The sequence below is a fragment of the Spiroplasma endosymbiont of Tricholauxania praeusta genome (assembly GCF_964019535.1).
In the GTDB taxonomy this organism is placed as follows: domain Bacteria; phylum Bacillota_I; class Bacilli_A; order Mycoplasmatales; family VBWQ01; genus Spiroplasma_E; species Spiroplasma_E ixodetis_A.
On sequence record NZ_OZ026450.1, the window covers coordinates 1 to 57,671 of the forward strand.

At 22.6% G+C, this 57,671-nt stretch carries 58 protein-coding genes and 1 other RNA gene (1 of these 59 running past the window's edge); 39 read left to right on the forward strand and 20 right to left on the reverse strand.

Annotated elements, in window-relative coordinates; all coding sequences use genetic code 4:
* Positions 1–1,556 precede the first annotated feature (1,556 nt).
* From dnaN to AACK96_RS00120, 23 genes are all read left to right on the forward strand, one after another.
* The gene (gene dnaN / locus AACK96_RS00010; RefSeq protein WP_338974345.1) at positions 1,557–2,744 is read left to right on the forward strand and encodes a DNA polymerase III subunit beta; all 1,188 of its coding nucleotides are present in this window, start codon (positions 1,557–1,559) and stop codon (positions 2,742–2,744) included.
* Between the two features lie 89 nt (positions 2,745–2,833).
* Positions 2,834–3,838 (forward strand): SGNH/GDSL hydrolase family protein, encoded by a 1,005-nt coding sequence (locus AACK96_RS00015; protein ID WP_338974346.1) that lies wholly within the window; start codon positions 2,834–2,836, stop codon positions 3,836–3,838.
* A 241-nt stretch (positions 3,839–4,079) separates the two neighbouring features.
* Positions 4,080–6,002 (forward strand): DNA topoisomerase (ATP-hydrolyzing) subunit B, encoded by a 1,923-nt coding sequence (gyrB, locus tag AACK96_RS00020; protein WP_422397336.1) that lies wholly within the window; start codon positions 4,080–4,082, stop codon positions 6,000–6,002.
* 31 nt (positions 6,003–6,033) lie between these two features.
* Complete coding sequence (gene gyrA / locus AACK96_RS00025; RefSeq protein WP_338974348.1) at positions 6,034–8,523, forward strand: DNA gyrase subunit A; 2,490 nt, start codon at positions 6,034–6,036, stop codon at positions 8,521–8,523.
* Between the two features lie 16 nt (positions 8,524–8,539).
* The gene (gene serS / locus AACK96_RS00030) at positions 8,540–9,805 is read left to right on the forward strand and encodes a serine--tRNA ligase (protein ID WP_338974349.1); all 1,266 of its coding nucleotides are present in this window, start codon (positions 8,540–8,542) and stop codon (positions 9,803–9,805) included.
* 71 nt (positions 9,806–9,876) lie between these two features.
* Positions 9,877–9,971, forward strand: an RNA gene (gene ffs / locus AACK96_RS00035) — signal recognition particle sRNA small type.
* A gap of 24 nt (positions 9,972–9,995) precedes the next feature.
* Entirely contained in the window at positions 9,996–10,448 is a 453-nt protein-coding gene (locus AACK96_RS00040) for a nucleoside deaminase (RefSeq protein WP_338974350.1), read from the forward strand.
* 58 nt (positions 10,449–10,506) lie between these two features.
* Positions 10,507–12,273, forward strand: a complete 1,767-nt coding sequence (gene dnaX, locus AACK96_RS00045; protein WP_338974351.1) for a DNA polymerase III subunit gamma/tau — start codon at positions 10,507–10,509, stop codon at positions 12,271–12,273.
* 20 nt (positions 12,274–12,293) lie between these two features.
* Complete coding sequence (locus AACK96_RS00050; RefSeq protein ID WP_210368440.1) at positions 12,294–12,563, forward strand: YbaB/EbfC family nucleoid-associated protein; 270 nt, start codon at positions 12,294–12,296, stop codon at positions 12,561–12,563.
* A 38-nt stretch (positions 12,564–12,601) separates the two neighbouring features.
* The gene (gene tmk / locus AACK96_RS00055; RefSeq protein ID WP_338974352.1) at positions 12,602–13,276 is read left to right on the forward strand and encodes a dTMP kinase; all 675 of its coding nucleotides are present in this window, start codon (positions 12,602–12,604) and stop codon (positions 13,274–13,276) included.
* A complete protein-coding gene (locus AACK96_RS00060; RefSeq protein ID WP_338974353.1) occupies positions 13,263–14,228 on the forward strand; it encodes a hypothetical protein in 966 nt (321 codons plus the stop codon). The genes tmk and AACK96_RS00060 overlap by 14 nt, the downstream gene beginning before the upstream one ends.
* Positions 14,229–14,231: 3 nt before the next feature.
* Positions 14,232–14,960 (forward strand): tRNA1(Val) (adenine(37)-N6)-methyltransferase, encoded by a 729-nt coding sequence (locus AACK96_RS00065; RefSeq protein ID WP_338974354.1) that lies wholly within the window; start codon positions 14,232–14,234, stop codon positions 14,958–14,960.
* 32 nt (positions 14,961–14,992) lie between these two features.
* A complete protein-coding gene (gene tilS / locus AACK96_RS00070) occupies positions 14,993–16,282 on the forward strand; it encodes a tRNA lysidine(34) synthetase TilS (RefSeq protein ID WP_338974355.1) in 1,290 nt (429 codons plus the stop codon).
* 37 nt (positions 16,283–16,319) lie between these two features.
* Positions 16,320–18,341 carry an ATP-dependent zinc metalloprotease FtsH gene (gene ftsH, locus AACK96_RS00075; RefSeq protein ID WP_338974356.1) on the forward strand — a complete coding sequence of 674 codons (2,022 nt, stop codon included), beginning with the start codon at positions 16,320–16,322 and terminating at the stop codon, positions 18,339–18,341.
* 124 nt (positions 18,342–18,465) lie between these two features.
* A complete protein-coding gene (hpt, locus tag AACK96_RS00080; RefSeq protein ID WP_338974357.1) occupies positions 18,466–19,047 on the forward strand; it encodes a hypoxanthine phosphoribosyltransferase in 582 nt (193 codons plus the stop codon).
* 133 nt (positions 19,048–19,180) lie between these two features.
* Positions 19,181–22,414 carry an ABC transporter permease gene (locus AACK96_RS00085; RefSeq protein WP_338974358.1) on the forward strand — a complete coding sequence of 1,078 codons (3,234 nt, stop codon included), beginning with the start codon at positions 19,181–19,183 and terminating at the stop codon, positions 22,412–22,414.
* Positions 22,415–22,510: 96 nt separating this feature from the next.
* Positions 22,511–23,524 carry an ABC transporter ATP-binding protein gene (locus tag AACK96_RS00090; protein WP_338974359.1) on the forward strand — a complete coding sequence of 338 codons (1,014 nt, stop codon included), beginning with the start codon at positions 22,511–22,513 and terminating at the stop codon, positions 23,522–23,524.
* Between the two features lie 65 nt (positions 23,525–23,589).
* A complete protein-coding gene (locus AACK96_RS00095) occupies positions 23,590–23,832 on the forward strand; it encodes a GNAT family N-acetyltransferase (protein WP_338974360.1) in 243 nt (80 codons plus the stop codon).
* Positions 23,810–23,962: a GNAT family N-acetyltransferase gene (locus tag AACK96_RS00100; RefSeq protein ID WP_338974361.1), complete on the forward strand. Its 153-nt coding sequence runs from the start codon at positions 23,810–23,812 to the stop codon at positions 23,960–23,962. The genes AACK96_RS00095 and AACK96_RS00100 overlap by 23 nt, the downstream gene beginning before the upstream one ends.
* Entirely contained in the window at positions 23,935–24,120 is a 186-nt protein-coding gene (locus AACK96_RS00105; RefSeq protein WP_338974362.1) for a hypothetical protein, read from the forward strand. The genes AACK96_RS00100 and AACK96_RS00105 overlap by 28 nt, the downstream gene beginning before the upstream one ends.
* 239 nt (positions 24,121–24,359) lie before the next feature.
* Positions 24,360–25,979, forward strand: a complete 1,620-nt coding sequence (locus AACK96_RS00110; protein ID WP_338974363.1) for a lysine--tRNA ligase — start codon at positions 24,360–24,362, stop codon at positions 25,977–25,979.
* Between the two features lie 221 nt (positions 25,980–26,200).
* Positions 26,201–28,438 (forward strand): hypothetical protein, encoded by a 2,238-nt coding sequence (locus tag AACK96_RS00115; RefSeq protein ID WP_338974364.1) that lies wholly within the window; start codon positions 26,201–26,203, stop codon positions 28,436–28,438.
* Between the two features lie 104 nt (positions 28,439–28,542).
* Positions 28,543–28,719, forward strand: coding sequence for an ankyrin repeat domain-containing protein (locus AACK96_RS00120; RefSeq protein ID WP_338974365.1), 177 nt, complete (start codon positions 28,543–28,545; stop codon positions 28,717–28,719).
* Positions 28,720–29,210: 491 nt separating this feature from the next.
* Here AACK96_RS00120 and AACK96_RS00125 read toward each other — a convergent pair whose 3' ends face one another.
* Positions 29,211–30,371: an Mbov_0401 family ICE element transposase-like protein gene (locus AACK96_RS00125; protein ID WP_338973382.1), complete on the reverse strand. Its 1,161-nt coding sequence runs from the start codon at positions 30,369–30,371 to the stop codon at positions 29,211–29,213.
* Positions 30,372–30,435: 64 nt separating this feature from the next.
* Here AACK96_RS00125 and AACK96_RS00130 point away from each other — a divergent pair, with 64 nt between their 5' ends.
* Positions 30,436–32,142: a hypothetical protein gene (locus tag AACK96_RS00130; protein WP_338973384.1), complete on the forward strand. Its 1,707-nt coding sequence runs from the start codon at positions 30,436–30,438 to the stop codon at positions 32,140–32,142.
* A 150-nt stretch (positions 32,143–32,292) separates the two neighbouring features.
* Positions 32,293–32,574, forward strand: coding sequence for a hypothetical protein (locus tag AACK96_RS00135; RefSeq protein WP_338973386.1), 282 nt, complete (start codon positions 32,293–32,295; stop codon positions 32,572–32,574).
* Here AACK96_RS00135 and AACK96_RS00140 read toward each other — a convergent pair whose 3' ends face one another.
* The 18 genes from AACK96_RS00140 to AACK96_RS00225 all read right to left on the reverse strand — a co-directional run bounded on the left by AACK96_RS00140 (position 32,575) and on the right by AACK96_RS00225 (position 44,561).
* Positions 32,575–34,617: a hypothetical protein gene (locus AACK96_RS00140; RefSeq protein ID WP_338973388.1), complete on the reverse strand. Its 2,043-nt coding sequence runs from the start codon at positions 34,615–34,617 to the stop codon at positions 32,575–32,577.
* Positions 34,568–35,809: a hypothetical protein gene (locus AACK96_RS00145; RefSeq protein WP_338973389.1), complete on the reverse strand. Its 1,242-nt coding sequence runs from the start codon at positions 35,807–35,809 to the stop codon at positions 34,568–34,570. Before AACK96_RS00145 ends, AACK96_RS00140 begins: the two co-directional genes overlap by 50 nt.
* Positions 35,810–35,825: 16 nt before the next feature.
* Positions 35,826–35,948, reverse strand: coding sequence for a hypothetical protein (locus AACK96_RS00150; RefSeq protein WP_338973392.1), 123 nt, complete (start codon positions 35,946–35,948; stop codon positions 35,826–35,828).
* Between the two features lie 4 nt (positions 35,949–35,952).
* Positions 35,953–37,839, reverse strand: a complete 1,887-nt coding sequence (locus AACK96_RS00155; RefSeq protein WP_338973395.1) for a hypothetical protein — start codon at positions 37,837–37,839, stop codon at positions 35,953–35,955.
* Between the two features lie 3 nt (positions 37,840–37,842).
* Positions 37,843–39,561 carry a hypothetical protein gene (locus AACK96_RS00160; protein WP_338973398.1) on the reverse strand — a complete coding sequence of 573 codons (1,719 nt, stop codon included), beginning with the start codon at positions 39,559–39,561 and terminating at the stop codon, positions 37,843–37,845.
* A gap of 14 nt (positions 39,562–39,575) precedes the next feature.
* A complete protein-coding gene (locus tag AACK96_RS00165; RefSeq protein ID WP_338973401.1) occupies positions 39,576–40,757 on the reverse strand; it encodes a hypothetical protein in 1,182 nt (393 codons plus the stop codon).
* Between the two features lie 18 nt (positions 40,758–40,775).
* On the reverse strand, positions 40,776–41,153 hold the full coding sequence (locus AACK96_RS00170; protein WP_338973404.1) for a hypothetical protein: 378 nt from the start codon (positions 41,151–41,153) through the stop codon (positions 40,776–40,778).
* A gap of 16 nt (positions 41,154–41,169) precedes the next feature.
* Positions 41,170–41,358, reverse strand: a complete 189-nt coding sequence (locus tag AACK96_RS00175; protein WP_338973407.1) for a hypothetical protein — start codon at positions 41,356–41,358, stop codon at positions 41,170–41,172.
* 41 nt (positions 41,359–41,399) lie between these two features.
* Entirely contained in the window at positions 41,400–41,558 is a 159-nt protein-coding gene (locus AACK96_RS00180) for a hypothetical protein (protein ID WP_281748859.1), read from the reverse strand.
* A gap of 14 nt (positions 41,559–41,572) precedes the next feature.
* Positions 41,573–42,385, reverse strand: a complete 813-nt coding sequence (locus AACK96_RS00185) for a hypothetical protein (RefSeq protein WP_338973410.1) — start codon at positions 42,383–42,385, stop codon at positions 41,573–41,575.
* Positions 42,372–42,566, reverse strand: coding sequence for a hypothetical protein (locus AACK96_RS00190; protein ID WP_338973412.1), 195 nt, complete (start codon positions 42,564–42,566; stop codon positions 42,372–42,374). Before AACK96_RS00190 ends, AACK96_RS00185 begins: the two co-directional genes overlap by 14 nt.
* Positions 42,567–42,687: 121 nt before the next feature.
* Complete coding sequence (locus AACK96_RS00195) at positions 42,688–42,933, reverse strand: hypothetical protein (RefSeq protein WP_338973415.1); 246 nt, start codon at positions 42,931–42,933, stop codon at positions 42,688–42,690.
* A 50-nt stretch (positions 42,934–42,983) separates the two neighbouring features.
* A complete protein-coding gene (locus tag AACK96_RS00200; protein ID WP_338973417.1) occupies positions 42,984–43,208 on the reverse strand; it encodes a hypothetical protein in 225 nt (74 codons plus the stop codon).
* Positions 43,208–43,420, reverse strand: coding sequence for a hypothetical protein (locus AACK96_RS00205; protein ID WP_338973420.1), 213 nt, complete (start codon positions 43,418–43,420; stop codon positions 43,208–43,210). The genes AACK96_RS00200 and AACK96_RS00205 overlap by 1 nt, the downstream gene beginning before the upstream one ends.
* The gene (locus AACK96_RS00210; protein ID WP_338973423.1) at positions 43,389–43,682 is read right to left on the reverse strand and encodes a hypothetical protein; all 294 of its coding nucleotides are present in this window, start codon (positions 43,680–43,682) and stop codon (positions 43,389–43,391) included. The genes AACK96_RS00205 and AACK96_RS00210 overlap by 32 nt, the downstream gene beginning before the upstream one ends.
* The gene (locus AACK96_RS00215) at positions 43,672–44,112 is read right to left on the reverse strand and encodes a hypothetical protein (RefSeq protein WP_338973425.1); all 441 of its coding nucleotides are present in this window, start codon (positions 44,110–44,112) and stop codon (positions 43,672–43,674) included. Before AACK96_RS00215 ends, AACK96_RS00210 begins: the two co-directional genes overlap by 11 nt.
* Positions 44,112–44,399 (reverse strand): hypothetical protein, encoded by a 288-nt coding sequence (locus AACK96_RS00220; RefSeq protein ID WP_338973427.1) that lies wholly within the window; start codon positions 44,397–44,399, stop codon positions 44,112–44,114. The genes AACK96_RS00215 and AACK96_RS00220 overlap by 1 nt, the downstream gene beginning before the upstream one ends.
* Positions 44,400–44,414: 15 nt before the next feature.
* Entirely contained in the window at positions 44,415–44,561 is a 147-nt protein-coding gene (locus tag AACK96_RS00225) for a hypothetical protein (protein ID WP_338973430.1), read from the reverse strand.
* A gap of 849 nt (positions 44,562–45,410) precedes the next feature.
* Here AACK96_RS00225 and AACK96_RS00230 point away from each other — a divergent pair.
* The 10 genes from AACK96_RS00230 to rlmB all read left to right on the forward strand — a co-directional run bounded on the left by AACK96_RS00230 (position 45,411) and on the right by rlmB (position 54,220).
* Positions 45,411–46,223, forward strand: a complete 813-nt coding sequence (locus tag AACK96_RS00230; RefSeq protein WP_338974366.1) for a hypothetical protein — start codon at positions 45,411–45,413, stop codon at positions 46,221–46,223.
* Positions 46,223–46,696 carry a 23S rRNA (pseudouridine(1915)-N(3))-methyltransferase RlmH gene (locus AACK96_RS00235; protein WP_338974367.1) on the forward strand — a complete coding sequence of 158 codons (474 nt, stop codon included), beginning with the start codon at positions 46,223–46,225 and terminating at the stop codon, positions 46,694–46,696. Before AACK96_RS00230 ends, AACK96_RS00235 begins: the two co-directional genes overlap by 1 nt.
* Positions 46,697–46,708: 12 nt before the next feature.
* Entirely contained in the window at positions 46,709–47,380 is a 672-nt protein-coding gene (locus AACK96_RS00240) for a uracil-DNA glycosylase (RefSeq protein ID WP_338974369.1), read from the forward strand.
* A gap of 110 nt (positions 47,381–47,490) precedes the next feature.
* A complete protein-coding gene (locus AACK96_RS00245) occupies positions 47,491–48,438 on the forward strand; it encodes a hypothetical protein (protein ID WP_338974370.1) in 948 nt (315 codons plus the stop codon).
* An 18-nt stretch (positions 48,439–48,456) separates the two neighbouring features.
* Complete coding sequence (locus tag AACK96_RS00250) at positions 48,457–49,581, forward strand: bifunctional folylpolyglutamate synthase/dihydrofolate synthase (protein ID WP_338974371.1); 1,125 nt, start codon at positions 48,457–48,459, stop codon at positions 49,579–49,581.
* Entirely contained in the window at positions 49,582–50,292 is a 711-nt protein-coding gene (locus tag AACK96_RS00255; protein WP_338974373.1) for a hypothetical protein, read from the forward strand.
* A 200-nt stretch (positions 50,293–50,492) separates the two neighbouring features.
* Positions 50,493–51,203, forward strand: coding sequence for a hypothetical protein (locus AACK96_RS00260; RefSeq protein ID WP_338974375.1), 711 nt, complete (start codon positions 50,493–50,495; stop codon positions 51,201–51,203).
* Complete coding sequence (locus AACK96_RS00265; protein WP_338974377.1) at positions 51,169–51,933, forward strand: hypothetical protein; 765 nt, start codon at positions 51,169–51,171, stop codon at positions 51,931–51,933. The genes AACK96_RS00260 and AACK96_RS00265 overlap by 35 nt, the downstream gene beginning before the upstream one ends.
* Positions 51,934–52,135: 202 nt before the next feature.
* Entirely contained in the window at positions 52,136–53,467 is a 1,332-nt protein-coding gene (gene cysS / locus AACK96_RS00270) for a cysteine--tRNA ligase (RefSeq protein ID WP_338974379.1), read from the forward strand.
* Between the two features lie 12 nt (positions 53,468–53,479).
* Positions 53,480–54,220 (forward strand): 23S rRNA (guanosine(2251)-2'-O)-methyltransferase RlmB, encoded by a 741-nt coding sequence (rlmB, locus tag AACK96_RS00275; protein ID WP_338961607.1) that lies wholly within the window; start codon positions 53,480–53,482, stop codon positions 54,218–54,220.
* Positions 54,221–54,291: 71 nt separating this feature from the next.
* On the opposite strand, the gene AACK96_RS00280 is transcribed toward rlmB, so the two are convergent.
* Positions 54,292–54,696: a hypothetical protein gene (locus tag AACK96_RS00280; RefSeq protein ID WP_338974380.1), complete on the reverse strand. Its 405-nt coding sequence runs from the start codon at positions 54,694–54,696 to the stop codon at positions 54,292–54,294.
* Positions 54,697–55,087: 391 nt separating this feature from the next.
* Between AACK96_RS00280 and AACK96_RS00285 the strand changes: the two genes are divergently transcribed.
* The 4 genes from AACK96_RS00285 to AACK96_RS00300 all read left to right on the forward strand — a co-directional run.
* Complete coding sequence (locus tag AACK96_RS00285) at positions 55,088–55,513, forward strand: ankyrin repeat domain-containing protein (protein ID WP_338974382.1); 426 nt, start codon at positions 55,088–55,090, stop codon at positions 55,511–55,513.
* Positions 55,514–55,735: 222 nt separating this feature from the next.
* Positions 55,736–55,993: a hypothetical protein gene (locus tag AACK96_RS00290; RefSeq protein WP_338974384.1), complete on the forward strand. Its 258-nt coding sequence runs from the start codon at positions 55,736–55,738 to the stop codon at positions 55,991–55,993.
* A 107-nt stretch (positions 55,994–56,100) separates the two neighbouring features.
* Complete coding sequence (locus tag AACK96_RS00295) at positions 56,101–56,649, forward strand: hypothetical protein (protein WP_338974386.1); 549 nt, start codon at positions 56,101–56,103, stop codon at positions 56,647–56,649.
* Between the two features lie 194 nt (positions 56,650–56,843).
* Positions 56,844–57,671, forward strand: partial view of a hypothetical protein gene (locus tag AACK96_RS00300; RefSeq protein ID WP_338974387.1) — the 5' portion only. Its footprint extends 1,236 nt past the window's final position; only the first 828 of its 2,064 coding nucleotides appear in the window; it begins with the start codon at positions 56,844–56,846; the stop codon falls past the right edge of the window.

Below are 57,671 nucleotides of genomic sequence, written 5' to 3' on the forward strand. Positions count from 1 at the left end.
TGAATGATACTGATAATAAACGAGAAAACTTTCAAAATATTTGAAATAAAGTTAGAAATTTTCTTCAATATGATGAAATGATTGATCCAAGTGTTTTTAATAACTATATTAAAAACACTTATATTTATGATATTTTTGAAAATAAATGTTTAATTATTGTTGATTCACTATTCGCAAAAGAAATTTTAACTAAAAATATAACATTTAAAGTTAAAGAAATTTTAGAAAGAATTATTCAACAAAATCTTCAAATTGAATTTTTAGAACTCAATGAAGCAAAAAAACAAAAAATATATGTAGAAAAAGATTTTGTTGAATTTAATAAATTACAACAAATTAAAAAACAATTTCAATTTAATAACTTTGTTAAAGGAGAATCAAATAACGATGCTTATCAAGCAGCATTTTCAATTACCATAGAACTTGGTAGGTATTGAAATCCCCTATTTATCTATGGTAATTCTGGATTAGGAAAAACACATTTACTTCATGCTATTGAAAATGAAATATTAACAAAATATAATAATCAAAAAAAAGTACTTTACTTATCTTCTGAAGAATTTGGCCGTATGGTACCAGAAATTATTAAACAAAATATTAATGATATTGAAAATTTTAAAGATTCATTTAATCAATACGATGTTCTTCTCGTTGATGATATTCAATTTTTAGCTAATCGTAGCAAAACAAATGAAATATTTTTTCATATATTTAATAGTTTTGTTAACAAACAAAAACAAATTGTTATTACATCAGATAAACATCCTGATGATTTATATGGTTTTGAAGAAAGAAATGTTTCAAGATTTCAAAGTGGTTTAAGTGTTGGTATTGATTCCCCAGATTTTGAAACTTCATTAATTATTTTAAAAGAAAAAATTAAGTCTTTAAATTATGATCCAAGCATTTTTACTGAAGAATCTTTAAGTTTTATTGCTTTAAATTTTAATAGTGATGTTAGAAAATTAGAAGGAGCATTAAATAGATTAATTTTTTACAGCATTTTATATATAAAGCCTAATCATTTAATAGTGCTTGAAGACGTTATGAAAGCTTTTAAAACATCAAATACTTCATTAAAAGAAAAACTAACTATTAAAAAAATTAAAACAATTGTATCTGAATATTATAATATTCCAATCAAATTATTGATTAGTACTTCTAGAGTTAAAACAATAACAATAGCACGCCATGTAGCAATGTATTTAATAAAAACACTTTTAAATGAATCATATACAAAAATTGGTTCTGAATTTGGAGGTAAAGATCATACAACAGTAATGAATGCTTATAACAAAATTAAAAAAAATATTGAAACTAATTATGAATTTAAAAAAAATATTGAAAGATTATCACGTGAATGTTTAAAGCACAATTAATCCACTATTTTAATCATAAATTATTAACATATAAAATTCTTATTTTTTCTTTATTTTATAAGTTAAAATTAGTTATCCACATTAATCCACATCATAATATTATTAATAATTAAATAAATAATAATTAATATATATAATATATAATTAATTATTAATGTTTAAAAATGGGAGATATTTATGAAAATTGAAATCAAAAGTTCTATATTATTCAAAATAATAAAAAAAATAATAAAAATAACAATTTCTAATAATACTTATGAAGAATTATCTTGTTTTTTATTAGAAGTTGAAAAAGAAAAAATAATTTTAACTGCATCTAATGGTAATTTATCATTAAAATATGAACTAAATAATAATGAAAAATATTTAAAAATATTAAACATCGGTTCAGTATTAATTAATACTAAAATTATCTATGATATTTTTAGTAAACTAGAAGATGAATGAATTTTATTTGAACTTAAAATTAATAATTTAATCATTAGTAATTTTAAAAATGATAATAATGATTTTATCTTTAAATTAAGTACAATGACAATTGAAAAATTTCCAAAAATCAACTTTAACAAAAATATTAAAAATAAAGTATCTTTTAATAAAAATTTGTTACAAAATATAAATGAACAAATTGCTTTTGCAACAAATACAAACAATAATAAACCAGCATTAAGTGGAATTAATTTTAAATTTAATGATCAAAAGTTATTTGTTACAGCAACTGATGGATATTGTTTAGCAAAAAAGTGATTTTCTTTTGAAGAAAAATTAGAATTTAATAATAAAGAGTTTAATATTCCAGTTCATTTATTAAATGAAATTGATAAAATTACTAGTGATTTAAATTCAAATATAAATTTTTATTTTGAAAATGATTATAATTTAATTATTGAAATTGAAAATTTTTTATTTCAAACACGAATGATTGAGGGTACTTATCCAAATACGGATGATATTATTAAAAACATTATAGAAAAAGAAAAAAATATTATTGAAATTAATAACATTAGAGAATTTTTAAAAATTATTGAATTATCAATAATTTTAGCAAAAAAAGATACTTCACCTATGATTCAATTTTGAATCAATGTAGAAAAAAATGATTTTAAAATTAATTGTTTATCTAATAATGATAGTATAGGTGAAGTAATTGAACAATTTAAAAAATTTCATATTGTAAAATCTAAAAGTTTAAAAGAAGAAATAAAAGTAGTTTTTAATTCAAAATTAATTATTAATGCTTTAAAATCTTTTAATAAATGTAAAAAAGTAAATTTGAAAATTTCTTGACCAAAAAATTATACAATTATTGATAGTGAAGAAGAAACTGGGTTATTACAACTAGTTTTACCAATTGGAGAAAAATAATATGATATAACTAAATAAAATAGTTATTTTTAATTAATAAGCTAAGAAAGGGTAAAAAAATAATGAAGAAGAAATTACGATTGTTAAGTATGTTTACTATTTTAATTTTTACTAATTTAAATATAATTGCTTGTAAAAATAAGCAAGATACTATTAGTGAATTTTATGTTTTAGGGGATAGTTTGTCAGATACTGGTGCAGGAACATTTGCACAAAATCAATATTTAGAAAATAGTAATAGTAAATGTAAACATTTTCAATTAGATAAACCTTATTATAATAATTGTTGAAGTAGTAATAAAGTAGCTTCACAATTAATTGCTGAAAAATTAAATATTAATTTTAAACCTGGGTGATTATTTAACATCAATGGTAAAACATTTCAAAGTTTGGGTAATAATTATGCTTATGGAGGAGAAGTTGCTGATAGCAGTGATAATAATTTAGATATTATTAAAACTTTTGATTTGTCTCATCAAACACAAATGTTGTTATTACAACATTCTTTACAAAAAAAAGATGTTATTTGAATAGAAATGGGAGCTAATGATATTGCTAATTTAATGAATAAAACAGATCCTATTATTATTAACAGTAAAATTAATAATGTAATAAATGAAGAAAAAAAAGCAATAAAATTATTAATTAAAAATGGTGCAAATAAAATTATTATTAGTGATGTTCCTGACTTAACATTAACACCAAAAATTAAAAAGATATTGCATAATAATCAACAAAAAATACAAATAGCACGTAAAACATGTATTGAATATCAAAAACAATGAAAGAAAATGATATTAGAAATGAAAATAATTTATAAAAATATTATTACACCTTTTTTTCTTTCAAAAGAATTAGCAACTGATATGAATAATTTTAAAAATAAAATTCCAGATGGAATTGTTGAAACTAGTGCTACAATTTGTAAAATGATGTCTAAAGAAACAAAATATTCTTATAAACCGGTTTTTAATTCTGGAGTTAATGAAAGTAATTTAAATAAATATTTTTATTTTGATGAATTTCATCCAGGTATGTGATTTCATCAACAAATGGCAAATAGTATTATTAGTTTAATAGAAAATTTTAAATAGATTTTTTGTTAAATATTTTTAAAAAAAGTAATTTATTATTTTTGAATAAAGATTTTTTAATTTTTCTTTTAAAAAAATTATGTTGTTTTAAATCAAAAAAAATGTATAATTTATACATAAAATGTAAAATAATATGCTTATTTTAAAGAATAAAAAGTCTTTTTTTTGAATTTATTTTTGAAATTTTAAATATTTTCATTATTAAATTAATGAAAATATTTAATGATGAAAGAGAGTGAAAATAGTGAGCACAAGGACTCCAAATGATTATAATGCTAACTCAATTCAAGTTTTAGAAGGACTAGAAGCAGTTAGAAAACGACCTGGAATGTATATTGGTTCCACTGCAGAAAGAGGATTACATCACTTAGTTTGAGAAATAGTTGATAATGCTGTTGATGAAGTTATTGCTGGTTTTTGTACAAAAATTTCTGTAACTATTACTAAAAATAATGAAATATTAGTAAAAGATAATGGTCGAGGTATTCCTACTGATATACATCCAAAGACTAATATTTCAACAGTAGAAACGGTTTTTACTACATTACATGCTGGTGGAAAATTTGATAATGGTTCTTATAAAGTATCAGGTGGTTTACATGGTGTTGGTGCTTCAGTAGTAAATGCTTTAAGTAAGTATTTGGAAGTTACTATTTACCGTGATGGTAATATTTTTTTTCAAAAATATATTGAAGGTGGTAAACCAGAATTACCATTGGCAATTATTGGACAAAGTGATAAAAAAGGAACAACTGTTTTATTTAAACCTGATGAAAGTATTTTTACTGAAACTGTAAATTTTAGTTTTATAATAATTAAAACAAGGTTAAGACAACTTGCTTTTTTAAATAAAGGTTTAACTATTCAAGTTATTGATGAACGTGAAAATAAAGAAGAAACTTTTTGTTATGAAGGGGGCATTAAAGAATATGTTGCCTTTTTAAATAATAAATTTGAACCTTTAAAACATGAAATTATTTATGGAGAGTTTGAAATAAATGGTATAAACACAGAAATAGCTTTTCAATATAATGAAAGTGAAGAATCTCAAATATTTTCATTTTGTAATAATATTAATACACCTGAAGGTGGAACACATGAAGATGGTTTTCGTTTAGCATTAACAAGAGAATTGAATTCTTATGCGAAAAAAAATAATCTTTTAAAAAATAATGATGAAACATTTACTGGTGATGATGTTAAAGAAGGAATTTTAGCAATTATTTCAGTTCAACATCCTAATCCACAATATGAAGGGCAAACTAAAACAAAGCTTGGTAATTCTGAAGTTAGAAAAATTGTTTCTAATGTAACTGGAAAAATAATTAATAAATTTTTATTGGAAAATCCTGCTGAAGCAAAAATTATTATTAACAAAGTTATTTTATCAGTAAGTGCACGTTTAGCATCTAAAAAGGCACGTGAGAATATTATGACTTCGAGAAAAAATCCTTTACAATTTTCTAATTTACCTGGTAAATTAGCAGATTGTTCTTCTAAAGATCCAACTAAAACAGAAGTTTTTCTTGTCGAAGGTGAGTCAGCTGGTGGAACTGCAAAGTTGGGAAGAAGTAGAGAAATTCAAGCAATTTTACCATTAAGGGGAAAAATAATTAATGTTGAAAAAGCACGACTTTTAAAAGTTTTTTCTGACGAAGAAATAAATAATCTTATTATTTCCTTTGGCTGCGGTGTTGGTAAAGAATTTAATATTACTAAATTACGTTATCATAAAATTATTATTATGACTGATGCTGATGTTGATGGTTCACATATTAAAACATTATTATTAACATTTTTTTATCGTTACATGCGTCCCTTAATTGATGCTGGTTATATATATATAGCTCAGCCTCCTTTATACAAATTTTATAGTGGTAAATTTGTTAAATATGCATATAATGATCAAGAATTGCAAGAAATTAAAGATAATTTTAATGGAACTAATTTTAACATTCAACGTTATAAAGGTTTAGGAGAAATGAATGCCACACAACTATGAGAAACAACTATGGATCCACAACATAGAATTTTATTACAAGTAAGTATTGATGATGCTTCAGAAGCAGATGAAACTTTTTCAATATTGATGGGGAAAGATGTATTTCCACGAAAAGAATTTATTCAAGAAAATGCTAAATATGTAAAAAACATTGATGCTTAAAAGTTAATAAAATAAAATTAGGAGTTTATATATGAGCGAAATAACTAAAAAAAATGAAACATTTATTTCTAATAAATATGTTCGTAATATATCTGATGAAATGAGAACTAGTTTTTTAGAATATTCAATGTCAGTTATTGTTTCAAGAGCTTTACCAGATGCAAGAGATGGATTGAAACCAGTACATCGTCGAATTTTATATTCTTTAGCAATTTTAGGTATGACATATGATAAACCTTATAAAAAAGCAGCACGTATTGTTGGAGAATGTATTGGAAAATTTCATCCTCATGGTGATATTGCAGTTTATGAAACAATGGTAAGAATGGCACAAGAATTTAATTATCGTTATCCTTTAGCTGATGGCCAAGGTAATTTTGGTTCAATTGATGGTGATAGTGCTGCTGCTATGAGATATACTGAAGTTAGAATGAGTAAAATGGCAGGAGAGTTGGTTAAAGATTTAAATAAAAATACAGTTACTTTTGTTGAAAATTATGATGGTGCTGAAAAAGAACCTAGTGTTTTACCAGCTTATTTTCCTAATTTATTAGTTAATGGAACAACAGGTATTGCTGTTGGAATGGCAACAAGTATTCCACCACATAACTTAAGAGAAATAGTTGATGCAATTATTTTTGTAGCTCAAAATCCTGATTGTGATATTATGGAAATATTAGATATTGTTAAAGGACCTGACTTTCCTACAGGTGCAATGATTTTAGGTGTAAATTCATTTAAAAATGCTTATTTAAACGGAAGATCAACAATAACAGTTCGTAGTAAAACTAAAGTTGAAAAATTATCAAATGGTAAACCTGCAATTATTGTTGAAGAAATACCTTATCAAACTAATAAAACTAATTTAATAAATAATATAGTTAAAGCAGTTCAAGAAAAAAAAGTAAATTATATAACTGATTTGCGAGATGAATCTAATCGTGAAGGAATAAGATTAGTATTAGAAATTAAAAATATTGATTATGCTGAACTTATTTTAAATCAACTATATAAATTTACTTCATTACAAACAATATTCACAATAAATTTATTAGCATTACATAATAAACAACCTAAAGTAATGAATTTAAAAGAAATGATTGAAATTTATATTGAACATCAAATTGAAATTATTCTTAATAAGTCTAATTTTGAATTAAAAAAATATGAACATCAATATCATATTATTTTTGGTCTTGTTAAAGCATTACAAAATATTGATGAAATTATTAAAATAATTAAGGAATCAAAGAAAACAGAAGAAGCATTAACTAATTTACAGAATAAATTTGAATTTTCTGAAAAGCAAGCTAAAGCAATTTTAGAAATGAAACTGCAACGTTTAACAGATTTAGAACAAGAAAAATTAAATAATGAATTATCATTTATTAATGAAGAAATTATTCGATTAAGAACTTTAATTAATGAACCTTCTAAGCAAATAGAATTAATGATTTCTCAGTTAACAACAATTAAAGAAAATTATGGTGATGATAGAAGAACTGAAATTATTGAAAATTATGAAGGTGAAATTATTGATGAAGCTTTAATTAAAGAAGAACAGGTGGTTATAACTCTTTCAAAAAGCGGTTATATTAAACGTTTACCTTTAGACACATATAGAACTCAACATCGTGGTGGTGTTGGTGTTAAAGGTGCTGGTGGCACTGATATTAATACTGATGATATTGATAAAGTTTTAATTACTTCAACTCATTCTGATTTGTTAATATTTAGTAATAAAGGGAAAGTTTATCGAATTCGTGCTCATAAGGTACCAAATTATTCAAGAACGGCTAAAGGAACACCAATTGTTAATTTAATAGCAACAGAAAAAAATGAGACTATTAAAACAATAATTGCTATATCAGAAGATTATGATATAAATGCTAATTTATTTTTTGTTACTAAAAAAGGAATTATTAAACGTTCAACTTTAGATCAATTTAAATCTATTTACCAAAATGGTAAAATAGCTATTAAATTGCGTTCAAATGATCAATTAGTAGATGTGCTGAAAACTACAGGTAATAATGAAATAATTATTGCTGTGGCTAATGGACGAGCAGTTAGAATCAATGAAAATCAAGTTAGAGTAATGTCAAGAATAGCTAGCGGAGTAAAAGGAATAGATACAAAAGGTACTCATGTAATTGGGATGTGTTCTAATAAAGATGGTGATTTAGTTGTCTCTATTAGTGAGAAAGGTTATGGAAAAATATCACGATTTGAAGAATATCGTTTAGCAAATCGTGGTGGTAAGGGTGTAATTTCAATGAAATTAGCTCAAAAAACAGGAAAATTAATTGGTATAAATTCAATAAATAACACTAATAATAGTAATGATTTATTAATTATGACTTTAAAAGGTACAGTTATTAGATTTTCTTTAGAAGATATAAGAACTACAAGTAGAAATACTATAGGTGTTAAATTAATTAGATTTAAAACAGAAGAAGATGCAATTTCTTCAATTGTAACAATCCCAATCACTAAAGAAAAAACTATTTTTATTGATTAATTTAAGAGGTGCTAAAATGATTGATATAGAAAAAATACGTAATAATTTGGAAAAAACTATTAATAAAATAGAAACAAGGGGCCAAAGTTATAAAAATGAAATAAATAAAATTTTTAATTTAGATTTAGAAATAAGAATTTTAAAAACAAAAAATCAAAAATTAGAAGAAACAAGAAATAAGCAATCTAAACAAATTGGTGAATTATTAAGAAATAAAAAAAATGATCAAATAAAAAAAATTAAAGATGATATGATTATTTTAAAAGAAAAAATTATAAAAAATAATTTAAAAATTGTAGATTTAGAAGATAAAATATATGAATTACAATTAGTAATTCCTAATATACCACATTTTTCAGTTCCACAAGGAAACGATGAAACTAATAATCAAGAAATTAGAAAATGAGGGAAAATTATTAAAAAAAATAGTAAACCACACTGAGAAATTGCTGAAAAATTAAATATAATTGATTTTTCAAAAGCAACTAAATTAAGTGGTAATAGATTTATTATGTATAAAAATAAAGGTGCTTTATTAGTTAGAGCATTAATGAATTTTATGATTGATTCTCATTTAAAAAATGGTTATTCTGAATTTTTACCACCATTAATTATTAATAAAGAAAACTTATTTGGTACAGGGCAACTTCCTAAATTTAAAGATGATTTATTTCAATTAAATAATGAACAGTATTTAATTCCAACAGCAGAAGTTCCTTTAACAAATATTTATCGCAATGAAATTATTAATTTTTCTGAATTACCAATAAAAATGTGCGCTTATACACCATGTTTTCGTTCAGAAGTTGGTTCTGCTGGTAGAGATACAAGAGGAATAATTAGGTTACATCAATTTAATAAAGTAGAATTAGTTCAAATTGTTGATCCTGAAAAATCTTATGATGCCCTTGAAGAGTTAACTAAAAATGCTGAATTAATTTTACAAAAATTAGATATTCCTTATAGAGTTATTAATTTATGTAGTGGTGATATTGGTTTTAGTGCTGCTAAAACTTATGATTTAGAATTATGATTACCTTCTCAAATGTGTTATCGTGAGGTTTCTTCATGTAGTAATTGTGAAGATTTTCAAGCAAGAAGAATGGAAACTAGAGTTAGTCAAGATAATAAGAAAGTAGTTCCACATACACTAAATGGATCAGGATTAGCTATTGATCGAGTTGTTGCAGCAATTTTAGAAAATTTTTATGTTGAAGAAGATAATGTTGTAAATATACCTATTATTTTACAACCTTATATGAATAATTTAAAAACTATTTAATTTATAATGTTTCACGTGAAACATTATAAATTAAAAAAAAATGTATTTTTTTATAAAAAAATTGTTATAATTAATAATGCCACTGCAACAATTACATTCGAACCGGGTCAGGACCGAAAGGTAGCAGCCATAAGGATTAGGATTGTGTGCGGTGGTTTTATTTTGAAAAATAAAAAAGAGGTTTCTTTAAATGAAAAAACAAAATTATATGGAAATTGCCTTAAAACTTGCTAAAAAAGCTGCTATTAATGGTGATGTTCCGATTGGTGCAATTATTGTTGATGAAAATGATAATATTATCGGTAGAGGATTTAACAAAAAGGAAAAAGACAAAGATCCAACTCAACATGCGGAAATTATTGCAATAAAAAAAGCATGTAAAAAAATTAATAATTGACGTTTGTTAAATTGTACTATTTATACAACATTAGAACCATGTTTAATGTGTGTAGGTGCTTTGTTACAAACAAGAATAAAACATATTGTTTTTGCTTTAAAAGATAGTAAATTTGGATGTGTTGAATCACTCTATAATTTAACATTAGATAAAAGATTTAATCATCGTAGTGAATATACTTATTCTTTAAACTTAGATAGTAAAGAAATGTTACAAAGTTTTTTTGGAGAAATTCGTAATTTATAATAATTGTTTTTATAACAAATTTTATAAAAAATTGTTAGGATAAATATAGGTGATTTAAATGAAACATAAATCTTTTTATAGAAAGTATCGACCAAATTCTTTTTCAGAAATAATTAGTCAGGATAATATTGTAAGAATATTAAAAAATTCTATTTTAAATAATAGTTTTAATCATGCTTATTTATTTTCAGGCTCAAAAGGTACAGGAAAAACATCAACGGCTAAAATATTTGCTAAAGCAATTAATTGTCAAAATAACATTGATGGAGATGCATGTAATACTTGTGAAAATTGTATAAACATTAGTTCAAATAATTGTATTGATATTTTAGAAATTGATGGTGCTTCCAATAATGGTGTTGATGAAATAAGAAGTATTAGAGATAATATTAACTTATTACCGATGAATTTTAAATATAAAGTTTATATTATTGATGAAGTTCATATGTTAACAACTTCTGCTTTTAATGCATTATTAAAAACCTTAGAAGAACCACCACAACATATTATTTTTATTTTAGCAACAACAGAACCGTATAAAGTAATTCCAACTATAATTTCTCGTTGTTTATGATTTGAATTTAAAAAAATTAATGTAAATGAAACTAAAAAACATTTTATTGATGTTTTAACAAAAGAAAAAATTAATTTTGAGGTTGAAGCAATAGAGGAATTAGCAATATTGAGCGAAGGTTCTTTACGTGATGGTTTAAATTATTTAGAAAAAACATTTAATTATGGTAACAATATAACACTTAAAAATGTTGAAAAAATATTTTCTGTTTTATCAACAAAAAATAAAATATTATTTTTAATTAATATATTTAATTGTAATATTGAGCAAGTAATAAAACAATTAACATTATTTGATGAATATACTATTCAATATAAAAAAAATATTATTGATTTTATTTACATTCTTGAAGAAATATTAATTTATGCTATTACTAAAAAAACAGAATTACTTAAAATGATAAATATTCAACAAGTAAATATTTTTTCTGAAGTAGTAAAATCTGATTTACTTTTAATTTTGAATTCATTTAATGAAATTTTAATTCAAGAAGATGTTGATGATTTAAAACCAATATTAATACTAAAAATATTAAATTTAATTAAAAATTTTGAGAATAAATATTCATTAAATTATTTAGAAAAAGCAAAAATATCTATTATGAATATAGAAAATAAAAGTATAAATTTAAATAGTAAAGATGAAATAACAAAAATTTTTAAAAAAAGCGAAATAGATAAAAATAATGAAGAATTAACTTCAATTTTAGTAAAAGAAGAAAATACTAATATTAAAGAAAAAGAAATTTTTGATGTACCAACTGTGAAAAATTTAAAAAATGATGAGATAATTGATAAAGCCATTAATTTAATTTTACAAGCTGATAAAAATATTAGAAAAGAAGTTAGTGAAAAGTGAAAAAATATTTCTAAATTTATTAATGATAATAAATTTAGAAACATAACTAAAGTTTATATAAATACTATTATTGCGGCAGCATCTACTAATGGCATTATTATTATTACCAAAAACATTATTCAATCTGATTTAATAAATCAAAGTTTTTTAAGTAAAGAACATAGAGAATTTTTAAATATTTTATTAGAAAATGAATATATGATTTATGCCCTTGATAAAAATCAATGACAGGAAACAAGAAAAAAATATCAAGAATTACTAACAAAAAAAATATTACCAAAACCAGTAGATATTGTAATATCAAAACCTGTAATTGAGTCATTTACCAACGTAGATAGAGATCCGACTTTAAATTTTATTAAAAAAATATTTACTGAAATTGAAGAAATATAAAAATATGAGGTGAAAAAAATATGGATATGAAAAGAATGTTAGCACAAGCACAAGCAATTCAAGGAAAGTTAACAAAATTTAAAAAAGAAGAATTTACTTTTTCTGATATTGATGGTTTGGTTAAAATTATTATAACAGGTGGACGTAAACTAGTTTCAATTAATATTGAAGGATTATTAAAAGAAGCAGAGAATGATTATTCAAGTATTAATGATATGTTACAAACAGAACTAAATAAAGCATTAAAACAAATAGATGAAAAAGAAAAAAATATTGCTGGCAAGTTTTAGAAGAGTTTAGTAATTTTAGCATAGAAAGAGGTAGAAAAATGTTATTTATTACCTTTGAAGGACCAGAAGGTGCAGGTAAAACTACAGTTTTAAAAATGATTAAAGAACAATTAAAACAAGATGGTTTTGATGTTATTATTACGAGAGAACCAGGTGGTAGCGAAATTTCTGAACAGATAAGACAAGTTATTTTAAATAAAGAAAATACACTAATGGATCCATGAACAGAAGTTTTGCTTTATATTGCAGCTAGAAGACAACATTTAATTGAAAAAATTCTGCCAAATAAAAATAGTAATAAAATCATTATTTCTGATCGTTTTTCTGACTCAACTTTAGCATATCAGGGTTATGCTAGAAATTTAGATATTGATAAAATAAATCTTATTCAAAAATTTATTTTTGAAGATTATCAACCTGATTTGACAGTTTTATTTGATATTAAACCAGAAACAGGTTTACAACGAATTTTATTAAGAAAAGGTGAAAAATTAAATAGATTAGATGAAGAAACATTAGAATTTCATCAAAAAGTATATAATGGTTATAAAAAAATTGCTATTAGTAATCCAAATCGCGTTCATACAATAAATGCTAATTTATCAGAAAAAAAAGTTTTTAATAGTGTTTATGAACTAATCATAAATTTAGTTGAAGAAAAAGGTTTTAAAGAAAAAAAAATTAAAATTAGAGGATCTAATGAAGGAAAATAATGTAATTTTATTTGAAAATGAAGAATCAGAAAATTTTTCTATTTTTGCAATGGAAAATATTCCACAGGTAATTTTATTGTATTCGAAAAATAAAATATTAAATATAAATGTTAGTAATAAGTTAATAAAAAAAATTATTTGTAAAAATAATAATCAATTAAAAAAATGTACTGAAGAAAATATGTGTCAAAATTGTTTTAAAATTAAAACTAATAGTTATTTTGATTTTAAAAAATTTGATTTTAGTAAAAATAATATTATGAATAAAAATATTGTTTTAGAAATTATTAATGATTTTTCTAAAACTAATTTAGAAAAAGATGCTAATAAAATTTATTTAATAAATCAAATTGAATTTTCTTCAATTTCAGCTTCAAATGTTATGCTTAAAACTTTAGAAGAATTATCTAAAAATATTTATGTAATTTTTACTACCACTAATATTAATCAAATACTCCCTACTATTAAATCTCGTTGTCAATTGATAAATTGTTCAAAAGAAAATGATATATTTGTTAGTAACAATTATGATGATGAACAATTATTAATATTAAAAATATTTTCAAATACTATTTTTTTGACAGATGAAAGTAGTAAGCTTAAATTAAAAAAATATATTGAAATTATTAAACAATTTATTATTAATGATAATGATAAAAAGGTTAACAATCAACTTTTGAATAAAAAAATAGTTAGTTTAAAAGAAGAAATTATTTACTTTTTTAGATTTTTTAATTTAGTAGTTTTTAATAAATTAACTTTTCTTTTATTTAAAAAGTATGATTTTAATAATTTTTTTATTGAAAGTTTAGTTAATTTATGAAAAAATAGTAATTTAAAAAATATAGCCTATATTTTAGAACAAATTTCATTTACAATTACCAAATTAAAATTTAATGTTAACTTAAATTTATTAATAAATTCTTTTCTTATTAAGGTAAGTGATAATTAAACTATGGAAAGTACAAAAAAAATTTTAATTTTAAATCAAGATGATAAAAAAATTAAACTTATTGAAAGAAAAGATATGTTTTGTGTTTCTTTAGATACTATTTTATTAAGTAATTTTATTAAAATAAAACCTAGTACTAAAACAATAATTGATTTTGGAACTAATAATGCTGTTATTCCAATAATTTTATCGGCAAAATTTCAAGGAAAAGTAATTGGTATTGAAATTCAAGAGCCAGCTGTTGAACTTGCTTTAGAAAATATAAAACTTAATGATTTAGAAAAAAGAATTGTCATTGTTCATGAAGACATAAAAATTTATGCTCAAAGAGAAAAAGAAAAAGTTGATTTAATTGTATGCAATCCACCTTTTTTTCCTTTATGGGATAAAAGCAAAGTAAAAGCACAACCTTTAAAAATTCCAGCAAGACATGAAGTATATATTAATTTAGAGGAGATTATTGCTAGTGCAAGTAAATTATTAAAAGACAAAGGGCGATTGGTTATGATAAATAGTGTAGAAAGAATAAATGAAACATTACTTTTATTAAAAAAATATCAAATTATACCTAAAAAATTACAAATAGTTTATCCTAAAATTAATCAGGCTGCCAATGTTTTTTTAATTGAAGCAGGATTTTTAGCGAAAGAAGGAATGATTGTTTTGCCACCATTGATTTGTCATAATGAAAATAATACTTATATTGATGAAATAGCAAAGTGATATAAATAATCTTAATATAAGTGTAAGGTTAGGTGTTTAAAATGAATATTAATTGATTAAATAAACTTAATAAAAAAATAACTTACTTATTAGCTGTATCAGGTGGTCCAGATAGTATGTTTTTATTAGATAATTTAGTACGTAATGAGTTTAAAATTATTGTTTGTCATGTTAATTATCATAAACGTTGAAGTAGTAATGTTGATGAGCAAATTGTTCGAGAATATTGTACAAATAATAAAATAACTTTAGAAGTAAAAAATATTAAAGAAGAGGAATACAATAAAAAACAAAATTTTCAAAGTCAAGCACGTGTACTTAGATATGATTTTTTTAATGAAATTGCTCAAAAATATCAAGTTTATAATCTTGTTGTAGCACATCATATTTACGATTTACTTGAAACATATATTATTCAAAAAAAACGCAAGGCAATAGTTTCTTATTATGGATTAAAATTTAAAACAACATATAAATCTTTATCGGTTTATCGTCCAATGTTAGAATTAAAAAAAGAAGATATTATTGACTATTTAACTTTGTATCATATTAAATATGGATTTGATGAAACAAATGAATTAATTATTTATGAAAGAAATCGAATTAGACAACAACAAATTAATAAACTTACTGATTTTGATATTAATTTAATGTTAAGTGAAATTAAAGAATTAAATAGTGAACAAGAATTACTGAAAGATGAACTTGAAGTAATTTATAATACTATTATTAATGATGATGTGCTTGCTATTAATGAGTTTAAAAAATATGAATTTAAATTACAACAAATGATTATCTATGAATTTTTAAGCCAATATGATGAAGAATTAGTTTTATCTTTAAAAAAGGCTAAAATTAAAGAAATAGTTAGAGTTTTAACTAAATCTAGTAAACCAAATATTACTGTTTGTATTTCTGAAAATACTTGAGTTATTAAAGAATATAATTTTGCATATATTAGTGAAAAAAATGAACCAAAACAATTTAGTTATAAAATTTCTAAAATAAATAACTATAATTTTAAGGAAATTACTATTTCTAAAACTGAACCAACAGGTGGTGAATTTCAAGCTTTATATATTAATAAATCAGATTTTCCATTAACAATTAGAACTAATAATGGTGAAGAAGAAATTGAGACACCATTTGGTACAAAAAAAATTAATCGTTTATTTATTGATAATAAAATTCCATATCGTGAACGTCTTATATGACCAGTAATCATAAATTCAAGCGGAAAAGTAGTGGCAATTCCAAAATTATCAGTAAATAAAAACAATATTAGTGAGAAACCTAATTTGTATGTGCTAAAATATTATGGTATTATTTAAGAAAATAAATTAGAAATTAAACGTAGGTGAAAAAATAATGCAAACGCGAATTAAAATTAATTGAATGATTGTTGCACTATTCGTTGCTTTTTTAGTATTTGTTGGAATTTTATTGTGATATTTTTTAAGAGGTAATGCTTTAACTTTAGATCAATTTCAATTAGAAACACTACTTAGAGATGGTAAACTCCCTGGCAATAGTAGTGACACTGTTAGCAAAATTGATGGAGTACAAGTTCAATTTTTTGATCATACTACTTATATTACAGGTTTTTTAGGAATTAATGGTAAGGTAAAACGATTTGAAGCGACACTTTCTGGAACTGCTACAGGTGGTTTTTATCATGATGTTATTGAAAAATTATTCAGAAAAGATGAAGAGGGTAAAGGCTTTGATATTAATCCCACAATTATTAGTGAATTAGTTCCCTTTTGAAAAACATTTTTAATTAGTATGTTTCCAATATTAGTATTAGTTGGTGGTTCATTTTGATTGTTTTCTAAAATGAATAAAATGGGTGCCGGTGGTGGTATGAGTCCTTTTTCAATGGGAAAAAGTCGTGCTAAGATTAGAACATCAGATACTAGATTTACTGATGTTGCTGGTATTAAAGAAGAAAAATTGGAATTAGAAGAAGTTGTTCATTTTTTAAAGTTTCCACAAAAATATGCACAAATGGGTGCAAGAGTGCCAAAAGGAGTTCTTCTTGTAGGACCGCCTGGTACTGGTAAGACTTTATTAGCAAAAGCAGTTGCTGGTGAAGCAGGTGTTCCTTTCTTTTCAATTTCTGGTTCTGAATTTGAAGAAGTTTTTGTTGGAGTTGGAGCTTCAAGAATTAGAGAAATGTTTACTACTGCTAAAAAAAGTGCTCCTTGTATTATTTTTATTGATGAAATTGATGCAGTAGGAAGAAAACGTGCCTCAGCTTCAACTGCAACTAATGAACAAACTTTAAACCAATTATTAGTTGAAATGGATGGATTTGAAACTAACTTGGGAGTTATCATTATGGCTGCTACTAACCGTGCTGATGTACTTGATGACGCGTTATTACGTCCAGGTAGATTTGATCGTCAAATTTCTTTAAGTTGACCTGATATTAAAGAACGTGAAGCAATTTTACGATTACATGCTCGTAATAAAAATATTTCGCCAAAAGTTAATTTTCAAAGAATAGCAGAGAGAACGCCAGGATTTAGTGGTGCACAATTAGAAAATGTATTAAATGAAGCAACTTTGTTAGCTGTTCGTCATAATAAAACAGTTATTGGTTTAGTAGAAATTGATGAAGCTATTGATAGAGTTGTTGGTGGACCTGCTAAAACTTCAAGAGTAATTACTGATATGGATAAAAAAATAGTATCATATCACGAAGCTGGACATGCTCTTATTGGTTTAAAACTAGAATATGCTTCTAAAGTTCAAAAAGTTACAATAATACCACGTGGACAAGCAGGTGGATATACTATTATGACTCCTAAAGAAGATACTATGTTTTATTCAAAAGTACATTTAAGAGCAACTATTACTGGTTATTTAGGTGGTCGCGCTTCAGAAGAAATTATGTTTGGTAATGCAAATATTACTACTGGTGCTCATGATGATTTAGAAAAAGCAACAAATATTGCCAGAAAAATGATAACTGAATATGGAATGTCATCTGAATTAGGATTAGTTCAATTTGAAAGTCCACGTAATGAGTATTCACCTTTTGCAGCAAATAAGTTTTCTGATGATATTGCATCTAAAATTGATGGAGAAATTAAAAAATTATTAGATGTTTGTTATATTGAAGCAGTAGCAACAATTAAAAAACATAAAGATACATTAGAATTAATTGCTAAGTCATTAATGACTTTAGAAACAATTACTGCTGAACAAATAGAATATATTGATAAATATAATAAATTACCAATTGAAGTAATAGAAATGCAAAAAGAAATGCAAAAAAATAGTAAAAATCCTTCCAAAGAGGATAATGAATCAAATGATAAAAAGGAAGATAATAATTCAGGGACTGATGATGATACAATATCAGTTGTTCCTAAGAAGAAATAATTAAATTATTATAATAAAAAAACAAAACTTACTATTTTAATATTTTCGATAATGTGTAAGTTTTGTTTTATTTTCTTTTTTTATTTGGTAAATATAATATAAAAGGTAATAAGGAGAAAAAATAATGTTGGAAAAACATGAATTAGTAGAAAAAATATTATTAAGTACTGATGTAATTAATAATAAAATTATTGAACTTGCAAAATCAGTTAATAGTTATTATAAAGATAATAAAGAGCCCATTATTTTAGTAGGGATATTAAGAGGATGTTTACCTTTTTTATCACAATTTATGTTGAACCTTAAGATTGATTGTTTCGTTGATTTTATGTATGTAGAGTCATATTTAGGACAAACAAAGGCGGTAAATAAACCAAAAATAAGAATGGACGTTATTAATAATGTTAAGGGTCGTGATTTATTAATTGTTGAAGATATTATTGATTCAGGTAATTCGTTATTTAAAATTCGTGATCATTTACAAGAACTTGGAGCAAAATCGGTAAAAATAATTACTCTATTAGATAAGAAATCTAAAAGAGTTGCTAAAATTGAAGCTGATTGATATGGTTTTGAAGTTCCTGATCATTTTTTAGTGGGATATGGTCTTGATTATGATGAAAAATTGAGAAACTTACCTTATGTTGGTATTGCTGACCTTAATAAAATTGCAATTTTAGAAAAATGTAAAAAAGTAGTTAAGTAAATAAGTTTAGAATTTAATAATAATATTAAAATTTTTATTTTTTAATATAGTTCAAATATAATTAGCATTATTTTATTATGATAAAATTATACTATTAGCATTTTTTAAGTTGTATAAGAATATTGGAGTTATAATGAGCAATCTTTTTGTTAATGTTTTAAGAGGAATCAAGAAAAGATTATTACAATATTTAGGTATTATAATACTATTAGTTATTGTAATTTCTACTCTTTCTGCACTTTATAGTACAGCGTCAAGAGCTGAATCAGGTTTTTATACAGTATTAAACAATAGTGGTAAATATGACTATCGTATTAATTTACAATTATTAAATAATTATAAAGATACTGCTACTGCAACATCAAGAATCCAAACAATTATCAAAAAACAATTTAAAGATTATGATTATCAACAAAAAGTAGAAATTTATAAACAGATAGATGAAATTAAAGAAAATAATCTTAGAAATAATAGTTTTCCTACCCTTTCTTCGGGAGTAGATATTAATAAAGATTTTGAAAATTATTTGTTAAACTGAGGATTAAGTTATCAAGGAATATTATTTAATGATATTTTAGAAAACGAAGTTAAAGATGATGAAATTTATAATTTACAACATTATGAACTTGCTAAATCATTTTTTAAAACTTTTGATTATGAAAACGTTAGTTCTTTTAAAAAAATTTATTATTCATTAGAAAATGGATTTTATACTTCAGAAAAAAGTGAATCTTTTGATTTTACTCCAAAAAGAAATAATATTAATGAAGTTTATATTTCCGAAGGTATTAAACCTATTAATCCATTAGAAATAGTAATCAATCCTGAATTTGCACGTATTAGTAATATTAAATTAAATGATTATATAACAGTTATTGATAAAGTTGAAAAGTTGAAAGTTGTTGGTTTTGGTTATGCTTATTGGGGAATTACTGGTAGTCGTACTGCAACAAATCCTAATCCGACATCTGAAAATACAAGTCCTATTTATATGTCAAATCAATGGTTTAATAATTTAATAAAAGATTCTACATTTAGAACTAATTTAAATAATATATTTTTATTAAAAGTTAAAAATAACGATAACTATTTTGTTAGTAAGTTAGAAGAACTTTTAATTAAAACTTTTAGTTTTAGTTTTGGTTCAATTATTAGTAGTGATAGCGAAGATATTCGATCAGGACAAATTCTAGAGAGTTTTAAAATGGAAAATATAATGTTTACAGCAATTACTCTTGTAGTATTATTAATTATTATTTTTATCATTATGTCATATGTTAGAAAAGAAATTGATTTACAAAAACCACAGATAGGATTATTAAAAGCTCTTGGTTATAGTAATTTTCAAATTGCTATTAGTTTTGTAATTTTAATATTTTTGATAACATTCATTTCTAGTATTATTGGTTTAGGTATTGGTGTAGGGTTACAAATATGATTTAATTCATTAAATAAAATTGGTTTTTTTATGCCATTACCAATACTATTTTTTAGTTGGATAGTATTTATTGTAAGTTTAATAATTATTCCTATTATTTTTATAGTAATTAGTTATATGCAATCGGAAACAAAATTACGCGTTAGTCCATTATTATTAATTTATGATAGACCAAGTAATTCAAGTTCTAAACTAATTTCAGTTTTAAAATACCCCTTTCGTTATTGACCATTTAAACAACGTTTGGCAATTGCTTTTACTCTAAAATCGGTTGGAAAACTATTTTTAGTATTTTTTACTTTTATTTTTGTTAGTTTTTTATTACTATTTCAAAGTTCAGCTACTGATTTATTTGATAATAAAATAAATAATTTATATGGATATTACAATAAAGATGTTAAATGAAATACATCAACTTCATCAATGTATACATATAGTAATGATTCTGATTTAAAAATTGATAAGCATGTTTTTGATTGAGTTTCAGAAAAAGATATTGCGAAAGATAAAGAAACTGGTACTAATAAATATCATCAATGAATAGCTGATGATTTTCATATTGATAATGATAATAAAGCTAAAAAAATTGAAAGTATTATTATTAATAATAACTTTAAAAATTATTTTATGAATAGTGAAGAAATTAATATCCTTTATCAAAAAACTAAGACCAAATCTGATTGTGAAGATTTTATTAATCCAAAAAAGATAATACCTGAACTATTAATGGAAATTATTTGTCAAAATATTCATCAAATATTTAATTATATTTCAACAAATATAGGTATTAATCCAGAAATAAACCCGTTGCCTGGTATTAGTTTAGGTTTAAATATTTATAATAATAAGTATTATCCAACTATTAAAATAAATTTAAGACCTCCTAATGAATGAAAAGAACATAATCAAGGTCGCATGCTCGCAAAAAAAATTAAAGTAACAGGACTTTATAATGATCCATATCAAGATTTAGTTTGAAAAAATTGATTCTTCTTTAAAGAAGCAAAAAATCGTGATATTGATCCTATTTTTAATAATTCTCATAATTTACAAACACAAAAAGTTACTTATACTGATAATCAAGGACAAAATATAACAACTACAGCTTATATTTTACCAGCAGTTATTTCAAAAACATTATCAATTTTAAATGATTATAAAATTGATGATCACTTTTTAATGTTAGCAAGTTGATATAATTATACAATTCCAGTAATTTATCAAGTTAAAGGAATTATTGAAAATAATTTAGACAATTCGAATGTTTATATTAATCTTGATGATTTACGAACATCTATTGGATTAATAAAACCTTCCCCGTCAGAAGATCCAAAACCAATATCAGATTCTTTTAATCATTGATTATCTAAAGAGAGTAATATTTTTCCATTAAATTATATAAATATTTTGCAACCATCTGCAGAATATACTAAAGAACAAATATTAGCAAAAAATTTAGAACCTATTAATAAAATACCTTTTATTAATGATTTAGTTAAAAGATTATTAGTTGAAATATTTGATGGAATTAGAACAATTATAAATATTACAAAAATTTTAACATTATTTGCTGTAGCTTTTGTATTAGTAATTATCGTTAATATGATTTTAGATAATAATTTATTAATTATTGCAATGATGAAATCTTTGGGTTATCGTGTAAATGAAATTAACAGATTGATTATTGGCTCCTATATTATTGCTTTATTGGTTGCTTTTATTTTAGGTACTATTATTTCTTATGTTGTGTGAAATATTATTACTTTAATTATTGCAACTAAAGCAGGCGTTGTTTTTAATGTGGCTGCTAATCTAGTTACAATTTTATCTTGCTTTGGAATGGTACTTTTAATAATGGTTATTGGCTATGCTGTTGGGTTATATTTAATTAAATACAAACCAGTAACAGCTTTATTACAAGGAAGTTAAAATATTTTTTAAGCATTTCTATATAAATAAGGTAAAGTAATTGATAAAATGAGTGTGTTATTTATAAAAGCATGGAATTAAAAAGGAGAAATGATTATGAAAAAAGATAATAAGGAGATTAAAAAAGATGATAAAGACATTGGAAGTAAACAAGTAACTAAAAATAAGTTAGAATCTACTTTTACAAAGAAGTCAGTATCTAAAAATGAAGACGCAATACCACCAGTAACCCATAAATCTCATGATAAACCAGAATCAAAGGAAGAAATAGAAGCTAATAAAGCCAAATTGCAAGCTTTTAAAGATAATCAAAAAGCAATTAAAAAATTAACAAAAACTCATTCAAAAGAAATTTTAGCAGGTAAAATTATATCAATGACTAATAATACTCCTGATACTCAAACTAATGTTATTGAATTATTTGATATTAAAAAATCTTACTTAACTGGAGACTTAGAATATGAAGTATTAAAAGGAGTTAATTTAAAAATTAAATTAGGTGATTTTGTTGTTATTTTAGGACCATCGGGAAGCGGTAAGACAACATTATTAAATATTATTTCGGGATTGGATAAACCTAATACTGGTGATGTTTTTGTGGCGGGATACAATTTATCTTTATTAAAAGATAGTCATTTAACTAAATTTAGACGAGATAATGTTGGTTTTATTTTTCAACAATACAATTTATTAACTAACTTAACTGCTCGTGAAAATGCTGAAGTTGGCGAAAATCTTGCTAAAAATAAAAATATGAGTATTGATGATATTTTTCAAGTTATTGAAATGGATGAACATATGAATAAATTTCCAAGTCAATTATCAGGTGGACAACAACAAAGAGTATCGATTGGTAGAGCACTAGCAAAAAATCCGACAATTTTATTTTGTGATGAGCCAACAGGAGCACTTGATGAGGAAATGGGGCGTAAGGTATTAGAGATTTTATTGGATGTTAATCGAGAATATAAAACATCAATTATTATGGTTACTCATAATCCTAACTTCCAATATGTTGCAAATACTGTTATTAACGTTAAAAATGGTAAAATTATTAGTGTAAAGAATAATGAAAAACCAATGAAACCAAGTGAAATAAATTGAAGTTAATATTATTAATTAAATAAACTAACAAATTGTTAATAGAAAAAATATCATAACAAAGGAGTAAAAATATGATATTTTTTGAAACCCCTAGATTAAAAATTAGATATTGAGAAGATAGTGATTTAGATGAACTTGTTTTATTAAATTCTGATAAAGATATCATGAAATATTTTCCTAGTACATTATCAAAAGATGATACAGAAAAATATTTTTCAAAAATTAAAAATAATTTAAATAATAGTGAATTTGGTTTTTATACTGTTGAATTTAAAAAAGACAATAAATTTATTGGTTTTTTTTATTGGCTTTAGCGAAGTTGATTTTATTGATGATTTTAGACCATGTATTGAAATTGGTTGGCGTTTTAAAAAAAGTGTTTGAGGTCAAGGAATAGCAACAGAAGCAGTTAAAGAATGTTTAAAATATGCAAAAAAAATTTAAAATTCACTGAAATTTATAGTTTTACTAGTATATTAAATATTAAATCAGAAAATGTAATGAAACGAATAGATATGAAAAAAATAAAAGAATTTTATCATACAAAAATAAATAAAAGTGATATTTTAGCAAAACATGTTTTATACAAAATTAATATTTAGAAGGTAAAAATGATTAATAAATTGTCTCTAATTTTTATAGATATCTATTAGTAGAAATATTTAAATTAAACTTTAACCCTTATTATAAATATAAGGGTTGTATTATAAAATTTAAAATTAATTGTTGACAGTAGAATTTGGTATTGAAAATTGATATCATTATGTATAAACCTAAACAATCTTATTTAATTTAATTTTTTTATTTTAAATACTTATTTTAAATACAAAGGATGAAAACAATGAAAGAAACTAAATTTGAAATTAATGGACGTATTTTGACAGAGCAAGAAGCATTAAGATATCAAAAAATACAAGATTTATATAAACAAAATTATGATATTTATGGACGTAATTGAGAAAGAAATTATAATTGTGAAACTTTAAATAGTGAATTTAGAAATAAAAATAAAGAAGAGTTAGCAAAATTTGTTGCTAATTTACCTAATGATCAAATTAAAATGGCGGGTAGATTAATGACAAAAAGAGAAATGGGAAAGGGTTCAATTTTTGCTCATTTGCAAGATCAAACAGGTAAATTTCAAATTTATTTAAAACCAGAATATGTTAATCAAAAAAAATTTGAATGATTTGCAGAATATGCAGATTTAGGCGATTTTTTTGGTATTAAAGGTAAGGTTATGAAAACCAATAAAGGAGAACTAACAGTTCAAATCTATGATATTGTAATGTTATCAAAAGCACTTAGACCTTTACCAGATAAATTTCATGGTTTAACAGATATTGAAGAACGTTATCGACGAAGATATGTAGATTTAATTATGAATCAAGAAACTAAAAAAACATTTTTACAACGTACACAAATTATTAATGAATTAAGAAATTTTTTAAATAATAAAGGTTATTTAGAAGTTGAAACACCTATTTTACAAGAAGTATATGGTGGTGCTGCCGCTAAGCCTTTTATTACTCATCATAATACATTAAAAACCGATTTATATTTACGGATTGCTACTGAATTACATTTAAAAAGATTAATAGTTGGTGGTTTTGAAAAAGTTTATGAAATTGGTAGATTATTTCGTAATGAAGGTATGAGTAAAAAACATAATCCAGAATTTACAACTATTGAAATTTATGTTGCTTATCAAGATATGAAATATATGATGGATTTAACAGAGTCTTGTATAAAACATTTAATTAATACAGTGCATAATAAATTAACATTAGAATATGATGAAAATATATTAAATTTTCAAAAATCATGAACAAAAATTAGTATGATTGATTCAATTAAAAAAGTTATGATAAAAGATGAAGAGTTTACTAAAATTTTCCAAGAAATTAGTGATATGATTTTAAAATATCATAATATTGAAGATGATAATATTAGAAATATTGAAAAGAATAAAACATTTAAACTTATATTAAAACTTGCAAAAAGTTATAAACTTCATATTCCAGATCATTATAATAGTACTGGTCATATTATTAATTTATTTTTTGAATCTTTTGTTGAGGAAACTTTAATTCAACCTACTTTTATTTTTGATTATCCAATTGAAATTTCACCACTTGCTAAATTAAATAAAAATAGTAAAGAGTTTACTGATCGTTTTGAATTATTTATTGCTGGTAGAGAATATGCAAATGCTTATTCGGAACTAAATGATTCTTTGCAACAATATAATCGTTTTGAAGAGCAAGTAAAAGAAAAAAATAGCGGTAATGATGAAGCAGCAACTATGGATTTAGACTTTGTTGAAGCATTGGAGTATGGTATGCCACCAACAGGTGGATTGGGAATTGGTATTGATCGTTTGGTCATGTTAATAACTGGCCAAAATAGTATTAAAGATGTATTATTATTTCCGCATATGAAACCTAGAACTGAAAAATAATTTTTGTGATAAATTTTTATTATATAAACATATAATAAAAATTTATTTTTTTTAAAAAAAGATAAATTAATTAGTTATAATAAAGATAGTTCTTTAGAATAAGGAACGTTTTATTGTTATTAACACAAAAGATTGAAAAATATAAGTTTTCAAACCCATTGTTTTATTTAAAAACAATTGGTTTTTTATTTTTATAAATAAAATTTAGGAGAATAAGATTTATGCCTTGATTTAATGAATTAATAAAAAAATTTAAAAATAATCCTTTAACTGATGAAAATTTAGACGAAGTTGTTGAAACTTTTAAGAATTTTTTTAAAGAATGCAATGAAAAAGATAATTTTTTTTCTAATTCAGAAGATACTGATTTTGAAAACCCAAGTACGTCAGCACCATTAACTCAATTAAAAGAAAATAAAAAAACTGATTTAGATAAATTAATTAAAGAGTTAAGAAATGATTTAAAATATAATTTTTTTTCTTATTTTTGAGAAAAAAAAGAAAATTTAAAATTAATTAGACAATTAGATTATTTTTTAATAGAACTTGATAGTAAAATTAAAGAACAAAATGAAAAAATATTATTCTTGGAGAAAAATAAAACATTAATTGAACAAAATAAAATTAATAAGGGTAGTCAAAATAGTACTGAGTTTACTGAAATCACAGATTATTTTAATCTGTTTAATTTTTTAAGTGAAACAATAAGTAATGATATTATTTTTTTAAAAACAATAAATTTAAATATTTTTGAAAATAAAAAAGAGTTTTTAAAAAAAACACGAGAATTAAGAATAAAAATTGATAAAGAAATTGATAGACTATATCAAAAAAATGAGGAATTAAAAAATAAAAAAGATAAAATTTTTGAAAATCTTTTTAAAGAAGAAGTTATGACTCAATTAATTTTATCTTTTTGAGCATTTAGAATGAAAAGTGGAGATGAATATAAATTAATTTTAAATGAAGATAAAGATTTAAAAAGTAAATTTGATAAAAATTTTGTATTTTTCTTTGAATTAATAGATGACATATTTAACCGATATATTAAAAAAATTATTAAAAATGAAGAAAGAATATACAATGATATATTTGAAAAATATAATGATCGAGAAAAAGAATTAAAAAGTGAACAAAAAGAAACTATTAAAACTAAAGATAAAGTGAAAGAAAATATAGAAGATCTTGAAAATAAAAAACAAGAAACAATAGAAAAAAATAGAATGCTTCAGAAAGAGATAGCAGAAAAAAGAAAACAAATTGAAAATTTAGAAAAACGAAAGAAAAATATAAAAATTAAAAAAATTACTTACTTGCAAGATTTAGAAGAAAATAAAAATAATACTGAAAATCAAATATTTATTCCAAATATTTCAGATGATAAAAAAGGAAAAAAACAATATTTAAAAGAAATAGATGTAGTGATTAAAAAAAAGAATAGTGATATTAAGAAAAAGAATGATTGTATTGCGGAGTTACAATATAATATTACAAGACATAATACTGAGTTAGGGATTAATGATAAAAAAATAAAAAAAATTGAGGATAAAATTAATAAAATTGAGAATTTTTTTAAGCAAAATAAACATACGATGATGTTTGAACTTAAAAAAATAAAAGAAAAATGAATTAAAAATATTAGTAAAGATCAAAAAATATTTATTGATTTCTTAAAAGAAGTTAATAAATTAGAAAATATAGAATTTATTAAGATTATTGAAAATTATTGAGATGAAAATGCTGACAGTATTAAAAAATTTAATGAAAATTTTAACATTCAAAATAATTTAGAAAACATAAGAGAAAAAAAAGAAATAATAGAAAATGAATTTAAAGATGATTTCACAACTTTAGAAATTAATTTTAAATTAAAAGAAAAAGAAATAATAGAAAATGCAATTAGAGAAAAAAAGGAAAAAATTCAGGAGTCTTTAAGAACAATTAATCAATCAAAACTAGTAAGTATTGAAATCCAAACCGAAATAAATCAAGAAAATGAGAAACCTAGTTGACAAGATCAAAAAATTGAAGAACAAAATAAAACCATTGAAAAACTAGAATTTCAAATAAATAATTTAGAAAAAAAAATAATTTCAATAAAGGAATTACATGAAGATGAAGTAAAAGATTTATCTACAACAAAATTGGAAAATATTACAGATTTTTTTGCAATGGAAATTAAAAAAACTACTGAAAATTGTGATAATTTAAAAAATAATTTAAATAAAAAAAATTCAAAAAAAGAAGAACAAAATATTAAAAATAAATTAAATGAAGAAGAAATGAACTTAACATCTTTAAATGAAGTATGAAAATTAATAAGTACTAAAATTCCAGAGTTACAGCAACCTTTATCAGAAGAATCAAAAAATGCAAGCAAACAAAAATGAGAGAATATGGGCTTAATAGAATCTCAATTACCTTTGGAAACAAAAGCAGAAATATTAAATACAATTTAAACCAATAAGATTAAATTTATTATTGTATCAAGTTTAATTTACAGAAAGAGAAAAAAAAGTACATTAGGAAAAAAAGAGTACTTCTTAATAAGAAAAATGAGAAAATGATACAAGTCATTATGAATAATAACTTAGAAAAAGTTAAATTATTAGTTAGGAATGGTGTTAGTATAAATTATGTAATTAAAGATGGTTTCACTATTTTGATGTTATCTATCAAAAATAATGATTTAGAGATAGTCAAGTATTTAATAGATAATAATGAAATTTTTATCAAGTAAATGAATATGGGCATAATGCTTTAATGTTAGTCGCTTGAAATAATCATTTGTAAGTCTTTAATTTTTTTAATGCAAAATACTAACGATATTTTAAATGAAGAAATTTTAGAACAAAATGAAGATAAATTACCAACATATGAAGAAGCAATGAAATTTCAATAAAAAATTAATAAATCTGATTTTTTAAAGATGAAATAGATTTCCAAAAGCAATTATCAACGATAAAAATTTAATTCCTTTTATGATAATAATAATTTTATTAAAATATTAGGGAGCATACCGATGTTGTCAATAATATTCAAATTTGTCTTAAAATTATAAAGTTAGACGAGAATAATTTTGACTTCAATATGCAATTGTATGTTAATCTTAACACTTAGAAAATATTAGTCAACAATAATACTTACTTTTATAACTCAAAAATTCTTATTAAACTTTACGTTAATAAGTTTTATTTTATTTTTAGTTATTTTTTAAATTTAAGTTTTAATTTATAATAACTGGATGGCTGTATTTATTTGATAACATTTAAAATTAACCATTTTTGTATACATATCAATGTTATAAGTTCTATCACCAATCATATGCTTTAAAATTTGTTTAATATTAGTTTCAGTAAAGCAACCAATATTTTCAACTAGTGCTTGGTTTAATACACCATCTTTTGCATTAATAAAATAACCAACTTTTATTTTTTTATATTGTAAAGTTAATGATTGTAAAAAATCAATTAATTCATAATATTCACCTTTGGCAAATAAATTTATTGCATTTTGATAGTGTAATTTAGCAATTTGATTTTTTCTTCTTCCAGCCATGATACCAAGAAATAAAACATGAAAAGCATGAAATTTATCTAAAATAAATTTGGCATTTAAAATGGTAGCAGTTTTTCTAATTCATTTTGCACTGTCTCCACAAACTATTAAATTTGCTTGGTCAAAGTTTTCAAAAAATAAATTACCATATTTTTCTATTAATTTTGCGGTTTTTTCAGCACCAATTTCTGTTTTTGATACTCTTATTTTACATACAGCTCTTTTATTAATTAATTTTCCATTTTTCTTTTTACCAGTACACATTACTATTAATCTCATCGAACATTTTTTACAATTTTTAGTATTGTGTTTTTCATTAAACTTAAATTTTCGATGACCATCATCAATATTTACATATAAATTTTGATTTGGTTGTAATGGTATTTTGGGAATATTTGCTTTTGGTAATTCAAATTTTTGATATGTTCTACAAACTGTACTATTACTTATTAAATCTTCAATAAAAGTATCACAAACATCACGATACTTTTTACCATCAGCAAAATATTTTAAAATTTGTTTAATAACGTTAGGTGCAAGTTTACTATATTTTTTAACACCAAGATAGTTATCTAATAAGGATGCATATTCAGTTTTTTGTTTTTCTATGTTATAATAAGTACAAATACGTCGTTTATAAGTTAATAAACCTTTTTTTGCTTTTAGTTTTCGTTGTCTAAATCTATATGATTTATATTTAGATTTATCACATGTACTTCATAAATAATCATCTATTTTTTTAAATAATTCTTCTGTTTGTTTTAAACTTAATTCATCTTGATTAAAATCGTGTTTGTCTCAATCAAAAAGATTAGGAAATGGTAGTGTTAACATTTTTAATGTTCCTTTCTTTTAAATAATTTAATTTTAACTTATATATGTTAATAAGGAGTAAAATATGGCTTTTATTAGTAGTTATGCACAACTGAATAAAAAATATAATCTTAATTTTAGTGATAATAATTATAGTTTTAGTTGAGATATTTTTAAAGCATTTGTTGGTGATGAATGAGCAGAATATTTTACTACTAATTGTTTTTATCGTTTTATACCAACAGCACGTGGAACAAGAAAAACTTGAAACTGTTTAGCATTTGATTTATTTATATGTTGTAATTTTAGTGATAGTAGTGTCCAAGAAGTAAGAAGATATGAAAATACTCATAGTGAAACTACAATTGGTGCTTTAATGAATGTTTGTCAAGTTTTATTAGATACATATAATATTAATTTATTACCTAATAATCCACATGGCATTAAATGAAAAATTACTAAGGATGGGGGATGTATTATCTTTCCAAGTAATCAACAAATTGATTTTATTGGTTATGCTAATGGTAATAAAATTTTTGGAAAAGAAGCAGGTGGGTCAAGTTTTTTAGGTTCAAGAACAGATGAAATAATCATGGCAGAAGAAAAAGAAACACTTACTGATAAAGAATTAACATATCGCTATGAGCGATTAGAAATATCTATGTTTAGAAGTAACAGAATTAAAGTGTCAAATGAACCAATTAAAGAATGAAATTGAACTTTTATTGATAAAAATATATATAGCCCTACTTTTGGAAAAAAGATTACTCGTTATTTTTATAAAAACTTTTTTATGACTTTTACATGCAATCCTTATGATAAATATCATCCATTTTATTTAAAATACTGTACGCCATTTTTACCATTAAATAATGAAGTAATGGAAAATCTTAAAAAAATTGGCAAAGTTTATTATGAAAATAAAGACATGTTTAGTGGTTTAGGTTTATTTGTTTTAAGATTCACTATTAAACCATTTTGAGATAAGTTACCGGATATCCAAAAAAGAAAATTATTAGAAATGAAAAAAAGTAATGAAGATGAATATAATACTGTTTATTATGGTTTTGAATTTTTAGATAGTGATGCAACAATTTTCCCATTTCAAAAAACAGTAAAATATTGACAATCATATGATTTAAAACAATTTTATAATCAAGAAAAAGAAATGTATAAATTTGATTTTTATAGTGTTGGTATTGATTGAGCTACGGGACCAAAAGACCATACTGTATTTATGGTAGTTGGTTTTAAAGAATATAATAATACTGGTTATTATGATGCTTATATTATTTGTGAATTAGTAGTTACACCAAATGACTTTATAAATGAAAATGAAAAAATTAATGCTTATGTTAATGAAATTTTAGGATTAATGGATAATTTTGAAAATTTTGAACAAGCAATTTATTTTTATGATGATAAAGCAAGAACAGCAATGGATTGATTAAATCAAAAATTAATTGATGAATACAATACTATTTTAATAACACAAACTGCTATTAAACATGCTTCAAATTTAAATCAAGAAGCCGGATTAACTAATAGAGTAGTTTGAATGAGAAATATTATGAGTTATGGAAACTTTTACGCAAATAAAGATGATTTACCAAAAACAACTCAATGTTTAGAAGAATTACGTTATGATGAAACAAAAACTAATATTCCTGACAAAAATATGTATCAAGACCCTTATGATGCTCTGTTTTATGCACTGTATCCATATAAAAATGTAATTAGGGGTAAAAATAATGCTACTGTGAAAAAAAGTATCTTCACATTTGCTATATAATAAACAATTTCAATATAATTAATAGTATAGGTATTATAAAATAAACGCCTTTAATTTAGGCGTTATTTTGCATTTAAAAGCATACTTGTAAAAATAATCAAAAATAGTACAATTTAAAAGTAAAATTAAGGAAAAAAGGAGTAATTTAATATGAAAACATGAATAAAAACAAATTTAAGTAAAATAACATTAGCATTAGCACTAACTGGTGCAACAACTGGAACAATAGGATTAATCATGGGGGGGGTGCTTACCAATAAAATGGAAAATTACTATTTAAAACCAAATGGAGAAAAAGTATTAGGTACAACTACAATTTGATGAAATAAATGATATAGCCCTGATAAAACTAGATTGTATTTTTCAAAAATTAAACATCATGATGAAGATGTAAAATGAGATGGTACTTACACAAATAATTATTTTGAATAATTAAATTTCTAAGTTAATATAAGAAATATTTTCATTATATTTATCGAATAAATTAATATTTTTTAAATCAATTTCTTGTTTATCTGTTATTAAAATAAAATCATAATTTCCGGAACCAAAAACACCACTAATTTCAATCCGATTTAGATTATTAATCGGATTTTCGATTTGTAATTCAAATTCACTATTATTATCAATTTGTGATATTTCTTTATAAAATTCCAATTTAGAAAATAATTGAGATTTATTTGAACCATATAAATTTAAAGCATTTTCAATTTTATTATTACTAATGATTAATTTTGTAAAATATTTTCCATATTCGCCATTTGCTAATGTTCAATCTGATGGAATTAATGAAGGTATATTATTAGTTTCTAGTTCATTGGTTATAGATAATCAATTAAATTGATTATCGTCTAATTTAAATAATTCATTTTGACTAATATCATTATTTCTTAGTTTAATGTTATTCATATCTGTAAAATCAAAATACTCAGATTTTAATATAACTTTGGTATCTTTAAATCTTCAAATATCTTTACCAGTAGGTTTTATTGGACTCGATTTTAATTCAAAATAATAGGGTAACAAAATTTTATTATCATCATTTAAACCTTTATTAATTGACATAATTGAATAAATATTATTTGATAACATAATTACTAGTTTCTTAAAAATATGAACTTGTGGTAAATTTATATAATTTGGATAATCCAATTTTCATTGTTTAAATAAATTAGTTATTACTTCTTCTGGTTTTTGTCCTTCAAATTTTGCTCTTAACTTTGCAATTTCATTGTCTGGAACACCTTTATCATCATATGTTGCACCATCAAAATTCCTATTATAATTATATGTATAACTTAGCATATCTAATAATAGTTGTTGTAGACTGTCAATGGGTGGTTTATCATTTATTTCAATTTCAATATCATTAAAGTTCTGTGATAATTCAATAACAATATTTCTACTTGGATATGGTGGGTTTGGTTCTTGATGACTATATAATAAATATTGTTCATTCTTTTTCATTTCAAAATCAGCTAATTTTTTCGGTATTGGGGATGGTCCATCATATTTACCAATTTTTGCATATGTTATTTTTGCATTATTAATAATTTCTTTTCTTGTTTCAGTTCCACCACCAATAGCAATTAAATCTAAAACTGATTTTTCTTGTCCAATAAATTGTTTTGCTAAATTTCAAGGTAATATTTGTTCACTAAATCATTGTTGTAAAATTCTAACTTTTGGTTGAGTTTCAATAGGCATTGATAATAAGGGAAATGCTATCTTATCTTTAACAAATAACTTAGGGTATACTTCCATATTGTCAACTTCACCAAGTACCTTTATATTGCCAAAAATCATGCTTCTAGGGGCTTTAATTTTTAAACCAGTAACTTTGGTATCTTTATCTAATGGTTTTTGTAATTTAATAATAATTGGATAACCATCTCTTGTTTTAAAATCTTTAATTTTAATAATAGTAATACTTTTAGTACTTCTTGTTTTTGGATTTTGATAAGGCTGTGAATAATTATTAATAATATATAAATTATCAATATTATTTTCAGTTAAAGGTTCATTAATAGAAACAGCATATAACTTAAATTGATTTAATAAATTTATTTCTTGAAAAATTAAATTTTTAATATCAGTCATACTATATTCAATTGTATTATCATTAATATTTGTACTTGCTCTTTGATTTAATTGCATAGTAAAATCAGATGTTTCAACAGCAGTAGTTTTTAATACTTTTTCAATATCAATAAATCCGATTTTAATAGTATTTGCTGAAAATTTTAAAGTATTATTTTCATTATTTTTAAATAAACGTTCAATTTCATAAATATAAATTGTTCTTTTTTTAAATTCATCGTATGCTCTATTAATATCGGGGTCACTAGTTGCTCTCATCATATTAGTAAAGTCATAAGGAATATTATCAATTAAATAATCATTTTCTACTTCTGCTTGATTAAGTTTAGTTTGTTTCTGTGGAAATTTCGTTTGTGGTTTGTTGTTGTTTTCCATTGTTTTCTCCTATTAATTGGTTATTTTCGGGATTAAATAATTTTAATCTCACTGTTAAATTATTAATTTCTTGTTCATCATTAATATTAAATGTTTTACTATTTAATAAGTCTTTATCTAAACGTACTAATATTTGAATAAATTTAAGAATATCAATATTAAATTGTCATAATTTTTGTTCAATATAGTTAATAGTTGAAATATTTACTGCTGTACTTTCGGGAACTGATTGTTGTGCAGATTTCTTTTGACTTGGTATATGAATACCACAACGTTTAAATATTTCATTAACATTTCAATCGTATATATCAGTTAAATTTTTACCTTTAAAATTACTATTTGTCATATTAATATTTTCATTTTGTTCGTTATTATCTCCACCACTTTTAAATATGTAGTTTTTAGTAACCAAAGTTCTTACTGTTTGTTCTAATGCTGATTGAACATTCCCATAAGTTTGATTAAAAATAAATTTAGGTGAGTTTAAAATAGTATCTAAAACAATTTGTTCATAAATAACATCTAATGCTTTAATTTTATCCATTACTTTATCACAATCTGCTAATTCATTTGCTTTATTTCGCATAATTGCTATTGGTATATAATTAATATTTAGTGTTTGTTCTTGCTCTAAATTTGGATTATTAATGAATGATTTAAAATCTAATGGAAATTGTTTTTTATTATCACTAATACTATAAATTGCACGATTAATAGTTACTTGTTCATTATTTAATGTATAAATTTCAAATAATCTTACATTTTGTGCATTTTGTTGATAACTATCATAAAAAATAGTACATTGAATTAATTTACCGGTAATATCATAAACTCTTTGTTGAATATCTATTACTTGAAAATATAAATCATCATTAGCAATAAAAATTAAATAACCACTAATTCCTAATTTGCTTAATTTAAAAATAGAATTTCAATTTTTTCTATAAAATTCTTGCTGAATTAAGTATTTTTTAATAGTTTCATTATTAATATCTAATGGAGCATTATATAAATTAGCATTATTTTCTGCTACAAAATCAGTAAAATAAGTTTCATGGTTAAAATCATTAAAACCAAAATAATTTAAAATAGAAGCATGTGTACTTTTATTTTTATTAGTTAAAAATTTTACTTTTTCATTTTGATTATCACTAGTATTTGTTTTATCTTTTCTTTTAAATAAACTTAACATAATATTCACCACCTTTCTAAAATATTTGATTAATTTTTAATACAATTTTTACAATAATAAATATAATTAAACCAGCAGTTGCAGAAGATAATAGTACTCCAATTAAACCTAAAATAATTTTTATAATTTTAAAAAACATAATATTATTCCTGTAATTCTTCTAATTTTCATACATTACCTTTTAAATTACCTTTTCCGCTATAAATAGTAATCAATTTTGCATGTTGAACTGATAAAATTACTATATTAGCACTATCATTAAAGGTTTGTATTTGTACACCATCAATTTTTTTATCAGTTATAATAAATTCTTGTATAGTATAAACTGGATTATATATACTTCAAGAATAATAAACTCTATAATGTTTATTAACTATAAAATCATAAGTAATTTGTCAATTATCTCATTTATTTTTTTCTCTTGTTCCTACTTCTTTTCAATTTGAACGACTTGGACTTGGTGTTGGAGGAATATCTTTTAATTCATTAATAGCACCGGCAATAGTTTTATCAGTAGTTTCTAAATTAGGAATTTCAGTACTAATAGTATTGATAGAAAAAACATATTTAAAATGGTCTTTATCCATTTTATCTTCTATTTTTTTATCTACTTCTTCTTTTTTATAATAATCAGATAAATCAGTTTTACCACCAATAGCACTAATAGTATTAGTTACTTCATCAATTTTAATATTTTCGCCAGTAGTTAATTTATTTTGCTTTTTATCTAATAAATTATTAGTTTCTATTTTTGTATAATAATCACGTTCAGTACTTTCTTCTGCTATAAATTCAGTTGGCGTATCTATTCCTTGATATTGATATATTTCTTTTATATCACCAATTAAATTAATTTTTCCACGTTCAGGATAAGAATTACCTCCACCCCTAAATTTTTTATTTCTATTGTCATAGTAAATAGTTCCAATATTTAAAATATTTTTATTTGAGATTTGTTCATTATAAGTCATGGAATCAACATTTAATAATTCAAATTCATTAAAAACATTATTTAAATAAATTTTAATTACTTTATAAAATTTCATAAAGTCATTTTCTGTTGAATATTGATAACTGATTTTAATAAAATATCATTTAAATGTTTCTATATTATTATTTTCAACTTTTTTTCATAGGGGACTAGTTTCGATATTAAATCAATTATTTTTAACATCATTAATATTTTCGTTTGCTTTAATTAATTCAGTATTTAATTTTGTAATTTCATTTTCATTAGTAGTAATTCGTTTTTGTTGTTTAGCAGAAAAATCACAAGTTGGTGCATGTGTATAATCACCAATTTGTGGATTATTTTGTAATGCTTCGGGTGGTAATGTACCAATTTCATCAGGTCAATCTAAAATCATTGTTTCAGATTCTTTATCATAATCTGTTGCAACATAACCTTTATTTATAAATTTTGTAACAGGACCTCTATATATTTCATTTTCATTATCATCAACTAAATCATCATACAATTTCATTTGTTTTGATAATGTAAATTCTTTTTGTTCTTTAATTAATTTATCAATTTGATTTCTAGTATAAAATGCTTTTAAGTCAATTTTTTCAACATCTATTTCATCATCATTATAACTTGAAAATATTTGTTTTAATTCTGTTAATCTTGCTCATATTTTCATTCTACTAGGTGCTAAATCTCAAACATTAATTGTAGGAGTACTATTTGCACTAAATTGAATACCATTATTAAATTGAATAGTAGCATCAACATTAAATTCAATTGGTGTACGATTAAATACTCAATGTTCAACCATAACATAAACCATATCTCTTAATGTTTCTTTAATTAATTCATCTTTAAAACTATCAAAAGGAAATTTAGATAAAATAAAATCAAGATAAGCATTAATATCATTTTGAGCACGAATAGCAAAAGTTTTAAATCAATCATTAACATTAGGTCATGTTTGTATATATTGCTGTGGTGTTTCTGTAATTTTTCCAGTTAATGGATATCAGTTATTATAATTTTCAAGACTAACATCAGTTCAAAGTTTATTAATCATAATTTATCATTCCTTAAAAAATGCTTGTTTATAATGATGAGTATGTTTTTTTGTTTTTTTATGTGTTATATGTTCAATTTCTTTTTGTATTTTATTTTTACCTTTTTTTAATTTTTTCTTACTTTTTGTTACAACTTGACTATATGCAAATTTTTCTAAATGATGTAATAATCCAGTACCAAATAAAGTATTAACACTAAATTTTAAACCAACATTTTTAAATGATTTGTTAATATTTTCAATAGGATTATTAATAACATTTACTACTTTATGATAAGTTCTTATTATTCTAAATATTTCTCTATATACTTTAAAACTATCTCTAATTACTTGTTGTAAAACTGGTGGAGCAAATGCTATTGCTTTTAATCATTTATTACGATTAACACCATAACCAATGTATCAACCACTATATCAACGATATCAATGGAATGGATGTATTTGAGTAACAAAAGTTTTTGCTTTAAGAATACTATCAACAACTGTAATTGGTTTATATTTAGGATTGCGATGATAAATAGTAATTGCACATTTATCTAATGACAAAGGTTGAATTTTACAACCCATAAATACTGGTGAATTTAATGGAATTAATTGTGCATGTTTAATTGCTCTTTTTTCTGCACTAGTAAATAAATCAGTTGCTTTTTCTTTTAATTTATTAATTTTTTCAAATGCTTGTTTTTCTAACTTTTCAAATTTTTCTTGTAATTTATATATACTTTCTCTTATTTTTTCAAAATATGGTGTATCTTTTCAAAATTTATTTAAACCTTTTTTTAAATAAAATCTAATATCAAAATATTTAAAAGTTTGATTTGCTTTTAAAACAAGTTGATGAATAATATTATTTTTAAAATTAAATTTAATAGAATTAGCACGAATTTTTTGTAAATCTAAAATTAAAGTTTTTCCATATCTATTTTCTGTATGTATTGTATGAACTAAATTTAATCAATCATGCTGATTCATAGATAATACTTTTTTTAAATCAGTATTAAATTTTTTTAAAAAGTTATTTGCTTTTTCAATATCTTTAATTTTAAATTTAGGAGTTAATTGTGGACTTAGTTTTATTAATGTATTTTGTAATAATAAGTAATCTTTTAACTCTTGTGCTTCTAATTTTTGAAAATTATTTTTATATTGTCTTTCAGCAACATAACCTAAATCTCGTAATACTGTTTCACGATTAGGAGTAAAAATATAATTCATTAAATAACGTTTATTACCAATAATTTTATCTGTTAAAATTTCTTTTCCACTTACTTGACTAATAATTTCTTGTAAATTTTTTGCTTCTTTAATTCCCACTTGTTCTAATGTTTTAGTTTTTTGTGCTAGTTTAATAAATTTACTTGTACGATAACCACGACTAATTTTATTAAGTCCAGCAAATGCAGGAAGTATATTAAAGAAAGTATTTAATTTTGTTACATTTCCTTTTAAATAATCATAAACTTGATTAATAGTAAAATCAGTTAAAAACTCTACACCAACAGCACTAATACTAGCAACTAAATCACTTGCACCTAATCCAAGGGCTACACTTTCACTTAATCCACCAGTAAAAGGAGCAAGTGCTACTGCTATAACTTGTACACCAATCATTTCTAAAATTTCTCATCAAAAACTTTTATTTTCTTGTTGGTTACTTGTTCTAGTATGTTTTGGTTTATTTATGTTTAAAAGTATTGCTGTACTAGTTGTACCAATTGGCATGATATTAATTTCCTTTATTTAAGAGTTATTTTAATTGGATTTGTTGTTCCTTTATAATTTAAATCATTAACATTTGCAGTAATAGTTATATATAAGTCACCCGCTTTTTGTTTTTGATTACTTACATTAGTTTTTCCTTGTGCATCACTAAAATATTTAATAGTTGGATTTGTTAAATTTGGATTTAATGATTTAAGTTCATTAGTACTTTTTATTTGTGTATTTAATTCACTATTATTGTTATTAACATTTGCAGTAATATCAGTTGTTAAACTTGTAATCTTAGTTTTTAAATCATTTTTATCATTATTAACAATTGCACATAACATTCAGCGTGAAGTTGTTTCTTCATCTGTTATATAGGGTATTGATTCACCAGTTACTTCTCCACCAACTAAATATCTTCTTCCAACTTTACCATCAGCAATATCTTGAACATATACAACTGTATTTTGTAACATATATCTTTTCATTGCTCTTGGTGTTGCTAAAACAAAAGACATAATTTTAGTTTCATTATTATCAGTAAATGTCATATAATCATCCATTACAATTTGACATAGTACACCTTTAATATATAAATCATTTCCATTTAATCTTAATTGTTGTGCAATCTGATTATCAGTAATTAAACCTTTATTATTAGCTAAATAAACAATATTATCATAAAGATTATTAGTAATAAAAAAACGACAATTATTACTATTTCTTAATTGAAATAAAGTATTTCAAGCATCTAACATTGATTTTAAGTATCCTACTGGTGATTTATCAGTAATATCTACTTTAGTTGCATATTTTGCAATTACATTTGTATCATTATTTGCTAAATAATCTGCTAAGTCATTAGCAACTTCATATTGCATTGTATTTAATAAATTTTGTCCATTTTCAGCATTTAAATCAACATTAGCAATTATTTCACCTGCAACTGCTTCTTCTTTAATTTCTTTTAAAATTTTAATAGTTTCAGCATAACTAACATCTAATCCTTTACTTTTATCATTTCATTTTAATACTTTAATTTCTGAATTTTTTGGTTTTTTAACTATAAATTCAATTTTGGTTGAATTAACTATTTCGATAGGAAAAAAACTTGCTCATGGTGAATTTGATTGTTTATAAAATTCTATAAACTCTGGTGCTTCTACTAATTTTTCGGTATTATCTAAATTTTTATTGAATTGTATTGCCATTTTTTGATTTCCTTTCTGTTATAAATTATTATTTTTTTTATAATCCAATAATGTACTTTTTATTGAATTTTGTTGATTTGTTATTATTGTTTGTGGTTTGCCACCTGTATTAATTGTTTCTTTAAATACTGGTTGTTCTTTAATCATTTTTTTAATACTTTCTTCAATTTTTGAATTTTCTATATTACTTGTTTTAAATTTTAAAAACTCATAAAATTCCGTTTTAACTTGATATTTTTTAAATATATTAATCATTTCTTTTTCTTTAATTTCTTGATTAAGTTTATTTAACTTATTTTCTGCTTCATTAACTTTATTTTCTATTTCTTGTGAAGAAGCATTATTTTCAGTTAAAGGTTCAGTTGTTTGTTGAACATTATTTTCATTTTCTAACATTTACATCACCACTTTTTTATTTATTTTCTTTATTAATCTTTTCATTTAATTTTGCTAATTTTTTTTGATGTTTTATAATTTTATTATTTGCTCTAACATGTTTTGGAGTTGTGATAAATCTTTTTAATAAAACAATAATTTCTCTGCAAATTAATATTCCAACACTTGTTCCAATAATTATTAATTCATGTAAAAATTCTTTCATTTCAATATTTTCCTTTCAACTATTTATTTTTTTATTTTTGATTATTCATCAAATTCACCTTTAATAATTCTTTCAATCATACATTTTGCATCCATTAAAAGATTTGCAATTAAACGTTCATTCAGTCGTATGTCTTCTAAATCTTTTTCATGTTGTTTTAATTTATCATCATAATATTGAATTAATTTTTCTTTATTCATACTTTTCACCTCCTTTATAAACTCATGTGATTGTAATCTCAATTTAATGAAGCATTATCAGTATTTAATGGTACTTCGCTTAGATTATCACTACCATATTGACTAGTTGTTTCACTATTAATTGTGAATCTATTATCATTAATTAATCTTGCAGTTTCATTATTAAATGATGTTTCTTGCATTTCTTCAATATGATTAGTTGTTTCCATTGGTAGTAAATTATGGATTATTTCACTTGCACCAGCAATTATGGTAGGTACTGCATAAGCATTATTAAAATCATTATTAATACCCATAGCAACACCACTTGATATTAAACAACCACCAGTAGCCATATTACATATCTTTCTTATTGCTTCAAATTTATTAGGTATTAACTCAGTTAATCCACTAATAAGATTTGAAATACCATAAGCATTTAAACTAATATATGTATCTCAATCCATTAATGACTGATTATCTTGTTTATCTAATAATAATCATGGTGGACCCTCAGTTGTAGTTGTAGTAGTTATTGGAGTTGGTGTTGTTGGAATAATTGGAGTAATATTATTTTCTGTTCATTTACTATAATTTGCTAAACCAATTGTTCCTAAACCTAAAATAATTTTTTTAGAACTATTAATTAATTTAGTTTTAGTATTTGGTCTTTGATTTAAATTTCATATATCTAAACCTAATTTTTTACCAAATAATAAACTATTAATTGAACCTAAAACTGGATTTGCAATTACTTGACCATAATAAGCACTTGTACCAATCATTGCACAAATTGGATTTATACCAGTTCTAATTAATTTGGTTAAAGTATAATTATTTGTTTCCATTTTTTTCTCCTTTTATTTGTAATAATTTTTCTAAAACATAATGATTTTTATCAAATTCTCTAATCAATCATTTTTTTGTTTCTGACGGATTATTAGTACAAAGAATTAATCTTTCTATCATATAAATTAATTCTTTTTTATCTGCTCTATCAAAAATTACTTTTAAAATTTCATCTAACATAATTTATTCTCCTTTATTTGCTTTTAACATTTCTCTTACAATATCTAATAAAGTATTTACTTGATAATCATATAATTCAAATTCATGAATTCTAATTTTAATTTTTTCCTTCTGCATTTATTTATTCTCCTTTAATTTCTAATTTTTTAATTGTTACTTTAATTCAACCTTGATAAACATCATTATCACCAACTATTAATGCAACATTACTTTCGGGGTCAGAAACAATTATGTGTTTGGATTTAACATTTGGGTATTGTCTTAAAATAATTGCTCTAATATCATTACTTGTATGAATTGCTTTTGGAAATGGTGATAATATTTCAATTTCATCTTTATTTTCAAACAAAGTAGGTAATATTATCATTAATTATTCTCCTTATTTTTAATTTGATTAGCAATTTCAAGTTTTTCTTGTTACAATATATCTTTTATTATTTGATTTTTTCTAATTATTTCTTGTTCTAATGAATAAATATGTTCTGACATTTTATTTATTATTAAATTTATATAATGTATTTCTTCTTCAATATTATTAAATGCAAGAGTTCCTATTTTAATTTTTAAATTTTCTAATACTTTTTCCATATCTTTTTTTATTACTAAATCAGTCATTTGTTTTGGATTTTGATTAAAATTCATTATATTTTTTCTCCTTTTTGTAAAATATCTTTTATTATTTCTAATTCAGTCATTCTAATTTCATTTGTTTTAATAAAATTTTGCAATCTTTCAATTTCTTTTGTATATTTATTAATATTTTCTTTATGCTGATTAATTCTGTCATTAATATATTCTAATGGTGTATTTTTAATCATTTTTTTACTCTTTTCATTTTTTAAATCATTTAACATTGATTGAACAAAATGCACGATTTTTAGGAATATTTAAAGTATTAAAAATTTGACCAGTTACAATAATTTCATCGTTTTTGTTTAATAAAATACATCGTCTATAAAATTTTGGGTTATTAAAAATTAAAGTAACATAATTTAATCCATTTCATTGACCACGAACACTATAATATAATTCCTTATTACCTTTTTCGTAATATTTTGCTTCAATAGTGTTACTCAGTTTTACTTTTAATTTGACATAATTTGCTTTATCTTTCATTTTTATAATTCCTTAAATAGTATTGAATATGCTTATAAGCATCTTGTTCATGTTTTGTTAATTTTATATTTCCTTTATAATTTTCTAAATTATTAGTTTTATTTTTTGGTTCACTTTCTAAATAATCTCAATTCATAACATCTTCTACTAATACCATTAATGCACCAATAATCTTAGGTGTTGCTAATGGATTAGTTAATAATTGTTTTGAGCTTAAAAAGAAATTTTCTACAATAACTAATATTTTTTGATTAATAAATTGTTTTTTAATTAATTTAAAATATTCTTTATATATATTTTTACTTTCTAAAACTGTTTTAGTTTTGAATGTTTCATTAAAAGTAATATTATTAGTTTCACTTGAATATATAACCATTCCATTATTACCAATACCAGCGGGATCAATACCAATAATTAAGTCATATTGCATTATTCAAAGTCACCATTTTGAATTTTTTCTTGTAATTTCATTATTAATTTAAGTTTTCAATTACTAATAATAATTTTAATTACATCACTAATATCATCTTTAAGTAATTCAATAAATTCATTATCAAGATAATAAATTAATTTTTCTTTATATCTATTAATTACTTCTTTTTTAAATTTTTCTCTTAATTTTTCTTTATTAATTCAAAAATCATATTCAGTTTTACATTTACCATCATGATTAATAAAAAGTTTACAATCATCTATTGTACAGTTTGTTTTATCCATATTTATACCTCCTACTTAACTTATTTTTAAAATACAGTCATAACAAATTGCTTTACCATTTTTGTCTCTTAAAAATTTTTTTCTTGTTTTAATATCACTAGTAGTAAAGAATAAATAATATAATTGTTTTTGTTTACATGTTCAGCAAAAATAATTTTTCATTTAATATTCCTTTTCTAATATGTTCTGTTGCTTCTAGCATAAAGAACATATATTTTGATTTTTAGATTATTAATAATACTACTATTAGTTTTATTCATTCCATGAAAACTGGGCTCAAAAATAAATTGTGAAATTTTAAAAAGAAATCGAGGCATTCGATTCAATATTTATTTAATTTGTGTTAAACAAATTAATATTTTAATTGAACCGGCACCGCTCAATTTTTTTTACAAGTTTGAAATTTATTTTCTCGCCCAAAAAAATTTTTCAAAAAAAATAAAAAATAAAACCAACACTTGCTCACTGGGGAGTGGCAAGGTTGGTTAAATAAAGAATAGAATTAATACAATAGGTCCCTACAACAGGTCTATATATACTAGTTTCCAATTCGCTCCCACCCCAAGAATTACCATTAATGGTTAGTATATTTTATTAGGTATCACTCCACTTTTTATTTATCCATGCAAGTCCACATGTTCTAGCTACTATTTTTAACAACTGTGTTGTAGTTCACTTTTTTAGTTCCCTAACACGTGTTGATAATAGCGTTAAAGACGGTTATTAAAAATTTTAAAATTTTACAATTACAAAAAAAAGACAAGATTTTTATTCTCGTCTTTTGTCATTTATTTTTAATTCAAGGGTAAAAAAAGAAAGGAGCTATTTTTAAAACTTTTTAGTTATCGACATCTTCGACACGCTCCCAAATATTAAAATAAACATTAATATTTTAATTTTAAAAAATGTATTTTTACCTATATGAATTTCCTTTTGCTTTTTATAAAAAAATAAGTTACAATTCTTAGTGAATATTTAATTATTATTTAGTTTAAGGAGAATAACAATCAAATGCGTAAATTAATCACTTTATTTTCAACACTTAGTTTACTTTCTTCTTCTGTGAGTACTATTGTGGCTTGTGGTACTGGAGATGGTTCAAACATTGAAACAAATTTTAAAAACGAGCCATCAAACAAAGATGGTGATCCGTTAGTTGATTATGTTTATAATAAATACTATCAATATGATACTAAACTTTTATACAAACCACTTACTGCATTTATGCAACTAGCAACAGACAAAATTAGAATTGATCGTAATGCATTAGAAGTTACAGATGCTGCTAGGGATTTTTATAATAGTGATCAATATAAATCAGGTAATTATGAGAGTATTAATTATAATATTAATGATAATCCAAATAAAGTAATGAATGAACCATTCAGTTGTAAAGATGCAAAGGGAAGTCTTTTAGTTTTTGGTTTAACTGATAATGATATATCTAAACAGCAATATTATGGTTATTGATATGTTACATATGAAACAGCAACAGAAGCAGAAAACCCTTCAAAAACTGCTAAAACTGGTATTATTTCACCAAAAATTACTGAATTTAAAGATGATAAAAATAAAACTATTATTAAAAAAGGTTGAATTCATTTATTCTTTATAATGAAAGATTCAAAAATGAATAAGACTTTTAAAATTGATTTTAATATTCAAATTGATGTAAGTTTTAGTTTATGAGTTGATAAAAATAAAAAAGAAATAGTTGTTATTAATCCAAATACTATTGATAAAGCTTTGGGTGATGTTGATTTTCGTAACCCAGATAAAGTGGTTCATGAAAGAATAAATAACATGACTTTTTCAGAATCATAATGATAAATATTAAAATTGTTTGTATTGGTCAGTTGTCACAAACATATTGAAAATCAGCTGCCAAAGATTATTTAGAACGAATTAAAAAACGAACTAATATTGAAACAAAAAATATTATCGAGTCTAAATTAAATTCAATTCCTAATAATATTAAAATTGAAACTAATAAAATCACTGAATACATATCAAAGAATAATGATTATCAATGATTTTTATTAGATTTATCAGGACAATTAATAAGTAGCGAACAATTATCACAGATGATTAATAAAAATCAAATTTATCAACAAGGTAAAATTGGTTTTATTATTGGTGGTAGTAATGGTGTAGCACAAATATTAAAAGACAATATTAATTTAATTAAAATTTCCTTTGGTAAAATAACATTACCTCATCAATTATGTTATGTTGTTTTATTAGAGCAAATATATCGTTCATTACAAATACTTAATAATCAAAATTATCATAAGTAGCAGGTGAAAGAAATGTATAATAAAACTTTATTTGTTGATTCCTCATGATTAGAATTTTTTCAACAAGAATATAAAGAAACATATTTTACTAAATTATTAGAAGATATTAAAAAAGAATATCAGACTTATCTTTGTTATCCTCAATGAGAAGAAATATTTCAAGCTTTTAAAATAACTCCTTTATCAAAGGTTAAAGTAATAATATTAGGTCAAGATCCTTATCATCAGCCAAATCAAGCTCATGGCTTAGCATTTAGTGTTAAAACAAATACTCCATTACCACCAAGTTTAAAAAACATTTTTCAAGAACTAAAAAATGATTTAAATATTGAAAAAGATAATGATGGTAATTTAACAACTTGAGCTAAACAGGGAGTTTTGCTTTTAAATACAACTTTAACTGTCAGACAAAGTCAACCTAATAGTCATTTACAATATCAATGAGTAACTTTTACTGATCATGTTTTATCATTTTTAAATTTAAACTGTACTAATCTTGTTTTTATTTTATGAGGTAAAAATGCAAGAAATAAAAAAATGTTAATTGACACAGAAAAACATTTTATTATTGAGAGTACACATCCTTCACCTTTAAGTGCTTATAATGGTTTTTTTAATTCAAGACCATTTAGCAAAACTAATAATTGATTGATTTCAAAAAATAAAACTCCCATTAAGTGATAAAAATAAAAAAATACTAATTTTATTATATGTATTTAAACAAACAATGTTATGATATATTTGTTAAAATTAATATAGTTTTAAAGAATATTTCGGGAATGGTGGTTATTTAAATGCCCAATAATTTAATATTTAATCACATATTTTCTCAACGATATGATTTAAATACCTTAAACTTATTTAGTAGATATACAGCTATTTATTTAATTATTACTTTAAGTAGCATAATGTTAGCATATATTTTAATGAATAGTTTTTGAAAATGATTTCGTAAAGATAAATATAAAGGTGTTCGTTTTACTACTAAAAATATTGCTTATATAACAATGTTATCTTCGGTATCAGTTGTGGCAACTATTATTGTTTCTATTACGATACCCATTACAGTATTACCACCAATTAGAATTGCTTTTGAGGGTTTAATGATTAAAATAACCGGTTATATGTTTGGTCCAATTATAGGTATTATTTGTGCTGCAGTAACAGATATTTTAGTAATGTTATTTGTTCCTTCATATATTAGCATTTATTATATGTTTTGTATTATTTTCGCTGGTTTTTTGGCAGGAATTGCTGGAATATTTAAAGTAAAACTAAAAGATTATCCATGAGTTATTTTTGCTTTAATTAATTTTTTTATTATTTTCTTTGCTGTTGGTGGCATGTATATTGTTATTTCAGGTAAGCAATCATCATATTCTATTTCAGGAATTATTGTTAATAAATATGTTCTGGCTAGTATTATGGGTGGTGGTGGCATTACTGGCCTATTAAGTATTTATAGTGTTTTATTTTATTATTTATTGAAAAAAGAAATTTATAGAATTAAAGAAATTTTACCAATTATTTTATTAGCAGTAGTAGCCGAGTATGTAACAACAGTGCTTATAGCCTCCTATGCTGATATGACTTTATTTGATCCTAATGCCAAGGATTATGGAGTAACAGCAATTATGAGAATTGTGCAAGCGCCTCTTAAAATTATAATTAATTCAATTATAATTTATGTGACTTGAAGAACTGTTAATCCTTTAATTAATATTGATAATAATAATTATTAAATAAAGGATTTTAAAAATATGAATGAAGAATTTTTTAAAAAAATATCTAAATATTCAAATAAAGATTGTTTAAAAAAATTAAAAATTATTACTCCAAAGTATTTAAACAATAATATTAAGTATATTCATGTAACTGGAATAAACGGTAAAGGTTCAGTATCGCGTTTAATTTTTGCTATATTATCACAAACCTTAAAACAAAAAATTGGTTTGTTTACTTCTCCCCATATTGAGTTTGTTAATGAACGAATTATTGTTAATGATAGAATGATTAGTAATCAAGATTTAGTTCGTATTAGAGACTTGATTTTTGATGATATTGAATATTATCAATTAGGTTTTTTTGGTATTTTAACTTTAATTGCATTAATTTATTTTCAAGAACAAAATGTGCAATGAGCAATAATTGAAGTTGGGATTGGTGGAAAAATTGATCCTACAAATATCATTGATGCAACATATGCTATTATCACTTCAATTGGTAAAGATCATCAAGATAGACTTGGTAAAACTACATCTGAAATATTACATCAAAAATTGGGAATAGTAAAACCAACTACAAAAAATCTTTTTATTTCAGGTAATTTAAATAATAAATTAAAAAAGCAAATCGATATGGAAGGTTATAAACCTATATATTCTCCAAGATTAATCAATCAACCATACTATCAAGAAAATAGAGAATTAGTTTTAACAGTAATTTCAAAAGCATTTTTAGAAATTAATATTAAACAAGCTTTAAAAATCATTAATGATACTAATATTAGATTACGATTTGAGAAATATCAAATTAATGATAAAACTATTTATTTTGATGCTGCTCATAATATTGATGGTATTAAAGCATTAATTAAAACACTAAAAATTAATAAAATTATTCCTCAACAAATTATATTTTCTTGTTTAAAAAATAAATATCCACAAAAGTTAATTAGTTATTTAAAAAAAGTCTCAGATAATATTATTATTTGTAGTAATAGTAATTTAAATAGTATTACTGGTGAATTTTTTGATTATCAAAAAATGATTAAATGTAGCCCTGATAAAATAATTTTAATTACAGGTTCTTGTTATTTTTTAGCAGATGTTTATAATTATTTAAGAACAAAGAAAATAATTATGATAAAAAAGGGTGGTAATTAAATGAATGTGTTGTTATTGAATATAATTAGTGGAGTGTTAATTTTAATTACTTTTTTATTGATCACAGTTTTTGGTTATAAAGATAATAAAAAAAAGATAAAGCAAATAAAATTTATTTGCTTAAGTGGAATAATGTTAGCATTAGCTGTTTCTTTAAATACAACAGGTGCTTTAATGTTAAAAAGTTTACCATTTTCTAAATATTTTGAAATTAAATTGGGTAATTTTATATTAGTTTTAATAGGTTTCTTTTGTGGTGAAATATTAGGATTTCTTAGTGGTATTGCCAGTGATTTTTTAGGTTTATTATTTAGTACTGGTGGTGCATCACCATGTTTATTTTTTACTTTTACTAGTATTTTATGATGTATATTACCTTACTATTTAGTATTAAATTTTAGTAAAATTTATTATAGTAAAAAGACATTTTATTGATATTTGCCAATTGCTTATGCTATTACTTCATTAATTATTACTGGTACTAATCCTATTGCATTAAAAATATTATTTCCTGGATTACCACCTTTATGATTAATGTATTTTCCATTAAGAGTTATAAAATATCCTATTGATTTAACGGTTAATGTTTTTTTAATTGTTACTTGTTATTCTGCATTAAAGAAAACTTTAAATTTAGAAAATCAATTTAAAAAATATTATTTCGCTACAGATCCGCAATCTTTACAATATAATAGAGTACCTGAAGAATAAACCAAAAAATAATTATTTAATTAAAATTTCTGATATTTTTTGTAACATTTTTAAATTTATCTCTTTATTGAGAATATATTAAATTAATAGTAATTTTTTAATATTACTATTTTAATTTTAATAGCATGTTTATTTTTATTGATATAGAAATCATGTAAAATGATTGTATTAAAATATTAAAGATTAGGTGGTAAAGATATATGAAGAAATTACTAAGTAGTCTAGCAGTAGTAACTTTAATTGGAGTAACAAGTATAAGTGTCGTCACTTGTGGTGGAGAAAGGATTGCGCCGGTTAGAAAAACTGATTTAAAATATTTAAAAGATAATGTCAACGTTATTATAATTGAAGATAGTGTTAATGAATTTAAATTACAATTAATTGATCAATTAAAAAAACAATCAGGATTTAGCAATTTAGAAATAAGTGATGTTGATATTACTAAATATGATGGTAGCTCTTTACAAGAAAGTGATATTGTACAAGGGATATTAAATACTAAAGTAAGTGCTAAAGAAAACTCACAAAACTTTACTGGTGAAAAAACTATAAATGTAAATATAGAAATTACAGATACAAGAACTGATTTAAATATGATTATTACCGAAAAGAAATTAGGTATTATTTATATTGGTCAATTAGATAAACCAAATAAATCTGAAATTTTAGAAATTATTAAAGACAAAAATATTAAAGCATTGGCTCTAACTGAAGATGACTTTTATATTAAAAAAATTATTAACACTACAGCAATTATTATTAATGGTAAAGGTAACTATAAAAATGAAGTTACTTTGTCTTGTACTATTACTAATTTTAAAAAAGTTTCAAGTTGAGATGAAAGTAATGGTGCAGTTCATGCTCTAGCAAATATTAATGGTGTGCTTTATTGGTCAAGGAAATTTATATAAAAGTAATAGTGATGGCAAATTTGAATTAATGAGTAATTGAAAACAAGGTAATGGTGCAGTTTGAAGTTTAACAAATGTCAATGGTGTACTTTATGTAGGAACATCAACTGTTAATAAAAAGGGAAATCTATATAAGATAAATACTAATGATATTAATGCTAAAGTTGAACCAGTTTCTAATTGAAAAGATACTAATGGTGAAGTTCATGTTTTAGTAAGTACTAATAATGGTGATGTTTATGTTGGAGCAAAAGATACTAGAGGTGGAAAATTATATAAAATTAATAGTTCTGATCAAGTTACTGATCTTACTAATTGAACTGCTACTAATGGTGTAGCTTTAAGTATATTAAATGTTAATGGTGTAATTTATATAGGAACAATAACTAGCAATGGTAATGGAAGATTATACAAAAGCGATACTGATGATAAATTTAATCCAGTTTCTAATTGAAAAGATAATAATGGTGAAGTTCATGCTCTAGCAAATATTAATGGTGTAGCTTTAAGTATATTAAATGTTAATGGTGTAATTTATATAGGAATAACAAATAATAGCGGTGAAGGAAAAATATATAAAAGTAAAGCTGATAAAAGTTTTGAACTGATGCTTGGTTGAGAGAATACTAATGGTGCAGTTTGAAGTTTAACAAATATTAATGATACTATTTATATAGGAACAATAGCTCCTTCTAATAAAGGAAATTTATATATAACTGAAAAAAAATAAAAACATAAAAATGATATCTATCAAAAATTATGAAATTTCAAATAATTAATACTTTTTTAATTATTAATGATTCTCTTTGTTTTAATGATTCTCTTTGTTAAAGAGAGTTTTAAATTTAAAAAATTATTTTGTTACAGATTGATATTCTTTACAGTATAATAGAGTATATAAAAACTAAACTTTATTAAGAAGGGTTAATTAAATGATTAAAATTTATGATAGTTTTTCACAAAGATTGCAATTGCTTGCCCCTAATAAAAAGCAAGTTAATATGTATTTATGTGGTCCTACTGTTTATAACTATATTCATGTTGGCAATATTCGTGGTGTACTTGTTTTTGATGTTTTACATCGTTTGTTAATTGATCAAAATTATAAAATAAATTATGTTCATAATATTACTGATATTGATGATAAAATTATTAAGAAAGCTGCGGATTTAAAAATAACAGAACAACAAGTTACTGAAAAATATACGTTAGCATATTATGAAGACTTAGAAAAATTAAATATTATTTCTCCTACAAAATTACCAAAAGTAAGTGAATATATTTCAAAGATTATTGAATTTATTAATAAATTAATTATTAAAGATTATGCATATGTTACTGCTGGTGATGTTTATTTTAAAGTTAATAAGTTAAAAGATTATGGAAGTTTGGCACATAAAAATATTGAAGATTTAATTCCAAATTTTAGAATTAAAAATTTAGTTGCTAAAGAAAATAATCTAGATTTTGCTTTGTGAAAATCAACAACAATAGGTATTAGTTGAAATAGTCCGTGAGGAAAAGGAAGACCTGGTTGACATACTGAGTGTGCTTGTTTTGTTGAGGATTTATTTAATGGTCAAACTATTGATTTACATGGTGGTGGTGTTGATTTAAAATTTCCTCATCATGAAAATGAACGAGCTCAATTTGTTGCAACTAATAATAAAAAAATGTCAAATATTTGATGACATAATGGTCATGTTAATATTGCTAATGAAAAAATGTCAAAATCTTTAAATAATTTTATTTTGGTTAAAGAATTTTGTCAGCAATATCATCCAAATGTATTGCGATATTTAATATTAAATCGTGATCATCAACAACCAATTGATTTTAATAAGGAAACAATTGAAAATGGATTAGTGTCAACAAAAAAATATGAAAATATTTTAAAACAATGAACCTATCAAATATTTATTAACAATATAATATGTAATAATAATCATCATTCAATTTATTATCAACAAATTATTAAAAATTTATCAAATAATATTGATACAACTAATACTATTACTTTAATTGAAAATATGATTAAAAAATTAAATGAAGCACTTATTAAAAAAAATTTTAATGAAGAATTTCAAGAAATTTTTTATACTTTTACCTTTGCTTTAAAAATATTAGGATTTGATTTTAAAGTTGGTAATTATTCTGAAAAAATTAAAAATAAAATTAAAATATGAGAACAACTAAAAAAGGAAAAACAATACCAAGAAGCTGATAAAATTCGTCAAGAATTAAAAGATTTGAATATTATTTAAAGGAGCAAAATTATGGCATTACAATATATTTATGGTTATCACCCTATTATTGCTGCATTATCAACATCGTCATTAATAAAAATTAAAAAAGTTTTTTTAGTTCAAGATAAGTACCAAGAATTGAAAAAAGATTTAAAAAGTGTAAATATTCCTTATGAAATTATTAGTTTACAAGCAATGAATAATTTATTAGGTACTACTAAACATCAAAATATTGCTGCTAATGTTAAAGACTATCAATATTTTTCTTTTGATGAATTAATTAATATTGATTCAACATCTAAATTTTTAAGAATTTTAATTTTAGATCGTATTTCTGATCCACATAATTTTGGTTCAATGTTAAGAATTGCAGCGGGTAATGACTTTGATGGTGTAATTGTTTTAAATCGTAATCAATCTGAAATAAATGGTGCAGTTGCAAAGGCTGCAGCCGGTGCTCTAAGTATTATTCCAGTTTGTCAAGTTAATAATTTAACTTCCGCAATTAATAATTTACAAGAAAAATATAAATTTTGAATTTTGGCTGCTGCTAAAACAGCAAAAGCAATTGATTATTTTACTATTGATTGTAGTAGCAACTTAGCATTAATTATTGGTAATGAAGGTGAAGGGATAAGTCCAAAGTTATTAAAACATACCGATTATATTGTTCAAATACCAATAAGTCCAAAAATAGAATCATTTAATGCTAGCGTTGCTTGTGGTATTATTGCAAACTATATTTACGTTGAAACGTTAAAATTATCGTAAATTTTAAGAACTTATATTTTTTTTAAAAAGATACTTTTATATTTTAGGTGTAAATGTTTTTTCTTTATTTATTAGATTTGGTTCTGAAAATTTTCATTTTTTTCTTTTAAATTTTTGCATATATTTATTTGATCAATTAAATGGTTTTCTAATTCTTTACAATTGTTTTTAATATTTGTATAGTCAGAATTTATCTTCTTTATTTTATTATTAACACATTTGTTTTTATCTTTAATTCAAAAAGTAAAAAATTTAATAAAAAAATTTTTATATTTATTTATTTTATTTTTTACTAATTGTTCTATTTTTGTTGTTATTTTCTTTTCTAACATTTCTTCCAAAGCTCAAATTTTTGATCTTAGTTCTAAAATATTTGAAGAAAGTAATATTATTTTGGGAGTGTTATTATTTTCATTAGTTAATTTTTCTAATTCTTTATCTTTTTCTTCACTTAATTTTTTTAATTTTGATAACATTTTTTGTTCATTGTAGAAGAAAAAAACTCGTTATTTTCAATATCTGTACTGTTATTACTTGGATAATGATTTTTTCTACGTTTAAATAAGTTTTTTAAAATATTTAAATACATCTGTTTCGCATTTTCCTTTCAAAATAAAAAAACTCATTTATTTTTTATGAAAGTAATGAGTTAAAAAACTTATTATTAAGTTTTATAAATATTATATATTATTATAAAATTTATTTGTTAAAGTAACTATTAACATAAAGTTGATAATAACATAAGTAGTTTATTATTCTTTAAATTAATCAAATATGTAATGTCAAAAAATTACAAAAATAATTATTTTATGATAGTTTTTTAAAAAATAAGTGATTTTTATTTTTTGAAAGGAAAATGTGAATAGTATGCAACTAGTAAATGAACTGTTAATTGAAACAGTTGAAGTTGATGATTTGGAAGCACTTAAAGTTTTACTGGAAAATGGTGCACATATAGATAATGAAAATCAAGATGGTAATACGTCTTTAATGTTAGCTGCTGAAAATGGAAGAATTGAAATTTTTAATATTTTATTATTATACAAAGCTCATGTTTATCATAAAAATCAAGGTGGTTTTACTGCTTTAACTTGCTCTATTAAAAATAAAAATTTAATAATAAAAACATTTAAAGAATTTCTAAAATTTAAAAATGAAATAATGATTTTTAAAGGAAATTGTTATGAAAAAATAATCTATATTATAAAGGGAGATGATGATTGATTAGAAAAAGAAGAATCAGTAATAGATTCATTAGAATATTTGCAAAATGAAATTAAAAAATTAAATTAAAAAAATAATTCAAATATTGAAATTTTTTGACAAAAAGAAGTTATTAATAGTTTAGTATTTGATGAACTAAATTATTCATTACTACATATAGCGGTAATAAATGATTGACAAAAATTAGTAACTTATTTAATTAATAAATGACCAATTGATGTTGATTATAAAGATAACTCAGGAAATTCAGCATGAAATCACGCTTGTTTACTATTACAAAAAGAAATTGCTTTGACAATTAAAAATTATGATCAGTTAACTATTGAAAATAAAATGTTTTTAAAAGATTTTTTTAGTTTATCATCAAATTGAAATCAAAATCAAGAACAGGAAATTGACAAAGTAGCTAATGAAACTAGAAGAGAAATATTTAAGTATTACATACCACAAACAGAAGTAGAAATCTTTAAAGATAAGATAAATTTGTTAGATTTATCATCAATAGTGAGTCAAACAACTATTAAACGTGATTATGGATCAAATATGTAATATTAAGAATTTCAAAATTAAATACTAATACATCATAATTTTAAATAATTAGTTGATTAGTAATTCATAATTAGTTTGTTATTTGAAATATTTAGGAGGATTTAATTATGAATGATAATGAATTGATTTATTTGTATTGTATTGAAAACAATGAATTTGCTTTTAATTTTTTATATAAAAAATATGAATTGAAAAATGATTTTTTTTTACGAAATATTATTAAAAAGTTTTTTGCTATTCCTTTGGAAACAAATGATTTAAAATCAACTTTTTATTTTATTTTTTTAAAGGCAATTTTTAAATTTCAAGAAAGAAAAAACAAGTCATTTCAAAATTTTTTATATTATGAAGTAAAATGAGGAGTATTTACTTATGTTAAAAGTTTTTTAAATAATAATCATAAAATTATTAATTGTGCCTTAAAATATAATGATTATTTATATCAAAAAAATGATTATGAATATACTTCATTTTTGGAAGAAGTTATTAGTATTACAAATTTTACTACTAATGAAAATGAAGTTTTAAAATTAAAGCGAAGAGGATATAATGTTCATCAAATTATGAAAAAATTAAATTTAAGCTATAAGCAAGTTGATAATGCTTGAACACGAGTAAAGTTAAAATTAAAAAATAGTTACAAAAAATATATTTAATAAAAATTACTATGATAGAATTAAGACAACAATAAAATTTATATTTTAATTTTATTTTTTTAATTTTAAAAATTAATTTATAAGTTTTATTGTTATATTTATTATTTATATAATTTAGCTGTTGCTTTGTAGTGATTTTTTAATCATTATAAAGTTTTTTTGTGTTTTATTATCGATTTTTGGTGGAGGAAATAATGTATAAAATTGGCATTAATCAAAATGAAAAATCAAATTATAAGCAAAAACCTAATGTTAAGCAAGAAAAAAAACATTGGTTTAAAATTTTTTCTTTGTTATTTGTTGTGGTTGTTTTAATTATTACTACTATGATTTTAATAATTGCAAATAATCAATGAAATAGTGCCATAAATACTAATAATTCCAACAACTGAAATCCTAATCAAGATAAAACTTGAGAAGATTATTATAAGAATAATTGTCCAACAAATAAAAAATATAATTTGATAGATTACAAGGATAAATTAAACAATATTAGTTTAATATGTAATGATAAAAAACTAAAAAATTTTTATCTTAGTGATTTATTAAAAAAGATTGATAATGTGTTACAAATAAATAAAATAGATATTCCTAATAATTTTTTTGTACATTTACCAGTAAATCCAGCTATTAATATTAAAATTAATGATGAAAATGCACTTAAAAATAATTTTTCAATAAAAATACCATCTTATAAAGAAAAAATAAAACAGTTTAAAATTGAAATGAGTGTTAATCAATTTGGTAGTAATTATGGTTTGTTTCCTTGTGACTTAAATTTCAATTTTAGTGTTGAAAATGATGTTATTCCGGAAAAATTTAATATTTTTGATTTAGACAATAGAATTACAATTCCATCACAAACAGTAGTAATGTCAGATGCTACAAAAGGAACTAAAAATGAAATAGAATCTCAAGTTAATAAAATTATTGAAGAGAAATTTTTAGAAGAAATTAATAAAGAAAAATCATTATCAGATAAAGTAACAAAAAGTGATTTTGTTATTAATTATGATTCAATA